This is a genomic window from Novosphingobium sp. AAP83, from assembly GCF_001295795.1.
Lineage (GTDB): Bacteria > Pseudomonadota > Alphaproteobacteria > Sphingomonadales > Sphingomonadaceae > Novosphingobium.
Map to the genome: position 1 here is coordinate 1 of NZ_LJHY01000021.1, position 57,671 is coordinate 57,671.

Annotated in this window: 45 protein-coding genes and 1 tRNA gene (1 of these 46 running past the window's edge); 37 read left to right on the forward strand and 9 right to left on the reverse strand. The window is 59.8% G+C overall.

Annotation, left to right across the window (positions count from 1 at the left end):
- Window positions 1-33: 33 nt before the first annotated feature.
- Both IP81_RS11415 and IP81_RS11420 read left to right on the forward strand, forming a co-directional pair.
- Window positions 34-951 carry a CHC2 zinc finger domain-containing protein gene (locus IP81_RS11415; protein ID WP_054108135.1) on the forward strand — a complete coding sequence of 306 codons (918 nt, stop codon included), beginning with the start codon at window positions 34-36 and terminating at the stop codon, window positions 949-951.
- Window positions 948-1,292: a hypothetical protein gene (locus IP81_RS11420; RefSeq protein ID WP_054108136.1), complete on the forward strand. Its 345-nt coding sequence runs from the start codon at window positions 948-950 to the stop codon at window positions 1,290-1,292. The genes IP81_RS11415 and IP81_RS11420 overlap by 4 nt, the downstream gene beginning before the upstream one ends.
- A 373-nt stretch (window positions 1,293-1,665) precedes the next feature.
- On the opposite strand, the gene IP81_RS11425 is transcribed toward IP81_RS11420, so the two are convergent.
- Window positions 1,666-1,758: transfer RNA gene (locus IP81_RS11425), tRNA-Ser, on the reverse strand.
- Window positions 1,759-1,988: 230 nt separating this feature from the next.
- Between IP81_RS11425 and IP81_RS11430 the strand changes: the two genes are divergently transcribed.
- A complete protein-coding gene (locus tag IP81_RS11430; RefSeq protein WP_054108175.1) occupies window positions 1,989-2,798 on the forward strand; it encodes a DUF1134 domain-containing protein in 810 nt (269 codons plus the stop codon).
- Between the two features lie 113 nt (window positions 2,799-2,911).
- Window positions 2,912-4,084, forward strand: coding sequence for an amino acid aminotransferase (locus IP81_RS11435; protein WP_054108176.1), 1,173 nt, complete (start codon window positions 2,912-2,914; stop codon window positions 4,082-4,084).
- A gap of 54 nt (window positions 4,085-4,138) precedes the next feature.
- On the opposite strand, the gene IP81_RS11440 is transcribed toward IP81_RS11435, so the two are convergent.
- Both IP81_RS11440 and IP81_RS11445 read right to left on the reverse strand, forming a co-directional pair.
- Window positions 4,139-5,059, reverse strand: a complete 921-nt coding sequence (locus tag IP81_RS11440; RefSeq protein WP_054108137.1) for an SDR family NAD(P)-dependent oxidoreductase — start codon at window positions 5,057-5,059, stop codon at window positions 4,139-4,141.
- A complete protein-coding gene (locus IP81_RS11445; RefSeq protein WP_054108138.1) occupies window positions 5,056-5,988 on the reverse strand; it encodes an SDR family NAD(P)-dependent oxidoreductase in 933 nt (310 codons plus the stop codon). The genes IP81_RS11440 and IP81_RS11445 overlap by 4 nt, the downstream gene beginning before the upstream one ends.
- Before the next feature lie 163 nt (window positions 5,989-6,151).
- On the opposite strand from IP81_RS11445, the gene IP81_RS11450 reads away from it, so the two are divergent.
- The 6 genes from IP81_RS11450 to IP81_RS11475 all read left to right on the forward strand — a co-directional run bounded on the left by IP81_RS11450 (window position 6,152) and on the right by IP81_RS11475 (window position 13,429).
- The gene (locus IP81_RS11450; RefSeq protein WP_054108139.1) at window positions 6,152-7,597 is read left to right on the forward strand and encodes an MFS transporter; all 1,446 of its coding nucleotides are present in this window, start codon (window positions 6,152-6,154) and stop codon (window positions 7,595-7,597) included.
- 78 nt (window positions 7,598-7,675) lie between these two features.
- Window positions 7,676-8,416, forward strand: a complete 741-nt coding sequence (locus tag IP81_RS11455; protein ID WP_054108140.1) for a nuclear transport factor 2 family protein — start codon at window positions 7,676-7,678, stop codon at window positions 8,414-8,416.
- A 76-nt stretch (window positions 8,417-8,492) separates the two neighbouring features.
- On the forward strand, window positions 8,493-9,923 hold the full coding sequence (locus IP81_RS11460) for an NAD-dependent succinate-semialdehyde dehydrogenase (protein WP_054108141.1): 1,431 nt from the start codon (window positions 8,493-8,495) through the stop codon (window positions 9,921-9,923).
- Between the two features lie 105 nt (window positions 9,924-10,028).
- On the forward strand, window positions 10,029-10,733 hold the full coding sequence (locus IP81_RS11465; protein ID WP_197274604.1) for a DUF2490 domain-containing protein: 705 nt from the start codon (window positions 10,029-10,031) through the stop codon (window positions 10,731-10,733).
- A gap of 37 nt (window positions 10,734-10,770) precedes the next feature.
- Window positions 10,771-11,826 (forward strand): amidohydrolase family protein, encoded by a 1,056-nt coding sequence (locus tag IP81_RS11470; protein WP_054108143.1) that lies wholly within the window; start codon window positions 10,771-10,773, stop codon window positions 11,824-11,826.
- 22 nt (window positions 11,827-11,848) lie between these two features.
- A complete protein-coding gene (locus IP81_RS11475) occupies window positions 11,849-13,429 on the forward strand; it encodes an MFS transporter (protein ID WP_054108144.1) in 1,581 nt (526 codons plus the stop codon).
- A gap of 4 nt (window positions 13,430-13,433) precedes the next feature.
- Here IP81_RS11475 and IP81_RS11480 read toward each other — a convergent pair whose 3' ends face one another.
- The gene (locus IP81_RS11480) at window positions 13,434-13,895 is read right to left on the reverse strand and encodes a DUF3237 domain-containing protein (protein WP_054108145.1); all 462 of its coding nucleotides are present in this window, start codon (window positions 13,893-13,895) and stop codon (window positions 13,434-13,436) included.
- Window positions 13,892-15,376, reverse strand: coding sequence for a carotenoid oxygenase family protein (locus IP81_RS11485; protein WP_054108146.1), 1,485 nt, complete (start codon window positions 15,374-15,376; stop codon window positions 13,892-13,894). Before IP81_RS11485 ends, IP81_RS11480 begins: the two co-directional genes overlap by 4 nt.
- Before the next feature lie 65 nt (window positions 15,377-15,441).
- On the opposite strand from IP81_RS11485, the gene IP81_RS11490 reads away from it, so the two are divergent.
- The 12 genes from IP81_RS11490 (at window position 15,442) to IP81_RS11545 (ending at window position 34,693) form a co-directional block, all read left to right on the forward strand.
- Entirely contained in the window at window positions 15,442-15,915 is a 474-nt protein-coding gene (locus IP81_RS11490; RefSeq protein WP_054108147.1) for a MarR family winged helix-turn-helix transcriptional regulator, read from the forward strand.
- Between the two features lie 45 nt (window positions 15,916-15,960).
- Window positions 15,961-17,298 carry an MFS transporter gene (locus IP81_RS11495; RefSeq protein ID WP_197274605.1) on the forward strand — a complete coding sequence of 446 codons (1,338 nt, stop codon included), beginning with the start codon at window positions 15,961-15,963 and terminating at the stop codon, window positions 17,296-17,298.
- A 176-nt stretch (window positions 17,299-17,474) separates the two neighbouring features.
- The gene (locus tag IP81_RS11500) at window positions 17,475-18,731 is read left to right on the forward strand and encodes a dipeptidase (protein WP_054108178.1); all 1,257 of its coding nucleotides are present in this window, start codon (window positions 17,475-17,477) and stop codon (window positions 18,729-18,731) included.
- 84 nt (window positions 18,732-18,815) lie between these two features.
- Complete coding sequence (locus IP81_RS11505; protein ID WP_054108148.1) at window positions 18,816-19,196, forward strand: VOC family protein; 381 nt, start codon at window positions 18,816-18,818, stop codon at window positions 19,194-19,196.
- A gap of 70 nt (window positions 19,197-19,266) precedes the next feature.
- A complete protein-coding gene (locus tag IP81_RS11510) occupies window positions 19,267-20,244 on the forward strand; it encodes an RluA family pseudouridine synthase (RefSeq protein ID WP_054108149.1) in 978 nt (325 codons plus the stop codon).
- A 126-nt stretch (window positions 20,245-20,370) separates the two neighbouring features.
- The gene (rpoH, locus tag IP81_RS11515) at window positions 20,371-21,270 is read left to right on the forward strand and encodes an RNA polymerase sigma factor RpoH (RefSeq protein ID WP_054108179.1); all 900 of its coding nucleotides are present in this window, start codon (window positions 20,371-20,373) and stop codon (window positions 21,268-21,270) included.
- Between the two features lie 336 nt (window positions 21,271-21,606).
- A complete protein-coding gene (locus tag IP81_RS11520; protein ID WP_197274606.1) occupies window positions 21,607-23,385 on the forward strand; it encodes a ShlB/FhaC/HecB family hemolysin secretion/activation protein in 1,779 nt (592 codons plus the stop codon).
- 20 nt (window positions 23,386-23,405) lie between these two features.
- Window positions 23,406-29,624, forward strand: coding sequence for a filamentous hemagglutinin N-terminal domain-containing protein (locus IP81_RS11525; RefSeq protein WP_054108151.1), 6,219 nt, complete (start codon window positions 23,406-23,408; stop codon window positions 29,622-29,624).
- Window positions 29,624-32,758: a CHAT domain-containing protein gene (locus IP81_RS20915; protein ID WP_197274607.1), complete on the forward strand. Its 3,135-nt coding sequence runs from the start codon at window positions 29,624-29,626 to the stop codon at window positions 32,756-32,758. Before IP81_RS11525 ends, IP81_RS20915 begins: the two co-directional genes overlap by 1 nt.
- A 150-nt stretch (window positions 32,759-32,908) precedes the next feature.
- The gene (locus tag IP81_RS19690; RefSeq protein ID WP_082356117.1) at window positions 32,909-33,373 is read left to right on the forward strand and encodes a PAAR domain-containing protein; all 465 of its coding nucleotides are present in this window, start codon (window positions 32,909-32,911) and stop codon (window positions 33,371-33,373) included.
- Complete coding sequence (locus IP81_RS11540; protein ID WP_054108153.1) at window positions 33,373-33,855, forward strand: DUF4123 domain-containing protein; 483 nt, start codon at window positions 33,373-33,375, stop codon at window positions 33,853-33,855. The genes IP81_RS19690 and IP81_RS11540 overlap by 1 nt, the downstream gene beginning before the upstream one ends.
- The gene (locus tag IP81_RS11545; RefSeq protein ID WP_054108154.1) at window positions 33,833-34,693 is read left to right on the forward strand and encodes a CPBP family intramembrane glutamic endopeptidase; all 861 of its coding nucleotides are present in this window, start codon (window positions 33,833-33,835) and stop codon (window positions 34,691-34,693) included. Before IP81_RS11540 ends, IP81_RS11545 begins: the two co-directional genes overlap by 23 nt.
- Here IP81_RS11545 and IP81_RS11550 read toward each other — a convergent pair.
- Window positions 34,690-35,901, reverse strand: coding sequence for a M23 family metallopeptidase (locus tag IP81_RS11550; RefSeq protein WP_197274608.1), 1,212 nt, complete (start codon window positions 35,899-35,901; stop codon window positions 34,690-34,692). The genes IP81_RS11545 and IP81_RS11550 overlap by 4 nt on opposite strands.
- On the opposite strand from IP81_RS11550, the gene IP81_RS20920 reads away from it, so the two are divergent.
- The 7 genes from IP81_RS20920 to IP81_RS11580 all read left to right on the forward strand — a co-directional run bounded on the left by IP81_RS20920 (window position 35,882) and on the right by IP81_RS11580 (window position 45,866).
- Window positions 35,882-36,148: a hypothetical protein gene (locus tag IP81_RS20920; RefSeq protein ID WP_197274609.1), complete on the forward strand. Its 267-nt coding sequence runs from the start codon at window positions 35,882-35,884 to the stop codon at window positions 36,146-36,148. The two genes, IP81_RS11550 and IP81_RS20920, sit on opposite strands and share 20 nt — an antisense overlap.
- Before the next feature lie 102 nt (window positions 36,149-36,250).
- Window positions 36,251-37,588, forward strand: coding sequence for a type VI secretion system baseplate subunit TssK (tssK, locus tag IP81_RS11555; RefSeq protein ID WP_054108156.1), 1,338 nt, complete (start codon window positions 36,251-36,253; stop codon window positions 37,586-37,588).
- A gap of 31 nt (window positions 37,589-37,619) precedes the next feature.
- Window positions 37,620-39,125, forward strand: coding sequence for a type IVB secretion system protein IcmH/DotU (gene icmH, locus IP81_RS11560; RefSeq protein ID WP_054108157.1), 1,506 nt, complete (start codon window positions 37,620-37,622; stop codon window positions 39,123-39,125).
- Window positions 39,126-39,143: 18 nt separating this feature from the next.
- Complete coding sequence (gene tssM / locus IP81_RS11565) at window positions 39,144-42,602, forward strand: type VI secretion system membrane subunit TssM (protein ID WP_054108158.1); 3,459 nt, start codon at window positions 39,144-39,146, stop codon at window positions 42,600-42,602.
- Entirely contained in the window at window positions 42,584-43,111 is a 528-nt protein-coding gene (gene tagF / locus IP81_RS11570; protein ID WP_054108159.1) for a type VI secretion system-associated protein TagF, read from the forward strand. The genes tssM and tagF overlap by 19 nt, the downstream gene beginning before the upstream one ends.
- The gene (locus IP81_RS11575) at window positions 43,108-43,860 is read left to right on the forward strand and encodes a PP2C family serine/threonine-protein phosphatase (protein WP_054108160.1); all 753 of its coding nucleotides are present in this window, start codon (window positions 43,108-43,110) and stop codon (window positions 43,858-43,860) included. The genes tagF and IP81_RS11575 overlap by 4 nt, the downstream gene beginning before the upstream one ends.
- Complete coding sequence (locus IP81_RS11580; protein WP_054108161.1) at window positions 43,857-45,866, forward strand: serine/threonine-protein kinase; 2,010 nt, start codon at window positions 43,857-43,859, stop codon at window positions 45,864-45,866. Before IP81_RS11575 ends, IP81_RS11580 begins: the two co-directional genes overlap by 4 nt.
- Here the strand turns inward: IP81_RS11580 and tagH are convergent, their stop codons facing one another.
- The 3 genes from tagH to IP81_RS11595 all read right to left on the reverse strand — a co-directional run bounded on the left by tagH (window position 45,867) and on the right by IP81_RS11595 (window position 50,086).
- Entirely contained in the window at window positions 45,867-47,411 is a 1,545-nt protein-coding gene (gene tagH, locus IP81_RS11585; RefSeq protein WP_054108162.1) for a type VI secretion system-associated FHA domain protein TagH, read from the reverse strand. It abuts the gene before it with no gap.
- A gap of 78 nt (window positions 47,412-47,489) precedes the next feature.
- A complete protein-coding gene (locus IP81_RS11590) occupies window positions 47,490-48,026 on the reverse strand; it encodes a hypothetical protein (protein ID WP_054108163.1) in 537 nt (178 codons plus the stop codon).
- Between the two features lie 8 nt (window positions 48,027-48,034).
- Window positions 48,035-50,086, reverse strand: a complete 2,052-nt coding sequence (locus IP81_RS11595) for a type VI secretion system Vgr family protein (RefSeq protein ID WP_082356120.1) — start codon at window positions 50,084-50,086, stop codon at window positions 48,035-48,037.
- A 330-nt stretch (window positions 50,087-50,416) separates the two neighbouring features.
- Here IP81_RS11595 and IP81_RS11600 point away from each other — a divergent pair, with 330 nt between their 5' ends.
- The 8 genes from IP81_RS11600 to tssF all read left to right on the forward strand — a co-directional run.
- Window positions 50,417-51,073, forward strand: coding sequence for an OmpA family protein (locus tag IP81_RS11600; RefSeq protein ID WP_197274611.1), 657 nt, complete (start codon window positions 50,417-50,419; stop codon window positions 51,071-51,073).
- Window positions 51,074-51,107: 34 nt separating this feature from the next.
- Window positions 51,108-52,184, forward strand: coding sequence for an ImpA family type VI secretion system protein (locus tag IP81_RS11605; protein WP_054108166.1), 1,077 nt, complete (start codon window positions 51,108-51,110; stop codon window positions 52,182-52,184).
- A gap of 105 nt (window positions 52,185-52,289) precedes the next feature.
- Entirely contained in the window at window positions 52,290-52,802 is a 513-nt protein-coding gene (gene tssB, locus IP81_RS11610; RefSeq protein WP_054108167.1) for a type VI secretion system contractile sheath small subunit, read from the forward strand.
- 86 nt (window positions 52,803-52,888) lie between these two features.
- On the forward strand, window positions 52,889-54,379 hold the full coding sequence (tssC, locus tag IP81_RS11615; RefSeq protein ID WP_054108168.1) for a type VI secretion system contractile sheath large subunit: 1,491 nt from the start codon (window positions 52,889-52,891) through the stop codon (window positions 54,377-54,379).
- 123 nt (window positions 54,380-54,502) lie between these two features.
- Window positions 54,503-54,982, forward strand: a complete 480-nt coding sequence (locus IP81_RS11620) for a type VI secretion system tube protein Hcp (protein ID WP_054108169.1) — start codon at window positions 54,503-54,505, stop codon at window positions 54,980-54,982.
- A gap of 24 nt (window positions 54,983-55,006) precedes the next feature.
- A complete protein-coding gene (locus IP81_RS11625) occupies window positions 55,007-55,795 on the forward strand; it encodes a type VI secretion system accessory protein TagJ (RefSeq protein ID WP_054108170.1) in 789 nt (262 codons plus the stop codon).
- The gene (gene tssE, locus IP81_RS11630) at window positions 55,795-56,337 is read left to right on the forward strand and encodes a type VI secretion system baseplate subunit TssE (protein ID WP_054108171.1); all 543 of its coding nucleotides are present in this window, start codon (window positions 55,795-55,797) and stop codon (window positions 56,335-56,337) included. The genes IP81_RS11625 and tssE overlap by 1 nt, the downstream gene beginning before the upstream one ends.
- 4 nt (window positions 56,338-56,341) lie before the next feature.
- Window positions 56,342-57,671, forward strand: partial view of a type VI secretion system baseplate subunit TssF gene (gene tssF / locus IP81_RS11635; RefSeq protein ID WP_054108172.1) — the 5' portion only. 533 nt of this gene lie beyond the right edge of the window; only the first 1,330 of its 1,863 coding nucleotides appear in the window; it begins with the start codon at window positions 56,342-56,344; its stop codon lies off the right edge, out of view.

Sequence of the window (57,671 nt, forward strand, 5' to 3'; positions counted from 1 at the left end):
GGGGGGGGGGGGGGGGGGGGGGGGGGGGCTCGCATGGCTGATCTGGACGCAATCCGCCGGGATAACCCACTGCCCGAAGTGGCGGGCAACATCATCGCGCTTAAACCAGCCGGACCGGAATGGATGGCGTGCTGCCCGTTCCATGCCGACCGGTCGCCAAGCTTCACCATCTTGGACAGTGGACACAGGTTCCATTGTTTCGGGTGCGGGGCATCGGGTGACGCGCTGGACTTTGTGCAGCGCGCCTATGGTGTGACGTTGCCCGAGGCGGCGCGAATGCTTGGCGCAGGTGACGTGCCCAAGCTGGAAATTTCAAGACACTGGCAAATTCCCGACACGTCAAAACGGCAAGATTACGGCAAGGCGGCGCTTGCGATCTGGCAACGTGCGCAACCGGCGGTTGGGACGCTTGCAGAGGCTTATCTGCGCTTTAGGGGCATCCTTCCCACCTATCCGCCCGATGTGCGATTCCTGGCCCTTCCCTGCGACGATTTCGGACCAATGCCCTGCCTTGTGCTGGCAGTGCGCAATGTGGGCGCGGAGGTTACGGGTATTCAGCGCATTTGGCTGGCCAGCGATGGCATGGGCAAGGCCGATGTGCCCAAACCCAAACGCTCGCTTGGCCATGTGAAGGGCGGGGCAATCCGTCTTGGCGATCTGGGCACGTCTAAAACGTTAACGGTGTGCGAAGGCCCCGAGGACGGGCTTTCGCTTATGGCGCTATTTGGCAGACCGGTTTGGGCATCGGGCGGCACGTCGTTTCTGCCCGCAATGCAGTTCCCGCCGAACGTGCAAAGCGTGGTTATTGGCGCAGATAATGACCCCGCAGGACGTGATGCGGCGCAACGTGCGGCGCATGCCTTTGCACAACGCGGGCTTACCGTTCGCATCATCCGGCCAATTGAACCGTTCAAAGACTTCAATGACGAATTGCGGGGGGGGCAGCCATGAACGCGCCTGCGAATATCAAAGACCGGCTGGAACAGGCCGAAACGATAACACCGGACCAGCCGCAACCGCTGTTGCGGGAATTGCCGGACGGGCTGCCCTACCCTGTGGACGCGCTCGGGCCGCTGCAAGGCGCGGTGGAAGCGGTGCAGCACATGACCCAAGCCCCGGTTGCGATACCTGCGCAATCGGCGCTGTCTATCGCTGCTCTGGCAGTTCAGGGCTTTGCCAACGTGGAAAACCGGTTCCGATCTGCCAAACAAACGCTAACACCGATTTTTTGCGCATTACGCGTGCGCGCGCGATGCTACGGGAATGGAACCTGTGGAGCGCACCGGCCTTAGCCTTTCCGAATCGTTCCCTTTCCGTTCACAAGGGCAGCATGGGAAGCAAACGGCTAGACGACATTGCAGCTTACCGGCGGCACGGTTACCGCTTGCAGGTTCAATGTGCAAATTGCGGGCATTCTACCATCCATGATCCTGAGACGCTGATAACACTCTGCCATCGGCGCGGCTGGTCGCGTTCAATACCGCAAATCGAACAACGCTTTCGCTGCAAGGAATGTGGAAACCGGAATGTGCGATGTGGCCCGGTTTCGGGATTAGGTGACCGCTAGCGTTCAGGGCCAGCCGCCCTAAGCCGCGACCTCTTTAAGGGTATTTTTAGGGGTATTTCCCAAACCCCTTAAATTTTCCAATGAAATCAAGGGGAACATGGCGGAGACGGAGGGATTCGAACCCTCGGTACCGGATTTACCAGTACGACGGTTTAGCAAACCGTTGGTTTCAGCCACTCACCCACGTCTCCGGATTGCAGTAGCGAGCGCGGCCTATAGCGGGGGTTGTGGGGGGCGGCAAGGGGGTCTTGGGGAATTTTGCGTGTAGGCCGTTTATCTTTTCAGAAGTAGCCTGTTCGTACCGTTTGACCGTGTTTTTGATTCGGCTCATCGCCGGTTCATTGTACAGACAGCACCCTTCGATTCAGGTGGGATCGGCGGCTCTGCGCCTTTGCCGCCGATCGGGACGGGGTTGATGGAAATGAGCACGATTCGAAACGGGATCAAGGTAATGGCCGCAGCAATGGCCTGCGCTTTAGCGTTGAGTGCGGTACCTGCATCTTCGCAAGTGCAGTCCATCGACCCTGATACGGCCATCGACAGTGATCTGGTGCCTTTGGCCAAGCCATCGTTCAGCGAAGTGGGGACGACCCCCGCCCTTCCGGCCGAGCCTCTGCCAACAACGCTCGAATCCGCACCAACCTCGCCAGCGGGCGAACTCCCGGCGGCTTCCGCGCCGACGCCAGTTACTCCGGCGGCGCCTTCTTCTGCGGCAGCAGGGCCAGCGGGCTCTGCCCAGCCCGCTACCGCCAGCTACCGCGAGGATGATCTGATCGGCGCTGCCGAGGGTGTTTTCGGCAAAGGTGCGTCGGGCCTCGCCGATCTGATCAAGGATTTGCTGAAGAAGCAGGGTGAGCCCAATGCCTACATTGTCGGACGCGAGGTGAGCGCCGCGCTTGTGGTGGGCTTGCGCTATGGATCGGGCACGTTGCGCCACAAGATCGAAGGTGACCGCCCCGTTTACTGGACCGGGCCATCGATCGGCTTCGATGCCGGTGCCAATGCGGCCAGCACGTTCGTGCTCGTCTATAATCTTTATGACAGCGAAGAACTTTACGCGCGTTTCCCGGCGGGGGAAGGGCAGGCTTATCTGGTCGGCGGTTTCCACGTCAGCTATTTGCGCAAGGGCGATAAGGTGCTGATTCCGGTGCGTTCGGGTGCGGGCCTGCGGCTTGGCATCAACGGCGGTTACATGAAGTTCTCGCGCAAGCAGCGCTGGCTGCCGTTCTGAAAAAAAGCACGGATAGACTCACCTTTAATTGCATTGCAGGGGTTGCCCATCGGGCGTTCCGGTTGCATGGAGCCGCCGCGTTTGAAGCCTCTTCCGCAAAGGATAGCCGGACCATGCTCGAAAACCTTGCCCCTCAGCCCGCCGATGCGCTGTTGGCGCTGATCAAGCTCCACAACGCCGATCCGCGTGAGACCAAGATTGACCTCGGCGTGGGCGTCTATCGCACGTCCGATGGTGCAACACCGGTGTTCAAGGCGATCAAGGCCGCAGAAGCCCGCCTCCTCGAAACGCAAAGCTCGAAGGCCTATCTCGGTCCTGAAGGCGATATGGGCTTTGTCCACGCGCTGATCCCTTATGTGTTCGGCAAGGACTTTGACCGGTCGAAGGTGGAAGGCATGCAGGCCCCCGGCGGCACCGGCGCGGTGCGGCTGGCGGTTGAAGTGGCCAAGCGTTCGGGTGTGAAGCGCGTGTGGATGGGCACGCCTTCGTGGCCCAACCATGCGCAGATCATCGCCGCTGTAGGGGTTGAGCTAAAGACCTTTGGCCACATGACCGCCGATGGCTTTGCCGATCTTGATGCGCTCAAGGCCGCGCTGGCCAGTGCAGAGCCGGGCGATGCGGTGCTGCTGCACGGCTGCTGCCATAACCCGACCGGCGTTGATTATACCGAAGCGCAGTGGGACGAGATCGCCGCGCTGGTGGTGGAACGCAATGTCCTGCCGATCCTCGACCTTGCCTATCAAGGCCTTGGCGCTGGCATGGAAGACGATGCCTATGGCTTGCGCAAAGTGCTGTCGGTCGTGCCCGAAGCGCTGGTGGCCTATTCGTGCGACAAGAACTTCGGCCTCTATCGTGACCGTGTTGGCGCGTTCTATGCCGTCACCGCTGATGCTACCGCGCTTGCCAATGCAATGGCCAATGGCGCCACGATTGCGCGCGCTTCGTGGTCGATGCCGCCAGATCATGGCGCGGCCGCGGTGCGTCTGATCCTTGAGGATGCAGAGCTGACCGCGATGTGGCTGGCCGAGCTTGACGATATGCGTGATCGCATGCGCTGGGTGCGTGATCGTCTGGCTGCGGCGCAACAGGTCGGCGCGGTTAACATGGCTCCGCTGGGCATTCAGAACGGCCTGTTCTCGATGCTGCCGCTAAACGGCGAACAGATCCTCGCGATTCGTGAAAAGCACGGCGTTTACATGGCCGGATCGGGCCGCATCAACATCGCCGGCCTGACCGATGGCAACATCGACCAGTTCATCGCCGCGCTGGGCGATGTGGCTGGCTAAGTAAAAGCGCTTCCCCCCTCCCGCGTGCGGGAGGGGGCGGGTTTTCCGTAAACCTCAAAAATCCGCAGCGCGTGATTTTGCACGGGCTCCGGCAAAGGCATCGTAGCGGAATTTCTCGAACGCCACACGCTGATCAAAGCCGGGGTCTTTGGGGTAGTCCTGATATTCGGCGATAATCTCGTCAAAGATCTCGCGCATTTCCTGCTTATGGTCGGGGTGCGAGAAGATGTGCAGGCGGTTCGCCCTCATCGCTTCGATCACCCGCGCGCCGATAACGTCAGGCTCCATGCCGAATTCGTGCACGCCCGCCAGCCGCTCGACAGCAGCGCTATCTACCGGCTTCATCGCGCCTTTCAGGGCATCGGGACGGATATCGTCGCTGGCATAGATATAGCTTTTGACAAGGCCGGGGCAGAGCACCGAAACGCCGATCTCGTATTGCAGCAGCGAGTAGTGCAGCGATTCCGAAAGGCCTCGGACGGCAAACTTGGTGGTGTTGTAAATTCCCGGCGTACCTGCGGCGAGGAATGCGGCCATTGAGGCGGTGTTGACGACGTGTCCGCCTTTTTGTTCACCGGCCTTCACGCGAGCGACCATACGCGGCACGAACGTCATCACGCCGTTGATTACGCCGTGCAGGTTTACGCCCATCAGCCAGTCCCAATCGTCGAACGAGCTTTCCTCGATCGGCTGGAACAAGTTGACCCCAGCATTGTTGCACAGGATCGAAACCGGGCCGAGTTTGGCCTCGACCTCGTCCGCCGCAGCCTTGAAACCGTCGCGGCTGGCGACGTCAAGCTGCACGCCCATCACTTCGCGATTGTCCAATGCGGCCAATGCCTTGTCGATGGAATCCTGCCGGATATCGGCAATGGCAACCTTGCACCCTTCGTTGAGCAACTGGCGGACAAGACCTATGCCGACGCCATTGGCTCCGCCGGTTACAAATGCGGTGCGTCCTGCAAAATCCTTCATGCGGCGTCTCCTGCGGTGCGGGCGGCTTGCAGTTTTTCCTGCCGCGCAATTTCCTGCGTGATGGCAGGGTTGCGGAACAGCATCGCGAAAGTTTCCTTGTATTCAGGGTTTTCGGGCAGATGCGTTTGCACCGCTGCGGTGGTGGCCTCGCCGCGTTCCTTCACCCCGGTCAGAAATTCCGAATGGGTCAGGATATAGAGTTCGTCGTTGAGGATACCTTCCAGCACGCGCTCCCCGACTTGTTCCTTGGTCTGGTACAAGTGCATGAAGTTGCCGCCTGCGGCGCGGCGCTTGTCAGCCTCTGCATATCCGGTCTCGGCCAGATCGGCGGGGCGCGTCTGGGCGGCATCGGCGATATTAGATTGCACCGCGCCGGGGCAGAACGCGGAACAAATCACGCCGCGCGCTTCGAATTCTGGGCGCATGCATTCCATCATCGATGTGACGGCGGCCTTGCCTGATGAATAGATCGTTGTTCCGCCCACCGGCACCAATGCCGACATCGATGCAGTACACACGATATGCCCGCCTTCGCCATGGGCGAGGATGCGTGGTAACATGGTGACGATGCCATTGATCGAGCCACCCAGATTGACGCCCATCACCCAGTCCCAATCCGCGAAAGTCGCCAGCTCGGTTGGGCCGACAACCGCGACGCCTGCGTTGTTCACAAGGATATGGATCTTGCCGAACTTGGCCTCTGTGGCATCGGCAGCTTCTGCAAATTGGGCGCGGTTCGTAACGTCAAGCTGCACCGCCAGCACGCGGTCACCGCCGTCCAGTTCGGCCACAGCGGAATCGAGGTGATCCTGCCGGATGTCGGCGATGGTCACGTTCATGCCCGCGCCCAGCAAGGCCTTGGCAATGCCAAGGCCGATGCCGCTGGCACCGCCGGTCACGAACGCCGTCTTTTCGGCCAAGTTCTGCATCAATCCTCTCCTCTGTCGGGTGCCCGTCAGCCACTTTTGCGGCTTCGAGAATCATTTTTCGCCTTTTCTATTCACCAGTCGGGAATTGTATGCAAGACTAACAATATCAGCACTGCAACAAGGCCACCTAAAAAGGGGCCGGAGCGGGACAAGAGGAGAGGGTATGGCAGGTGTCGTCATTGCGCCAGAGGTTCAGGCTGCGGCGAAAGCTGGGGCTGAGGCTGAGGCTGATGGACCCGGACAAGCAAATACCACAGCTGCCGAGCGGCAATGGCCGTCCACCGGCGCTGCTTATTGGGCGCTGTTCGTCATTATTCTGGCAACGTTCCTCAACTTCTTCGATGCCACAGTGTTCGGCATGTTGGCCCAGCGCATCAAGGTTGATTTCGGACTGTCCGATGAGCAACTCGGCTTTCTGGGCGGTCCGGCCACGGTCATCTTCTTCGTGTTCGCGGGTATCCCATTGGCACGATTGGCCGATATCTATCCGCGCAAGTTCGTGCTGTCGGGTGGCATGGCGGCTACCGGGCTGGTCATGGCTTTTGGCGGCATGGCGCAAGGCTTTGCCCAATTCGTCGGCAGCCGGATGTTTCTGGGCGCAGGCGGTTCTGCCCATGCGCCTGCGGCCTATTCGATGATCGCCGATTACTTTCCGCCCAAGAAGATCACGCGCGCATTTTCGCTGTTGCAACTGGGATTTATCGGCGGGACAACCGTTGGCGTTCTGGCGGGCGGTAAGCTGATCGTCGCGCTGGCTGGCTGGCCTGATCAGACGGTATTGGGATTTCGCCTGTTCAACTGGCAATTGATCCTGTTGGGGCAGGCGGCGCTCGGCCTGATGGCAGCGGCGCTCTTGCTGACAGTGAAAGAGCCGCCGCGCCTGCTTCCCCCGGCCCAAACGGTGGCTGCAAATCCTGTGCGCTTAAGCCTTGCTCAGCGCATTCTGGCCTTCACCGGTCTTAACGCGGCAAAGGCGATCCACGCGCGCGGGCGGGTCTACTATCCGCTGTTCATCGGCCTTGCCTTGTCCGCGATTGAGACGTTCGGCCTCGCCTTCTGGCGGGTGCCGTTCATGATCCGCACTTATGGCTGGGACGAGGCGCAGATCGGCATGGTCATGGCGCCGATGCTGCTGGTCTCGCAATTGGCAGGCGTGTTTTTCGGCGGGTTCTTCGTGGAATGGCTGGCCAAGCGCTATGCCGATGCGAACGTGCGCGCCGCCACGATCCTGTTCGCGCTGGTCACCGTATGCGCCATCACCGCACCGATGATGCCAACCGGAGAAGCCAGCCTTGCAGTGATGGCGCTTGGCGGGATGTTCGGGCTTGCCGGAGCCGTGCCGCAGAACGCCGCCGTGCAGCGCATCGCACCCAATGAAATGCGCGGGCAGGTGACGGCGATCTACTTGTTCATGTTCACCTTCTTTGGCGCGATGGGAAGCTTTGTCGTCGGCTCGGTGGCCCAGCGCGTAGTCGGGGTGGAGGCGGACTTGTGGAAAGCGCTCGTCATCACTGCCAGCGTGCTTTTGCCGATTGCCACTTTGGCGATGTTCCTCGGCATGCGCCCCTATCGCGAAGAAGTGGCGCGGCTTGAGGCTGAGGGGCGGTAATTTTCAAAGCCCGTTGACAGGCACGCCGCTGTCGCGCAATTTGTTAGTAAGACAAACTAAAATGAATGGGAGCAGGACATGTCCGATACCAACCAGATTGTCGCGCTGGAAAGCCGCCTTGCCGATCTCGAAAAGCGCCTGACCGTACGCGAGGATGAACTCGACATCCGCAAGTTGCAGCACCTCTACGGCTACCTTATCGACAAGTGCATGTATAACGAGACGGTCGATCTATGGACCGATGATGGCGAAGTGCGGTTCTTTGGTGGCGTCTGGAAGGGTAAAGAGGGCGTGCGCCGCCTCTATGTCGAACGCTTCCAGTCACGCTTCACGTATGGCAACAATGGCCCGATCGATGGCTTCCTGCTCGATCATCCGCAGATGCAGGATATCATCAATATCCAGCCTGATGGCGTCACCGCCTTTGGTCGTGCGCGCTCTATGATGCAGGCGGGGCGGCACAAGGATTACGAAGGCGATGCACCGCACCTGAAAGCCCGCCAGTGGTGGGAAGGCGGCATTTACGAAAACACCTACAAGAAGGTGAACGGCGTCTGGCGCATGCACATCCTCAACTATATGCCCATCTGGCACGCCGACTTTGAGGGCGGTTGGGCCAATACGCCGCAGGAATATGTGCCATTCCCCAAGGTAACGTACCCCACCGATCCCACCGGCCCTGACGAACTGCTCGAAGGTCACTGGCTGTGGCCGATGCACAAGGTCAACGCATTCCACATGAAGCATCCTGTTACGGGTGAAGAAATGATTCCACAGCGCTGGCAGGGCGATATCGACCGCGAGAACGCTCGACGCTAAACAGGCACGCGCTAAACAGTTGCGAGCGGGGGCGTGTTTTCTCCCCGCTCCCGCTCGCAAACCTGATGGGAAAACGATGACTGCTTATCCTTCGCTGCACATGATTATCGATGGCCAACCTGTCGCAGGCGGCGGTCGTCGCACGCACGCGGTGGTAAACCCCGCAACGGGCGAGACGATTGGCGAATTGCCGCTGGCCGATGCCGCCGATCTGGAGCGTGCGCTGGAAGTGGCTGCGCAGGGCTTTCGCATCTGGCGCGATTCCACGCCGCAGCAACGCGCCGCCGTGCTGCAAGGTGCGGCGCGTCTGATGCTGGAACGTCAGGAAGACCTTGCCCGTATCGCCACGATGGAGGAGGGCAAGACGCTTCCTGAAGCGCGCATTGAAGTGCTGATGAATGTTGGCCTGTTCAATTTCTATGCCGGCGAAGTGTTCCGCAATTATGGCCGCACGCTGGTACGTCCGGCAGGGCAGCGCAGTACCGTGACACATGAGCCGGTCGGCCCGGTAGCGGCCTTCGCACCTTGGAATTTCCCGCTCGGCAATCCCGGGCGCAAGCTGGGTGCGCCGATTGCGGCGGGGTGTTCGGTCATCCTGAAGGCGGCTGAGGAAACGCCTGCATCGGCCTTGGGCGTGTTGCAGTGTCTGCTCGATGCTGGCCTGCCCAAACAAGTGGCGCAGGCGGTGTTTGGCGTGCCCGATGAAGTCAGCCGCCACCTGCTCGGCTCGCCTATAATCCGCAAGTTGTCGTTCACAGGTTCAACCGTGGTGGGCAAGCATCTGGTGAAGCTGGCGGCCGACAATATGCTGCGCACCACGATGGAATTGGGCGGACACGGTCCGGTACTGGTGTTCGCCGATGCCGATGTGGATGCCGCGCTCGATATGATGGCGGCGTCCAAGTATCGCAATGCAGGCCAGGTTTGCGTCAGCCCTACGCGCTTCATCGTTGAAGAAAGCGTATTTGACCGCTTCCGCGATGGCTTTGTGGAACGCGTGGGCCGGATCAAGGTGGGCAATGGCCTTGAAGATGGCGTGGTGATGGGGCCAATGGCCAATCCCCGCCGCCCCGAAGCGATGGACCGTCTGATTGGCGAGGCCAAGGCGCGTGGAGCAAAGCTGCACACCGGCGGACAGCGCATCGGCAATGCCGGGTATTTCTATGCGCCCACGGTGCTGTCTGAAATTCCGCTCGACGCTGCGATCATGAACGAAGAACCGTTCGGCCCGGTTGCGCTGATCAATCCGTTCAGCGGCGAAGAGGCGATGATCGCCGAGGCCAATCGCCTGCCCTATGGCCTTGCCGCTTATGCCTGGACGCAAGACGCCAAGCGCCAGAAGCGCCTCTCGCGCGAGATCGAGACGGGGATGATGGGTATGAACACCACCATGATCGGCGGCGCGGACTCGCCGTTTGGCGGGGTCAAATGGTCGGGGCATGGGGCAGAGGACGGGCCGGAAGGGATTATGGCCTGCATGGTCACCAAAGCCGTGCACGAAGGATAGTGCTTTTGTTGCAAGGGCGCATGGTGAAAGGCGAAGGCAATAGCTATGGCGCATGCGGCTTTCAGGCCAATTGCGCCAACCGATTCGGCGCGATCGGAGTTTTGCATGTTCCTATCGTCGTCTGTTTCGCGCACGCTGGCCAAAGGCCTTGGCACGGCTGCGCTGCTGGTTCTGGTATCGCAGACCCCTGCACAGGCAACCGAAACGGACGAGCAGATCTGGCTTGCGCAGTTCTCCACCTTCGCGGTCGGCAACAACTGGCTGGTTTTCACCGAAGCGCAAGCCCGCCAAACCGATGGGGTGAAACGGTTGAGCCAGATCATTTTGCGTCCGGCGGTAGGCTATCAGGTGAACGACACGGTGAGCGTTTACGCAGGCTATGCTTGGGTGCGCACAGAACCCAAAGGCCGCGCAGCCAATACCGAACACCGTGCTTATCAGCAACTCTCGTTGCGGTTGACCGGCAGCCCCGGCAAGGTGACAGTCGCCAGCCGCACGCGGCTGGAGCAGCGCTTTATCGTGGGCCGGTCCGATATGGGCTGGCGCATGCGCAATCTGGTGCGGCTCGATGTGCCGCTGGGCAAGGGCTACAGCGCGATTGTATCGGGCGAGCCCTTCGTCAATCTCGATACGACAACGTGGGGCCAGCGCGCCGGTTTCGACCAGATGCGCGGCTTTGCGGGCGTCGGCATTCCGGTGGCGCGCGGGGTTGCGTTGGAGGTTGGCTATGCCGGCCAATACGTCAACCGCTTTGGCGTGCCCGATCGCATGAATCACATTGGCAGCCTGTCGTTCAACATCCGGCGATAGTCCGGGGCAGGCTGCTCTTCCCGGGAAGGAAGCCTGCATGAACCAAGACCTCAAGACCGGTGGCGCGCACGGATACTTGCGCATCGCAACCGAAGAAGCTTTTGCCACGCGTGAATTGATCGACGCTTATCTGCGCATGATCCGCGATGGATCGGCAGACAAGGGCATGGTCTCGCTGTGGGGCTTCTATGCGCAATCGCCGTCCGAACGCGCGACGCTGATCATGGATCGTCTGCTCGATCTTGGTGATCGCCGCATTGCCGATATGGACGCCACCGGCATCGACAAGGCGATCCTTGCGCTCACATCCCCGGGCGTGCAGCCGCTGCTCGATACCGAGGAAGCCAAAGGCATCGCCACCCGCGCCAACGATTATCTCGCGCAGGCCTGCGAAAAGCATCCTGACCGCTTCATCGGCATGGGCGCGGTCGCGCCGCAAGATCCGGAATGGTCGGCACGCGAAATCCATCGCGGGGCCAAGGAACTGGGCTTCAAAGGCATCCAGATCAACAGCCATACGCAGGGCCGCTATCTCGATGAAGAGTTCTTTGATCCGATCTTTCGCGCCTTGGTTGAGGTCGATCAGCCGCTCTACATCCATCCCGCCACATCGCCGGATTCGATGATCGGGCCGATGCTCGATTCAGGGCTGGACGGCGCGATCTTCGGCTTTGGTGTGGAAACTGGCATGCATTTGCTGCGCCTGATCACCATCGGCATCTTCGATAAATATCCCACCCTGCAAATCATGGTCGGCCACATGGGCGAGGCTTTGCCATACTGGCTCTACCGGCTTGATTACATGCACCAGGCCGGCGTCCGCTCGCAGCGCTATGAACGGATGAAACCACTGAAAAAGACGATTGCGCAATATCTTAAGTCAAACGTGCTGGTCACCAATTCGGGTGTGGCGTGGGAGCCTGCGATCAAGTTCTGCCAGCAGGTCATGGGCGAAGACCGCGTGATGTACGCGATGGATTACCCCTATCAATATGTGCCGCAAGAGGTGCATGATATGGATGCGATGGACATGAGCGCGGAAACAAAGAAGAAGTTCTTCCAGACAAATGCCGAGCGCTGGTTCAAGCTTTGATCCGCGCCCGGAGGGAGAGCCAATGACCACCGAACCGCGCCGTAGTCTCGCCCCCGGAGCATGGTACGCGCTTGTTCTCGTGGCGCTGACCAATGCGATGAGCCTGCTCGACCGGCAGATTCTCGCCATTCTTGCGCCAGCGATCAAGGCGGACCTCAAGATTGGCGATGCCGAGATGGGGCTGCTCTATGGCACGGTGTTCGCGCTGTTCTATGCGCTGTTCTCGCTGCCGGTGGGGCGTTTGGCCGATGGCTGGGTGCGCACGCGACTGCTGGCGATCAGCCTGCTGTTCTGGTCTGCTGCCACGGGCCTTGCCGGACTTGCCAGCAGCTTTTCGATGCTGGCCCTCTCGCGCCTTGGCGTTGGTATTGGCGAGGCGGCGACGCAGCCTGCGGGCACATCGCTGATTTTCGATTTTTGGCCAAAGCACCGGCGCGGCTTTGTCATGTCGGTCACGGCATCTGCCATCGCGGTGGGGCTTGGCGGTTCGTTGGTTCTGGGCGGGGTCGCGGCGCATTGGTGGGATGCACACCACGCGGCAGGCGGTCTCAAAGGCTGGCAGTTCGCGTTTCTCGTTGCAGCGGCCCCCGGCTTCATTCTCGCCGCATTTCTGTGGAATCTGGCCGAACCTGAACGCGGGCAGATGGATGGCATCGCCACCGCGCCCGATCTGCATCCCTTCCGTGCGGCTTTCGCCTTGCTCGGCTCGGTCACCCCCGGCTTCCACTGGCTGGGCATGAAGGCCAGGGGCGCGAGTGCTGCGATGGTGCGTGGCAATCTGGCGGCGCTGGCCTTGATCACTGGCGCGGCGGCCTTCCTCACGGTCATCAGCAGCGTGATCAGCCCCAAGCCGGAGATGATGCTGGGCGGCGTTTCGCTCAATCCCCACGCGCTTCAATGGACCGTGATCGGCTTTGGTGCGTTCGTGATCATCAACCTGATGCAGGGGATGAAGCTGGGCGATGCGCAGGCGTTCCGTGTGATTACGCGCTCCCCCACACTGATGATGTGCATCGCGGTGGGCACGCTGCAATCGACGCTCAACTACGGGATGATGGCGTTCAACCCCAGCTTTCTGATCCGTACCTATGGCCTGAGCATGCAGGAAACCGCGCTGCAATTCGGGCTGCTCTCTGCCGCGATGGGCATAATCGGCCCGCTGGTGTGGGGGCCATTGTCCGACTGGCTGAACCAGCGCTTTCCCGGCGGTGGCCGCGCATGGGTGGCACTGTTTGCGATGGGCCTATCCCCCATCCTGTCGTTCTGGGTTTACTATGCGGGCGATCCGGGCAGCTTTTACACCCGCTTCCTGCTCTACAGCTTCATCCTGACCGGCTGGCTGCCGCCACTCTACGCGATCTTGTATGATCAAGTCTTGCCCCGGATGCGGGGGCTAACCGCCAGCCTCTACCTGCTGGTGATGACCATCCTCGGAATGGGCATCGGCCCTTATGTGGTAGGCCTGTTATCCGATGCAACAGGCAGTCTGCGCACCGCCATGCTCTCGATCAATGCCGTGGCGATCCCGATTGTTGTGCTGATGGTGCTGATCGCAAGGCGGGCAGAGCGCGATGAGGCGGCCCTGCTGGAGCGGGCGGGTTAGGCCCCTAAGTCACCCGCCAAACCCACAGTTTGATCCCCAGCGGATAGCGCGCGCCCGAACACACGAAGATTGACCGGTTCATCCAGTCATACTTGCCGACAGGCGCAATAAACTCTGGCACGGTCCGGAAGTAATACTCCGCCGGATCAACCTCCTGCCCCTTCGCAAGCCGCTGCATCACCTCGGGCGGGCCGTGGCGCAGCCCGCGATTGCGGATCTGGATCACCACACCATCATCGGTTTCCAGCGCATAGATTGCATCGGCCACCGTTACCCCATCGGGCCGCGTCAATTGCCAGTCCGCAGCGTTGCCGATCAGCTTGCCCTTGATCAGGGGCCCTTCCACGCGCCCGCCGCCGACGATCGGGATGATACGCCGTGTGCCATCGTATGTCTCGCCAATCGGCATCGGCGGCTCAAGCTCGCCAAGGGCTTCGTAAACGAATTCGAGGCCGGGTTGGATCATGCGGCAAGGTCCGCTTGGGCCAACCCGATCTGATCAGCATTCGCCCAATTGCCGTGCAGGCCAAAGCGCAGGCGGATCGGGATGTTCACCGTCGCCACCGGTCCCTTTTCGATATCCAGCGCATCGAAGATCAACAGATCGCTGCGCTGCTCTTCCAGCCGGTTGCACACTTGCACGATCCAACCATCTCCCTCGGGGGCATCGGCCGAGCGCGGCACAAAGCATGGCTCTTGCAGCGAAGACACCGGCCCGCACCACCAGTGCTGTTCGCGGCCGCTCTCGAAGTCTTTGAGGAAGAGGCAGTTCATCAACAACCCGCCCGCACTGCCGCCGCGCAATTCCACGGGGCGCTTCATGTCCATTTCAAGGAACCAGCCATAGCGGTTCTTCTGTCCGGCAAAGCGGTCATCGATGCGCGGGAATTCCGCTGCCGTGTCCGATAGCTTGACGATCTCGGCAAAGTCATCGCCATTGCTGGCCATGTCCACCACCCAATCGGTGGGATAGCTCATCGCCTCGCGCCCGTTGAACGGTGCGCCATGCACGTCTGGGAAGAACGGGAACATGTTGTTCTTGGCCTCGCAGGTCACGAAATGGACTTTTGTGCCTTCCTGCCATGCGTTGAGAACATGGGAGGCGAAGCAATTGTCCCGCGTGAACCAGCGGATATCGGCATCAGTAACGCCGTCGCGGCGCGGAATAATGCCCAGATGCACCGGCATCGTCGTATCAAAGCCGAAGTGGGGCATGCCCTTTTCCAGCCGTTCCCAACTGCCGATCGAAGGCACAATGTGGAGCACGAGGTAATCCTCGGTCATGCCGAAATCGTGCATCATGCAATAGTAGGGTGCCTTGAACCACACTTCGCGGATCAGCTCGCCGTCGGGGCCGATTTCCATATAGGTCACATCATCAGTGCACAGCCCGCTGGCGGCATAACCGATGGCGACCATGTTGCCGGTCCTGGGATCGATCTTGGGGTGCGCGGTAAAGGTCTGGCCGGTCATCTTGCCGCCGAACTTTTCAAAGCCGAACGTCTCCATCGTCGCCGGGTCCATGGTCAGTGCGGGGCCGTCTTCCTTCATCGCCCATAGCTTGCCGGCAAAGATGAAAGCGTTGGTATTGGCGGTTGATCGTACCTCGCCCTTCACGCTGTCATCGTCGGTCAAGGGGTTGCGATAATTGCCGAACAGGGCCTTTCCGGCCTCGTTTTCCAGCTTCCATTTGTCGGTCTTGGCCCAGCGCTGGCGGAAATCCACCTGGCCATCGTGGATGTGAAAACGGGTGATCATGCCATCGCCGTTGAAGGCGATATCGTCACCCATTCGGGGAGGAAACTGCGGGTCGGGCTGGACGCGATAGAAAGCGCCGTTTAACCCTTGGGGAATCGTGCCTTCGTGGGCCAGATCGGCGATGTCCGCCTCGATCCGCGAGGGCGTGTTGAAACCCGTGAAGCTTGGGGTGTCTGGAAATTGGGCCATGTCATCCTCCTTGCGATATTGTATGTATTGCTAACAATTACACAAGCCTATTCAGGGACAGGTCATTGATCAGAGACAAATTCACCGACGCGATCGCGCCGCTCGGTCATACTGATGTAGAGGCCATCGGTGCGATCAACGAGATTCTGGGCTTCCACATCCGTCTGGCGCACGGCGCATGCTTGCGTCATTTCACCGAAACCTTCACCGATCTTGATCTGACGCAGAAGCAGGTATCGGTATTGTGGCTGGTCGATGATCATCCTGGCATCGCGCAAACCGATCTGGCGCAGCGCCTGCGGATGGACCGTGCCACCACGATGGCGATCATTAATCGCTTGCAAGCCAAAGACTTCTTGCGGCGGGATCGTTCGGATAAGGACGGGCGCAAACAAGCGTTGCACCTCCAGCCAGAAGGCATCGAAATGCTCGCCAAAGCCAAACGCGCGATTGGCGAGCATGAGGCATGGGTCAAAAGCCGCTTCTCGGATAAGGAAGTGCGGCAATTGATCGAACTGCTTTCCAGAATCCATGAATAAGTTATAAGTCATAGCAATAAGCTTTCGGATGAGGATAAAGATCGCATGTCACAAACCCCGCGCGAGGTGATCGAGCAGACGCCGATGGGTGCTCACCAATGGATCGTGGTGGTCCTGATGGTGCTGTTGAACGCGCTTGATGGGTTTGACGTGCTGTCGAGCGCCTTTGCCGCGCCGGGGATCACCGCCGATTGGGGCATTGCCCGCCCGGCGCTGGGCGTGGTGCTTTCGGCCGAACTGCTCGGCATGGGCTTCGGTTCCGTGCTGCTGGGCGGGGCGGCAGACCGCTATGGCCGCAAATTCACGATGATTGCCTGCCTCGTCCTGATGGCGATTGGCATGTATCTGGCAAGCATTGCGGCGTCGGTTCAGCCGATGGTTGCCTACCGGTTCCTCACCGGCATCGGCATCGGCGGGATGCTCACTACGACGAACGCGGTGGTCGCCGAAAGCACCAACAGCCGTTGGCGCTCTGTCGCCATCGCTGTTTATGTGGCGGGCTATCCGCTGGGCGCGATTGTCGGCGGAATTGCGGCATCGGAATGGCTGCTACCTACCTATAGCTGGCACGCGGTGTTTCTGTTCGGCGCGGTGGTGACCGCAGTGTTGGTCCCGGTCATTCTGGTGCTGGTGCCCGAAACAGCGGCCTATCTGGCGACGAAGCGCGATCTGGCGGGCGTGAACCGCACGCTCGCCGCTTTCGGCAAGCCTGCCATCAGCGATCTGCCGGTGATCGTGGCGGGCACCGCCAAGCCGCGCGTGACCGATATCCTGTCCAACCCCAAACTGCGCCCGGTCACCCTGTTGTTATCGTTCGGCTACACATTCCACTGCATCACTTTCTATTATATCCTGAAGTTCGGTGTGCAGATCGTGTCCGATTATCCGCCGGGCTATCCTCCATCGCAGGCGGCCACGGTGCTGACCTATGCCAACGTCGGCGGGTTCATGGGCAGCGCGCTTTTCGGCTTTGTGATGGCGCGGCTGGGGGTCAGGTGGCCGACCGCGCTGATGTTGCTGATCGGCGCAATGATGGTGGCCTATTTCGGCACCGGGCGTGATACGCTGAAGGCGTGGCAAATGGCGACGATGATCGCCGGTTTCTTCACCAATGCGGCGATCAGCGGCTATTATGCGGCCTTTGCGCGTGGCTTCCCGGCTTATGCGCGGGCCACCGGCACAGGTTTCGCGCTGGGCGTTGGGCGGCTGGGCGCTGCGGGCAGTCCGTTGCTGGCGGGCACCCTGTTTGGCTGGTTGGGAGACGACCAACTGTTGACGGTGTCCATCATCATGGCGATGGGCTCGGTTGTCAGCCTCGCGCTGTTTCTGATGCTGCCCGAGCGCGATGGCGACGACGTGATGTCGGAAAAGCTTGCCGAGTAAGATCACTTCATCAACTAGCCGTTGCACCATTCGAAATCATGGCATGGGCTCGCTCGTCGCGGCGCTCTTGCTGCTGATGCTGCGCAAGGAACTCTAACGACACCTTTGTTGGTTCAGCAGTTGAGTGCAGAGCAATTTCATCCGAAGGTATCCCGGACATGATCCGGGGACCTTCGATGACCAAGCCGTTCGCTCTTCTCGCTTGTGCTGCTTTGCTTGTGGCTGCCGCGCCGCCCCGCAGTCCCGAGGCCATTGCTGATGCTGCATTGAAAGCCGCGCCGGTGTTCGATGGGCACAACGATGTGCCCGAACAATTGCGCGAACGCCGCAAGAACATCCTCGAAGGTTTCGACTTTCGCGACACGCGCAATACCGCCGATGCCAAAACCGGCCAAGCGGCGATGATGACAGACCTTTCCCGCATGAAAACGGGCAAAGTCGGTGCGCAATTCTGGTCGGTCTATGTCTCGGCGAACCTGCCCGAACCGCAGGCGGTGCAGGCCACGCTTGAGCAGATCGACGTCACGCGCCGCCTGATCGCGGCCTATCCCCAAGACCTGCAACTTTGCGTTGACAGTGCCTGCGTGATCGCCGCGCAAAAGGCGGGGCGTGTTGCATCACTGATCGGGATGGAAGGCGGGCACTCGATCGGCGGTTCGCTCGCCGTGCTGCGCCAGATGCATGCGCTGGGCGCTCGCTACATGACGCTCACCCACTTCAAGAACACAGCTTGGGCCGATAGCGGCACCGATGCGCCTGTCCATGACGGCCTGACCCCGTTCGGCGTCAAAGTGGTGCGCGAAATGCAGCGGCTGGGCGTGCTGGTTGATCTTGCGCACGTGAGCGAGGCGACAATGGCCGATGCTCTGGCGACCAACGGCCCGCCAGTGATCGTCAGCCATTCCAACGCCCGCGCGATCAATGGCCACGCGCGCAACATCTCCGATGCCACGCTCAGGCTGATCGGCGCGAACGGCGGGGTCGTGATGGTCAACTTCTATCCGGTCTATGTGGTGGAAGCAGCACGTGTCTGGGCGGCATCGCGCGATGCGGAACAGGCGCGGTTCAAGGCGCTCCATCGCGGTGATCCTGCCACAACCGATGCCGCGCTGGCCGCATGGGACAAGGCCAATCCGATGCCGCGCGGCAGTGTCAAGGACGTGGCCGATCATCTCGATCACATCGCAAAGCTGATCGGCGTAGATCACGTGGGCCTTGGCGGTGATCTCGACGGGGTTGAGGCAACGGTCGTCGGGCTGGAAGATGTATCGACATACCCCGCCCTGTTCGTCGAACTGGCGCGGCGCGGGTGGCCCCAAGCCGATCTGGAAAAGCTTTCCAGCCGCAACATCCTGCGCGTGATGAAGGCCGCCGAGGCTTATGCTACGGCGCACAAGGATGATCCGGCGCTCGAAAATGAAACATCGTTTTGACAAGTCAGGACAGGACTTGAGCGCGTCGCAATGCTGGGGCATCAGGTGGCAGTTGGCCGAAACCGGCCCGGACGGAGAGTATAGATGTTCACCCACACATTTCTTGGCACCAATAACGTCGATCAATCGCGCAGCTTCTATACCGCCGTGATGGCAGCACTTGGCCATACCACTGCAATTCCCTTGCCCAACGGCACCGCTTTTCCTTCGGCAGCCGGAACGCTGATTGTCGGCATCCCTGCCAACGGTGAACCGCACACGGTTTCCAACGGTTACACGCTGGGCTTCAAGTCAGACGATTCGTCGGTTGTTGATGCCTGGCACGCGGCTGGCGTGGCCAATGGCGGCACATGCGAAGGCGCACCGGGCGTCCGTTTGAATTCTCCCGGTCATCAATACGGGGCCTATCTGCGCGATCCCGATGGCAACAAGATCTGCGCTTTCGCCCCTAACCCCGGCGCCTGATTCCTGGCTTGTACGGCAATGGCGGGGGCATGACTTGCGCCCCGCCTGCGTCCTCCCCATATCCTAACCGATGGGGGCATCTGACAGCATCATATCGGGCACGATACCGCCGGGCGGTTTGCGGCTGGACAAGGCGCTTGCCGAAGCCAGCGGCCTTTCGCGCGAACGGGTGAAGGCGCTGCTGGGCGAAGGGCGCATTGCCATTGGCGGCGTGCGCGCGGCCAATGCCTCGGCCAAACCGCCCGAAGGCGTGGCCTTTACGATCACCATTCCCGAAGCAACGCCTGCCCATGCCGTGGCGCAGGACATCCCGCTGTCGGTGATTTACGAAGACGATGCGCTGATCGTGATCGATAAACCTGCTGGGCTGGTGGTCCATCCGGCGGCGGGCAATCTTGATGGCACGCTGGTCAACGCGCTGCTGCATCACTGCCGGGGCCAGCTTTCGGGCATTGGCGGGGTTGCCCGTCCCGGCATCGTCCACCGGATCGACAAGGACACCTCGGGCTTGCTCGTCGTCGCCAAAACCGACGTGGCGCATGAAGGGCTCGCCAAACAGTTTGCGGATCACTCCATCCTGCGCGCCTACAAGTGCCTCACCGCCGGTGCGCCGATGCCGCCTGCGGGCACGGTGCGCGGCGCGATTGGGCGTTCAACCCATGATCGCAAGAAAATGGCGCTGGTCGAGGAAGGACGGGGCAAGCACGCCGTCACACATTACAAGACGCTCGCGGCGCTGGATCATGCCGCGCTGGTCGAATGCCGGCTCGAAACCGGTAGGACGCATCAGGTCCGCGTTCATCTTGCGTCAATAGGTCATTCCTTATTGGGCGATCCTGTCTATGGACGCGCACCACCACGGCTTAGGCCGATCCTTTCGAGGCTCAACTTTCACCGCCAGGCGCTTCACGCCGCGGAATTGGGCTTCGTGCACCCTGTCAGTGGCGAAAACTTGCACTTCACCAGCACGACGCCCGTCGATATACGGGAACTTATCGTCGAACTCTGCGCTGAAGGGCAGGATACAAGAGTACTGGCGATGGTGTAAGAGCAATAGAGTGAACATCTGTTTTGGAGTCGTTTTCAAGAACACTCCACAATGTGTGGTCCCGCCGCCGGTCGCCCATCAGGGGGCCAGCTTTTGGGAACCGACGCGAAGAAAGGAAACGATCACGTGAGCAAGGAAAGAAACGCGCTGACCGTCCCTTCATTGGGCGGCGAAGCCAGCCTCAACCGCTACCTTTCGGAAATCCGGAAGTTCCCCGTGTTGAAGCCCGAGCAGGAATACATGCTCGCCAAGCGCTTTCAGGAACATGGCGATTCCGAAGCCGCAGCCCAATTGGTCACCAGCCATCTGCGGCTCGTGGCGAAAATCGCGATGGGCTATCGCGGCTATGGCTTGCCGGTCAGCGAACTGATTTCGGAAGGCAACATCGGCCTGATGCAGGGCGTCAAGAAGTTTGAGCCCGATCGCGGGTTCCGCTTGGCGACATATGCGATGTGGTGGATCAAGGCCTCGATGCAGGAGTTTATCCTGCGCAGTTGGAGCCTTGTGAAAATGGGCACCACGGCGGCCCAGAAAAAGCTGTTCTTCAACTTGCGCCGCATGAAGAAAAATCTTGAGGCTTTTGAAGACACCGATCTTCATCCTGACGATGTTCGCAAGATCGCAACCGATTTGGGCGTGCCCGAACAGGAAGTGATCAACATGAACCGCCGGATGATGATGGGCGGCGATGCCTCGCTCAATGTCTCGATGCGCGAAGATGGCGAAGGTAGCTGGCAGGACTGGCTGACCGATGACCGTCCGCTTCAGGACGAGACGGTCGCCGAAGCCGAAGAGGCCCATTACCGGCACGAAATGCTGGTCGAGGCGATGGACAGCCTTAACGAGCGCGAACGTCATATCCTGACTGACCGCCGTCTGGTGGACGAGCCCAAGACGCTGGAAGAGCTTTCACAGGTCTATAACGTCAGCCGCGAACGTGTCCGCCAGATCGAAGTACGCGCGTTTGAAAAATTACAAAAAGCGATCCAACGGATTGCCACGGAAAAGCATCTTCTTCCGGCGTGACTATCGGTACTTAAGTATCCGAATTGGATCAAAATAAACGGCCCGGCGCAAGTCGGGCCGTTTTGCGTTAACCACCCTTTGCTAACGAAGTGTTGCCGCATCTTGGTGTTTTGCATCACATTCTTCAGTAATTCCGGATGTTAAGGGGCGTGCCTAAGAGCGTTGGCTTGGCCAAACTCTTGCTGCCTTGTCTGAAATAGTTAACGGATGTTGACTCCGTTTCGGATGTAAGTCAGATTTCGAGCTGAAGACGAAATTGAATCCCGTTGCATCGGCGGGTTTCAAGGGGAAGGCGGTTGTCTGCTTTCCCGGGGATGTATTCCAGGGGGCACGGAATTGAAAAAGCCATTTTTTGCGACTCTTGTCGGCGTCGCCGCAATGGGTGTCTCTACTGCGTCAGCACAGGATGTTGGGGCACCTCTTTCTGCCTCTGTGCAGACCAGAGGCCAGTTGGAAACGCCTGTTGCCAGCCCGAAAGCGGCTGAAGCCACGGCGCGTGTCAGCTCCAGCGGTGTCGAGGCCGGTCCTTGCCCACTGGCCTCCAGCGATATCAGTGTCGCGATCACATCGGTTGAAATCACCGCGCCGGGCGGCGTGGCATTGCCCGGTGAAATTCTGCAATTGCTGGGCGGGATCACGCCTGCTGCGGGCAGCCAGCCGATTCGCCAAGTCTGCGGTATCCGTGACGAAGTTCAGTCCCGTTTGCGCATGTCGCGCTATGTCGCCAGCGTCCAGGTGCCTCAGCAACGAATCGATTCGGGCGTGCTGAAGCTCGAAGTGGTTTCCGGGCGAATTGTCGAAATGCGCGTGCGCGGCGATGTCGGCCCTTACGAAGAATTGCTGCAAAGCCGCATCGAAAAGCTTAAAGCGCTCGATCCCCTGAACGAGGCCGAGGCTGAGCGGATCTTGCTGCTCGCCAACGATATTCCCGGCCTCTCGGTCGAACTGGCGCTCAGCCCAGCCAGTGGCCGCCCCGGCGATCTGATCGGTGAACTTTCGGTCTCGGCCCGCCGGTTCTCGCTGCTGGCAAACGTCCAGAATTACAACGCGACATTTCTTGGCCGCGAAACCGGCCTGCTTCATGCCGAATTCTATGGCTTGCTGGGCGCAGGCGATGTCACCAGCCTGACCGGGCAAAGCACGTTTGATTTCAAGGAACAGCGCATCGCATCGCTGCGCCACGCGATGACGCTGAACAGCCAGGGTACCACCGTTGAACTGCGCGGCACATGGGCCGAAGCTCGTCCGGATATTCTGCGGCTCGATCAGCGGACTGTCTCGATTGTCGCAGGCCTTGGCATCTCGCATCCGCTGGTCCGCACGGTGACTGACCGTTTGAAGATCAGCGGCGGGTTTGAATATTCGCAGCAAACCGCAAGGGTCTTCCAGGTTTCGGGTGAATCCAGGCCGCTTTCGCGTGACCGTATCTCCACATTGTACATGCGCCTTGATGGTTCAACGGCCATGCTTGATGCCGCAGGCGAGCAAATTGCCGGTCTTACCGGCTCTTTGGAAGTGCGTCGCGGGATAGATGTTTTCAATGCCTCAAGGGCGAACGATATTGTGCCGGTGCGCGTGGGCGTTCCGCGCCTTGGTTCATTTTCCACATCGCGTTCGGATGGCACCTCGCTGGCCACGGTCGTGCGCGGTTCGGTCGAAGGTTTTACCAAGATCGGCCCTGTTTTCGAACTTTCGGGCAAGTTGAATGCGCAATGGGCCAATACTGCCCTGCTCAATTTCGATACTTATGCAATTGGTAACTTTACCATTGGCAGAGGGTATGATCCGGGCGCGAATACAGGCGACCGGGCAATCGGCTTCGTGTTCGAGCCACGCGCCAATTTCAAGATTGATGAAAAATTCAAAGGTCAGCTCTTTGCTTTCTACGAAGGCGTGAATCTCATGAACATCGGTCCGAACGCGGCCGAGCGTAACCGCTACATCGCTTCGCTGGGTGGTGGAACACGGCTGACCCTGTCGCAGGCCGTTCGACTCGACCTGACATATACCCACGCGCTTGACCGTCCCCTGCTTTCAGGCGGCGCGCTCTCAAGGCGGCCCAAAGACCGTTTGCTTGCGTCGTTGACCATCCAGTTTGTGCCGTTCGGCCTTTGAAATTAGCGGGAGACACTCCGATGAATGCAGCTCTAAACGGCACGCGTCGCGCTCTTCGCCTTGGCACCGGCCTTGCGACATGCGTTTCTTGCATTGTCTTTGCACAACAGGCCTTCGGGCAGGTGGTTTTGCCCAACGTCGCAGACGCGAGGGGCGCCACCGTGTCCCCCATCACGACCTCACCGGTCATGACGGTCAATGTGAACGGTGAATCCCGCGTTATTGATTGGCACTCGTTCAACGTAGGCACAGCCGGTGTCCCGAACTCGGGTACCGTGGACTTTGTTTCCCCGGGAACGACCACAAACCTGACCGTGGTCAATCGTGTCATTGGTACAACCAGCGGTGGGGTGACAACATTCACACCCTCGGCGATTCATGGCAAGATTACCTCGGCAGCCAACCTTGCGGTCTGGTTGATCAACCCGTCGGGCATCACCTTCGGGGCGGGCGGAACCTTCAATGGCGGCAGCCTTGTGCTGTCGACGCTGGACAGCCCGAGCATTGACCCCACTGGCGATTGGGGCGCAAGGTTCACCAACCGCGATGTCGTTCCAAATCCCCGAACTGTTAAGATCGATTTGCAGCCAGGCGCGGGCTCGTTGGTATCAAGCGGTTCGGTGTTGCTGCTGGGGGAAAACATCACGGTCGACAAAACGATCCGTGCCACCGGTGCCACTAGCAATGTGTTTATCGTTGCAGCAAGTGATGCCCGGATCAGGACAAATGCCGGAAGCCCTGTCTCATACCAGTTCTTGAAGGGCACACGTTTTGAAGGCGTAGAGGTTGTCGGCACAGCTTCGGTCGAGGGGCGTGGCATTGTTGTTGCTGCCTCGAATGGTTCTTCGCAGTTGAAAACACTGCTTAAAGTGGATTCCGGTGCGCAATTGTTGGCAACCGTAACCGGTGATGGCATTCAATTGCTCACGGCATCGCATCCGGTGACGGCGGGGGCCTCAGCCAACGCAAACATTGTCAGCGAAGGTCGGCTGCGCACAACCGGAACCGATGCCGACATCACTGTCACCTCAAATGCCAGCGCCACGGTTGATCGCATTGGTTCCAGCGGCGACGTTACAGTTCGCACTGGCAATGCTGCTAATCACACATTGACGGTTGGCGCGGTGCAGGCGGCAGGTAACATCAGTCTGCGTTCGACCGGGAACATGCGGCTTGGCACCGGTGGTAACCAGAATATCTTTGCCGGCGGATCTATTGCCATCAGTTCGGGTGCTGCGATCAATCGCGGTGGCGCAGATGGCGATAGGCTTGCCATCGGCTCTTTCCGTAATGCCACTGCGCCCGATGGCGCGCTGACGATCCGGTCCGTCGGCAACTTGAATCTGGGCGATGCCAGCCTTGCCGCAGGGTCGCGTGGCACCGCTGCCCTCTCGCTCGCCTCAACAGCCGGCAGCATCACGATCGGTTCTGCCTTGGCCAACCGGTTTACGGCTTCGGCGTTCAACAACTTTATCGCCAGCGGCGCCATCACGGTCAATGCGCAGACGCCGGCTACGGCGGGCGTTGCGCTGTCGATCTCGGCTGGTAACAGCACCGCGCCCAATGCAACGGCGGGTAACATCTCGCTGGCTACTGTCAGAACAACCGGTGCAGATCAGGATATCTCGATCCGGTCGAACGGCATAAGCGGTAATATCGCGGCAACGTCGATTACGGCCAACCGCAACCTGACCATCACCAGCGTAACAGGCCCTGGCTCCGGTTTGTCGGCAACAACACTGAAGGCACAGAACGGCTCGATCGCGGCCTCTGCGGCTGCGATCAGCCTTGCCAATGCGACGGCGGGACAATCGATCAGTTTGCGCTCTTCAGGTGCAATTGCGGTAACCGACGCACTGACGGCAGGCAACAACACGCTGCCGCTTGGCAACATCAGCGTTTCGGGTCTGCCCAGCGGGGCGGCCGCGTCGTTCAGCGCTGAAACCGTCAACGCCAAAACCGGCCTCGTTAATATCCAGGCGACGAGACAGACCATCGGCCAGTTGCTCTCGGGTCAGGGCGCAACGCTAACAAGCGTGAGCACTACCTCGGGCAGCATCACAAACCCCGGTGCCATTACGCTTGGCGCGGCCAACGTGGGCACAAACCTCACCGTTACCGCCGATGGCACGATTGCCCTGGGTACGGCAGCGGCGCAAACCATTCGTGCCAAAGACCGGGTCACCATTACGTCCAAGCTTGGCACAATCCGTCGCGGAGCCGGATCGGGTACACTCACCGTGGTGTCCGGCAGCGATGATCCAAGCGGGACGGATCCCTTGACGATCAAGGCGAATGGCGCAGTCAATCTCGGCAACGCAGCCTTGCTGGGGGGCCGCGCGATGACCGCACCTGTCTCGGTCCAATCGGAAACGGCCAGCATTGTTCTGGGCAGCGTACGCGCCAGCCGCTTTACAGGTCTGGCTGGGACAACGTTTGCGGCTACCGGGGCGATCTCGGCCACCAGCATGTCTGCTGCCACCGGCAATACCATCGCGATCACCGGTCCTAACGGCATTTCGCTAACGTCTGCCACTACGGGCGGAAACGGTGAGAACATCGTGTTGAACGCGGTAGCCGGCGCGGTCACCGCCGATTCCATCATCGCGCGCAACAACCTTACGATTGGCAGCGGCGCTGCGCCTGCAGAACGGATCACCGCCAATACACTGCGCGCCATAAACGGTTCGTTGAACGCCTTTGCCCGTTCGATGAGCCTTGGCACGGCGCGCGCTGGTACGTCGCTCGGCCTGCGGGCGGAAGGCCGCATCGTGATCACCGGTCTGGTCCGTGCCGAAACGAACCTTACCGTAGCCGGGCTCATGTCGCCCGATGCGCCGGATCTGTTCGATGCGCCCTCGGTCACCGCAGCCACCGGCTCGGTTGACATCAAGGCTGACCGTACTGACATCGACACCCTCGTCTCCGGCACCAATGCCAGCATCACCGGCGTCACCGCGCAACTCGGTTCGGTCAACGCTGGCACAGCCGCCCCGGCGGGTGGGACGCTCGGTAATCTGTTTGTCAAGACCAGCGGAACAACCACGCTTGGCAAACTGGCCAATCAGTCGATTACGGCGAAGGGCACGATCACGATCGATAGCGGTGGCAACATCGGCCAAGGCGCTGCCGCCACCGGCCTGACCATCACCGCCAACAACAATGGCGGGCGCGCCACCGCGCTGACGCTTCAAGCCGCAAATGCCATTTCGCTGGGTGATGCCACGCTGAACGGCGGCACCGCAGCGCTAAGGTCAGCCGTCACGCTGAGGTCGGGCACGGGGACGGCGATTGAAAAGGCCAATGCTGCGGCATTTACCGCCAATGCAGGCACAACCTTCCGGGCAGACGGTGCCATCGTCACAACCGAAAATGCCGCGATCACCGCTGGCGGTACCGTCACCTTGAACAATGTGACGGCCGGCGGCACGGGCCGTGACATCACGATCACCACACCGGGTGCGATTACCGCAGCCGCGCTCAAAGCATCGGGCGATGTAACCGTTGGCGGCGTGGTTCCAACATCGCCTCCTGCATCGTTCCGCGCCACTTCGGTTGAAGCAACCACCGGTGCCATCGACATCAAGGCGCGCGCAACCACCATCGAAACAGCCAAAGCCGCGACCAATTTCAGCGTCACCGGCACGACGGCGACGCTGGGAACTGTTACAGCGGGCAATGATGTTGCGATCACCGCGCCGGGCGTCATCAACGCAGGCACGCTGAAGGCGACGCGCAATGTTACGATTGCCGGCGGCACAACCGCCTCCTTCAATGCAGCAAACGTCCAAGCCACCACGGGCTCGATTGCTGTCACAGCCCGCGCAACCGACATCGCTGCGGTAGCATCCGGCCTCAACACCCGCGTCACCGGCACCACTGCCGATCTCGGCACGGTTACGGCGGGCACGGCCACCACGGTCGGCAACCTGACAGTCACAACCACAGACGACATCACGCTGGGCAAACTGGCCAACCAGCGCCAATCTGCCACTGGCGCGATCACGATTGAAAGCACCACCGGATCGATCCGTCAGGGCCAAACCGCCACAGGGTTGATTTTGACCGCAAACAGCAATGGGGCAGGTGCGGAAGCTTTGACCCTCAAAGCCGGTTCGGCCATTGCGCTTGGCGATGCCACGCTGAATGGCGGTCTGGCTAACGGCACACCAGCGCAAAAATCGACCGTCAGCCTGACGTCAGGCGGTGCGACGACAATCGGCAAGGCCAACGCTGGTGCATTCGCGGCCAATTCGCGCGGTATCTTCACCGCGAAAGGCGCCGTCACTGCTGCTGAGAATGCCACGATCGTCGGTGGCCGTTCTGTCAACGTGAACACTGTGACCGTCACCGGTGCAAATCGTGACATCACGATCACCACACCGGGCGCGATCACCGCCGGCACGCTCAAGGCCGCGCGCAATGTCACCATTGCAGGCGGTGCAACGGCTTTCAACGCAGCAAGCGTCGAGGCCACCACAGGTTCGATCAATGTCGAATCCCGCGCAACCGACATCGATGCGGCAGTGTCGGGCATCAATACGCGGATCACCGGTGCCACAGCAAAGCTCGGGTCGGTCACCGCTGGCAAGAGCTCGCCGGCAGGCGGCCTTAATGTTGAGACCACCGGCGATATCACGCTGGGTAAGCTCGCCAATCAAATCCAGACCGCCGCTGGCGCAGTGCTGATCGAAAGCACGGGAGGTTCCATCCGCCAAGGCGCGACCGGGCTGCGTCTGATCTCGAACAACAATGGCCGTGGGACCGAAGCGCTTACGCTGAAGGCGAAAGGCGCGATCGCTCTGGACAACGCCACTTTGCGCGGTGGTCGTTCGCAGCAATCCAATGTTACGCTGACTTCGGGCGGCAATATAGCTTTTGCCAACGCCTCGGGCGAGCGCGTTACGGCAACATCCACCAGAGGCAGCATCAACGCCTCGGGCGCAATCGCGGCGGACACGCTCGTTTCGCTCACCAGCAAAACCAGCACCACCATCGGTAGCGCCACGGGAAGCACCGTTACTGCCATCGCAGGCGAAGATTTCACCGCAAACAGTGCGATCAACGCCACCAACAATGTCAACCTTACCGCCAAGGGCAAAATCACCACGGTAGGCTTGGTCACGGCCGGAAATGCGGTCAGGCTCTCTTCGTCTGACGCAACAATCGGGGCTACCGTTTCGGCAAAGACCATTGACGTGACCAATACGGGCAGCACAGCACTGGTAATTGGTGGCAACGCTGAATCCGCAGCCAACAAGTTCACACTCAGCAGCCTTGAAACCGCTCGCTTGCGCGCGACCGAAACCCTGACGCTGGGTGCCGACGGATCAGACGACGTTGAACTGAAGCAAGTGGACCTCAGCACGCCGAAGACCGTGCGGGTTCTCGCCAATGGCAAGCGCATTGATGTCACCGGGCGCGTGTCCTTCGATAGCAACACCACGCTAAAGCTGGGCGGCGATGTCGCAACCGGAACCGGCAATGCCTCGATCATCCAGATTGCTTCGGAAAGCGGCGGGCAGATTGCCGGTGCTGACGGTCGGCTTGAACTGGGTGCAGGCAACATCCTGGTTGGTAACAAGACACTGATCGACCGGGTTACGTTGAAGGATCCTACAAGAGCAACTCCAAGATCCCAGAGTGAACAACTGGCCGAAGCCACACGAATGAACCGGCAAGCTAGCAGCCCGCTTTACGTGGGTGATGGAAACTTTGCGGTACTGGTTCGGGCTGGCACTATGAAAGTGAACTTCACTGGCTATGCCCTGTTCCAGAACACTGGGTCGGGCGAACTAGGCCAGGGCGTAAGCCTTGGCTCATCAGGCGGACGTGCTGTCGCGCTCGAATTGGTCAGCAAAAATCCTACGCCAGTGTTTGCACTGTTCGGTTCGATCAACGATGTGGTGTCCAATGCCACTGCGCTGCTCGGCAACCCGCCGCTGTCGCGCTATGACCAAGTTGCCCAGTCGCGCTTGAACGGTTGCGTCATCGGTGGTGGCAATTGCCTCTCGGTCCAGAACCTCACGCCATCGTTGACGGCAGTCGATAACATCCGGAACTCGATCTTCACGGTCAAGCCAGACTTCCAGGTGCCGTTCGATCCGCTGGTTGGTACCAACAACGACGCGCTGTTTGATGATGTCGGCTCAACCGGCCTTGGCGCATTACCGATGACCCCGATTGAATGCAGTGACCCAAGCGGCACGTGCTCTACGCAAAAGAAGGATGGCAAGTGATGAAGCGCGCGTTTCTGGCTTCGCTTTCTGTGATGGCGCTTGCGATGGGTGCCACACCGGTGGCTGCCAAATCGGGCGAATTGCCCGATCAGCTCGAACTGGGCCGCAACGGCGCAGGCAATCCTTGTGTGGCAACTCCGTTCTGGAAGGGTGATGCGTTCAAGGGCAGCTATACCTTCACGTGTCGCGGGGCCAGCGCCAACCGCTATCTGGGCGTCGTCCGCTCGGTGCGCACCGCCGATATCGCTGCGGTGAACAGCCTGCTCGATTGCGGGCCTGGCATGGCTGTCACGCTGCCATCGATTGGCGCGGCCACTGCGCGCCGATGCTTTGACAAGCTGCTCGGACAGGAAACCATCGAAACGCGCTTTTCGCGCAGTGGCCGGATCTATTCGTCCAGCGCGCTGCCTTCGGCCCAAGGCCCTGCCGAAGAGGCGCTACGGTTCCTTTCCGGCGTATCAGCGCCCAATCAGGACCGCACCCGTAATACCGTCGCTGTGGTAGAACCGGGCGTGCTGGCCCCATCTCCTGCTGTGGCAACCTCCACCGCAGGCGCAGTGGCAAATGCCGAGGACGCATTGCAACAAGGCTTGCGCCTGGTTCGCCAGGGGCTTCACCTTGATGCTGCCCGCATCGTCAGCGATGCTCTGGCACGTCTGCCCGCAGATGCTGCGCCGGCCACCAAAATCGATTTGCTGCTTTTGGCCGGGCTTGCCGATTCCAACTTGCGGTTCTTTGATTCGGCCGAAGATTACTTTGCCCGCGCCAACATGATGCTGGCCGAGGCTGCCAGCATTCCGGGCGCTGATGTGCTGCAATTGAAGAGCCGCAATTACGGCGCCATGCACCTGATCAACAAGCGTGAATTCGGCGTCGCAATCACGGCACTCGACGCTGGCAGCACGGTTGCGGGCGCAGCCGATCAGCCATTGCTGGATGCCGCCAATGTTCGCGCTCTTAATGAAGCAGGCAAGGGGGCAGAGGCAGGATCGGCGCTCTCATCGGCATGGGATAACCGTGCCCGCACCCAGTTGGTGATCGATGCGCAGGCCGGTTGGGCGCGCAGTGTCGCCTTGCTGGCGCAAAGTCGACGTGATGATGCAAAGTCGGCGCTCGATTTTGCCGACCGCAGCCTTCTGGCCTTGCGGGCAGAGCCGATCCCGCAGCAGCAGTTGCTGTGGCTTGCCGCGCGGATAGAACGCCAGCGCGCGCGCCTACAATTGGGCGCAGATGATCGCACCGGTGCACTTGCATCGCTCGATAAGGCCATCGAATTCTTGCGCCTTGCCGAAGATGCAGGTGATAACGGCCCGGCATTGGCGCAAGTCCAACTTGAGCGCGCAGCCGTGCTTTCGCGCGGCGGTGGCTCGACCGAAGAAGTGCTCGCCCAGTTCGATGATGCGGTGTCCAGCCTGATTTCGGCAGGAGCCGATGTTGGCGGCTTGCCAGCGCAAACACGCAGCTACCTTGATGAACTGGTCAATGATGCGGCGCGGCGGCCGGAAGGCACTTCGGCAGAGCGTTTCTTCAGGGCTTTGCAAGCCGCTTCAACCCCGGCCATTGCCCGCCAGTTTGTGGAATTGCAGTCGTTAATCGCGGCCGACCCTGCGCTTGCGGCGAAAGTCCAGGACCGACAAGAAGTCGAGCGCGAAATCAACAAGCTGCGGTTTGAAATCGCCTCGGGCGTCGATGCCGCAAAGCGGACCGAACTTGAAGCACGCCGCACCGAACTCGAAAACCGGTCGCTTGCGTTGCAGAACGAATTGGCCGCCAACGACTCCTTCCGCCAGGTCATCGATACACCTGCTTCGGTTGGCGATGTTCGCACCGTTCTCAAGCCCGGCGAAGGTTACCTGAAGCTCAGCACCGTGGGGGGGTACATCTTCGGCGCGCTGATCGATGCATCGGGCACAAAGATCTACCGCGTTGCGCAGCCAGCAGTTGCCGTAGAAAAAGTGGTCAAAGCGGTGCGCGATACGGTGACCGGCGGGGGCGATAATGTACCGGTGTTTTCGGTGTCCGGTGCCAATTTGCTCTATAAATTGCTGATCGGTCCGGCATCCGACCGCGTTAACGGCTATTCGTCGCTGGTTATCGATGGTTCGGGCGTGCTCGATACCCTGCCTGCGGGTATTCTGGTAACCGACGATGCGTCCACGGCGGCCTTCGTGAAAACACGTCGCAACGATCAGTACAACTATAGCCAAGTCGGCTTTCTGGCACGCAAATTGTCACTTTCAACGGCGCTGTCTCCGCGTTCGCTGATTGTATCGCGCAATCTGGCTGCGTCCAAGGCGCCGCAACCCTTTATCGGGTTTGCGCAGCATCAACCGGTTGCGCTTGAAGCCAACTTCGGCGGCATGAAGGTCAGCATCGGCACCAACTGCGAAGTCGAACTTTCGCGCGTTGCCGAGATGAGCCGCATGATCACGCCGATTGATGCCTCCGAACTCAAGGAAGCCAGCGCAGCGCTCGGCGTACCCGGTGCACCAGCAGTTACCGGGGCGGCCTTTACCGATACAGCGGTGCGCAGCCGTGTCGATCTCGACCAGTTCCAAGTTCTGCACTTTGCAACGCACGGTCTGACCGAAGGTCAATGGGGTTGCGCCAAGGCTCCGCCTGCACTGGTGACCAGCGTGGGTGAGGCCAATTCCGATGGCATCCTGTCCTTGGATGAAGTGGCCATGCTGCGGCTTGATGCAAACCTTGTCGTGCTGACGGCGTGCAACACGTCTGCCGGTGTCAGCGGTCGCGGGCGTCAGGCTTCCGGGCAAGAGCAAGTGGGCGGATCGCTCGATGGTCTTGTGCGCGCATTCCTTGCTGCGCGCGCGCAGGCCGTGCTTTCCACTTATTGGCCCATCTCCGATGCCGGGGAAAGCGTCGAGCTGATCACCCGTTTCTATGGCAACGCGCGGACAGGCACGATTGGTGAGGCGCTGCAAAAGGCGCAAGTCTCGCTGATCACGAACCGCGCGACCTCGCACCCGTTCTATTGGGGGGCATTCGTGCTGATCGGCGATTCGCAAAAGCCCTTGCTGAACGGCGCGGCCAAGGTTGCAGCCGCACAGGGCGGGGCAAACGCACTGGCTGTCGCCGCACCATCGGGTCAGGCTACTTCGGCCGGCTCGCGCTGATAAACCGGTTTTGGCCCGGCCGTTGCGCCGGGCCAATCGTCGCGCGCTTGCTGTTTCGCGTGAATGTCCGCGCGATAGTTTTGTCTGGACAGGCGGTGTGATTGTGATTTTGCGCACGGCAATTGTGCCGCGCAGGAGCGACAAGGCACTATGAGCAGACCGGCTGCGCGCATCACTGATCCTCATGTCTGTCCGATGGTGACGGGGACAGTCCCCCACGTGGGCGGGCCGATCATGCCTCCTGCGGCGATCAATGTGCTGACGGGTAGCCTCCCGCAGGCGCGGATCGGCGACAAGGCTGTCTGTAATGGCCCGCTTGATGTCATCGCCTTGGGCTCCTTCACTGTCCTTGTCAGAGGCAATCCCGCCGCGCGGATGGGCGATATCACTGCCCATGGCGGAGTCATCGTCATGGGCATGCCAAACGTGCTGATCGGCGATGCAGGCAGCGCCGATCCTATGAGCGTGGCCAGTGCCCTGCTCAATTTGCCGCTCGGCTTTGAAGGCGATGGCACCGCCCAAACCGCGATGAAAAATGCGATGATCGCCGCCGCCAAAGACGCGATGCCGTTCTGCGAACAATGCGCCAAAGCGCTCGAGAAGATGGCCAATTGATGGGCGCGGCGTGGTATGCCGTGATCGATTGCGCGCATGACCCGCGCCTGATCGGTCTGGTGCAATCGTGCCGCGAGCATCTCTGCCTGTTCAAGGGTCGCAACCTCGATCCCGATATGCTGACCGCCGCCCCGTGGCTGGTCAAGATCGATCCGAGCGAGCCTTTGTTGGGCGTGTGGCAGCAGCATGGCCACGGAGCCAGTTGGGGCCTGATGGTGCTGTCAGACCTTCCGATTGAGCGGTTGCAGCGCCATTTCCGCCGGTTTCTTCAGGCCAAATTGCCCGATGGCATGATCGTGCTGTTCCGCTTTTATGACCCGCGCGTGTTCAACACTTATATCCGCGCCGCCACACGTGAAGAACGCGCACCGTGGTTTGATGGCATCGAGCAGTTTTCGGTCGAGGGTGCAGGCGGCACGGCCACACATCATTACCGGCTGCTGGACGGAGGGCTGTTTGATGGCGCAAACCGGATCGGCTGACCCTGTCGCTTCGGCGTTGTGGCAATGGGGTGTGATCGGCGCAAGCCTGTTGGCGGCATGGTCGTGGGTCTTGCTGATGGTCTATTTCGCGCCTGATCTGATCGGTGACGAACCGGGCAGCACGATCACAATCGGCTTTACGCTTCTGGTTTATGTGCCATTGCTGCCCATCGCTGTGATTGCCGGAATGCTGGCGCGGCACAAAGTGCTGCGCGGCGGACAAGCGCGCCCGAGCTGGACCGCCATCGGCATCGCCATTGGGGCAGGCGGGTTGACCGCAACTTTGGCGCTCAGTTGGCTCAACGGCGGACTCGTAGCAGGCGCAGGCATCACCGGCTTCACCGTGCTGGTGCTCGTCGCTATCGCGGTCACCATCGTGCAATCGGCGATGGAAGAGGTGCTGTTTCGCGGATGGTTGCAGCCCGCACTATCGGCGCAAACCGGCCCGGTGGCAGGCGTCGCCGTGGCCACGGTGCTGTTCACGGCCTTCCACCTCATTGGCGGTCCGCGCCAGCTTTTGTCGTTACTGGTCATCGCGCTGGCGGGGCTGTTGTTCGGCCTGCTGGCGCTACGCAGTGGCGGACTATGGGCACCGGTTGCCGCCCATGCAGCATGGAACGGCACGGAGAATTCGGTGTTCGGGCTTCTGCCCAATCCCGGAAACCCCAGCCTTGGTTCGCTCGTCGATTTTGACATGATCGGCAGCCCGCTGTGGGGCGGCAGCGAAGAAGGCCTTAATGCCAGTGTGGGCACCGCGATGGTGCTCTTGGCGCTGATCGTCCCCCTGCTGGTGCCACGTGCAACGCTGCGCGCCGCCGCACCGGCCCCTGGGGCTTAATTCGTGCCTTGCGCCCGCGCCGTATCGATCCGGTCGCGTTCCTTCATGAACGCCTGCAATGCCGCACCGTCAAGCCGTTTGCGGCTTGCCTCGTCGGTCGGAATGCTCAGCGGATCGATCCGCTCGCCATCGATGTGGACTTCGTAATGCAGATGCGGCCCCGTGGATCGGCCGGTGGTGCCCACATCGCCAATACGCTGCCCTTGCGTCACGCGGGTGCCCGCCGCGATGCCGGGCGCAAACACGTTCTGGTGCAAATAGTACGTCGCCCAACCGTTATCGTGGCGCAGGATCGTCAGGTTGCCGTTCGCGCCCTTCATCGCAGCAAATTCGATCGCACCATCCGCCGCTGCAAAGATCGGCGTGCCGATCGGGGCCGCAAAATCGGTGCCGCCATGCAGCTTGTTGTAATGCAACACCGGATGAAACCGCATCCCGAATTTCGATGTGATGCGCGCGCCGTCTACCGGGGTGCGCATCAGCCCGCGCTTGGTCGTCGCACCATTGCCATCGAACCAGCCGCTACCATCGTCTGCCGTCTGGAAACGGTACAAGGCAAGGCTTTTCTGCGCCGTCGTCAATTGCGCATAAAGCAGCTTGGGCTGGCCAATCGCCTCGCCCGCACCGTTGACTTCCTGATCATAAGCCACTTCGAACACGTCGCCGGGGCTCACTTCGGAAGCAAGGTTGAAGTCATAAGAAAAGGCGTTGATGAATTCAGGAATCAACGTGTCGATCAGTCCGGCAGAGACGGCGGAGGTGTAAAAGCTCTCGCTGTCAATCTCGCCGCGCAGCACTTCGATCTTGCGGGTAACGTCGGCGACCAGCGGGGTCACCGCATAAGTCCCGTCTTCGCCACGCGCCAGAATAACGCCAGACCCGTCAATCCGTGTGGCGCGCAATTGCTGCAACAAACCGCCGCCCGCCCCGCCGGGAATGATCACCAAAATCGCACGAATCTCGCTGCCGCTGGCCAGATGCGGTGCCGCCGCCGCAGCCGCAGCATTGGCATCAGCCGCGCTGACCCCCGCTTCGATCAGCGCGCCGACAAGTTGGCCCGGCCCTGCCAGATTAACCGCGCGCTCTTGCACATTGCTGCCCGTATCGCCTGCAACACCCGCGCTGGCCTGCGGAGCGCTGACAGGCCCGGTGCGGGTGAGCCACGCCGCCAATGCGGAACCTGCCAGAATGGCAGCAGACGCAGTCAAAGCCAGTGCGAAACGCCGGTCAAAGGCGGTGCGGCTGCGCCCTGTCGCTGGCTTGGCGGTATTTGGTATAGCACTGGCCGTCGCGGAGATAGGCGTACTGGCCTGGGCGTTATCGGGCGCACTAACGCTTTTCCAGAACGCACCGAAACTTTCGCTGCCCGAATCCGCTACATTGGCTGCGGATTTATTTTCAGACAGCCAAAGTTTTGGATTAAAAGAATTATTGTCCATTCGAATCAACCTTTAAGCCGGACAAGTTGCAGTGAAATAATCAAACGAAGCAATAACCAAGCTTTTGCTTAGCATGAAGCTGTGCTTTAAAGTAATATGCTGATTAGCGGGGGATCGAATGTCGTTCGGAAGTCGTGTCGCTTGGCGTGAAGGGCAGTTTCTTCGGCCACAACACTTCCAGCAAGCAGATCGTGCACTGCTGTGGCAGTTGCGGGTGCGGGCGGATTCGTTGCAGCCCTATGCCTGGGGGTTAACCGAGGTCGAGATAGACGAAGACCTTGCCGCGCTTGGCAAATTTGCACTGGTCCGCGCCAAAGGGGTGATGCCCGATGGCACACCATTTTCCATTCCCGATGATATGGCGCTGCCCGCGCTGGATATCCCTGGCGATACCCGCGATGCCGTGGTCTATCTCACGCTGCCCGCCGCACAGTCTGGCGCGCAGGAATTTGAAGAGGCCGATAGCGCAGGGCCGGATATCCGTTTTCTGGTGCAGGAAAGCGATATCGCCGATTGCTTTTCGAAAGACCGATCGCAAGAACCGATTGAGGTTGCGCAGCCCAATCTCCGGATGGGCGTCACCCGTGACCAGACCTATGGGCGCATCTTGTGCGGCCTTGGCCAAGTACGTGAAATGCAGGGCAAAAAGGTCATGTTTGATGACCGGTATATCCCGCCCATGCTCGATATCCGCGCCTCGCGCCCGTTGCGCAACGGCTTGATCGATATTCTGGGCCGGTGCGAACAGCGCGCCGATGAACTGGCCCTGCGCGCGGTTGAGGCGACCGACGGGGGGGCGGAAACTTTCGCCAGCTTCCTGTTGTTGCAAGCGCTGAATCGTTCGATCCCGGTGCTGCGTCATCTGGAATCGCTTCCTGTCGTCCACCCTGAGCGGATGTATCAGGAACTGGCCAGCATTGCCGGAGAAATCGCCACTTTGGTTAAGCCTGAGCGCAAGGCTCCGCCATTGCCGCCTTACGATCACGAAAACCTGCGCGCCACGTTCGAACCGTTGTTTGATCTGCTGCAATCGATGTTGTCGGCGGTGTTTGATCGTTCGGCCATCCAGTTGCCGCTCGAACCGATGGGACCGGGCGCGTGGACATCGACGATTACCGACCGCAATCTTTATCAGCACGGCTACTTCTATCTGGCGGTGCGCGCGGCGGCTTCAGTCGATGAAGTGCGCCAGATGTTCCCGGCGGTGGCCAAAATCGGCGCGGTTGAAAAGATGCGTCAGATCGTCGATTCTGCGCTTCCTGGCGTGCCGTTGCGACACACGCCAACTCCGCCTTCGCAATTACGCGTGCTGCCGGGCTTTGTCTATTTCGAACTCGATCGCGGCGTCGCCGATTGGCGCGATTTCGCCACGGCGACGGCGGTGGGGCTGCACGTTGCGGGTGATTGGCCGCAATTGCGGATGGAATTGTGGTGCGTGAAAAGGGCCGCACGATGAGCGCGTTGATCACAAATAGGGAGTGCGCGGTATGAGCGGGGACGGCTCCTCCGATAACGGCAATCGCACGGTTTTCCGGCCATCTCCGCTTTCCGGCATGCGCGGGGGCGGGGGTGTGCAACCGCAACCTTCACCGCTCACTCCGCCGCCACCTCCTGCGGGGGCAGGCGGGTGGGGCACGCCGCCTCCCATGGCGCAGCCTGCCCAGCCACCCGCTGCCGCGCCGGTCCAGCCCTCGCATGGCTTCGGTGCGCCGCCAGCCGGCTTTGGTGAACCGCCGCCATCTTTTGCTGCGCCCATGCAGCCCACATCGGGCGGGCGTCGGTTGAACGATGATGATGTGCCGGTTCCATCGCGCCCGCGTGAGACGCGCAGTCCGCTGGTGATTGAAGCCGGGCCGGTGCTGGCACTGGCGGCATCGGTGCGTTCAGGCCGCGCGCGGATTTCCCTGCCCGATTTCCACCGCGAAGCCACCGAAGCCGTCGCCGCTTATGACCGCGCGATTGGCGCAACCTATCCGCAGGAAACGCGGATGCGCGCGCGCTATGCCATTTGCGCCACGATTGATGATATCGCGCAGAACCTGCCGGGTGCAGGCAATGATGGTGCAGAATGGGCGCGACGCAGCCTTGTCGTCAGCTTTTTCCGGGAAAACATCGGCGGAGACAGGTTTTGGCAACTGGTCGATGATCTGCTTGCCCGCCCCGGCGAAAATGCCGAGATGATCGAACTTTACGCCGATTGCTTGGCCGCCGGATTTGAAGGGCGCTTCCGCGTGATGCCCGATGGCCGCACGCGGTTGCAGCAGATCCTCACCAACCTTTACGGCGCGCTCGAACATCCGCGCGCGCTGTCGCCAACCGAACTGGCACCGATGTGGCAAGGTGCCGCCGCGCCGCTGCGCAAGATCAGCCCGTGGAGCAAGATTTCGCTGGCTGCTGCCGTGGCGCTCGCAGTCTTGATCGGCCTCTATATCGTCATGCGGCTGTTGCTGATGACGGCGGGCTCTGATTCGTTGAAGGGTGCTCAAGCCCTTATGCCGAAAGAGAATTTGCGCCTGTCTCGCGTCGGTACCGCACCACCGCCGCCGGTGGAATCGGGCCAACTCGTGCGGTTGCGCCAGTTTCTTGAACCCGAAATCCGCCAAAATCTGGTGGTTGTTGAAGAAGATGGCAGCACTGTACGCGTGCGCACAACCGTCGGCCAATTGTTCCAATCGGGGTCCGATCAGCTTGAACCTTCGCGAGCCGAATTGTTCGAACGGATTGGCCGCGCGGTGGAAACCGAGCCCGGACAAGTCACGGTTGAGGGCCATTCGGACAGCGACCAGATCAGCGGCTTGGCCTTCCCCGATAACACCGCGCTTTCCCAAGCGCGCGCGCAAACCGTGGCGGGCATCCTCGGGTCGGCCCTGTCCAATCCGGGGCGCATTTCGGTTGAGGGTTATGGCGACAGCCGTTCCATTGCCGACAATGCCACACCCGAAGGCAAGGCGCTCAACCGCCGTGTCGAAATCGTCATTCCGCGTCAACGCTAGTCAGTCGGGGCTATCCTGGTGAAGAAGTTTCTCGGTAACTGGTGGGTCCTCAGTGGACTGATCGTGCTGTTGCTCGTGCTGGTGCTCTGCATCGGCCTTCCGATTTTTGTGCGGATGCTTTCGCCATGGTGGGTGCGGCTGCTCGTGCTGTCGGTGATCGTGGTGCCTTGGGGGCTGTTCGGCTGGTGGCGCACGCACAAAATGCGCAATGCCGCTGCCGCGATCGCGGCAGAGCTTTCTGCGCCCGCGCCCGGCGATGCTGAAGGCCAAGCAGTATCGGCCCGCATGGCTGAGGCGCTGGCATCGCTGCGCACCGGTGCGGGCAAGCGCCGCGATTATCTCTATAACCGCCCGTGGTATGTCATCATCGGTCCTCCCGGCGCTGGCAAAACCACCGCACTGCTCAATTCAGGCCTACGTTTTCCGCTGTCGGATCAATCGTTCAAGGGCGTTGGCGGCACGCGCAATCTGGATTTCTGGTTCGCTGATGAAGCGATCATGGTTGATACGGCGGGCCGCTATACCACGCAGGATTCCGATTCTGCCGCCGATGCCAAAGGCTGGACTAGCTTCCTCTCGCTGATGCGAAAGCACCGCCCGTTATCGCCGATCAACGGCGTAATCGTGGCAATTGGCGTCGATGAACTGTTGCAAGCAGACCGGGCAGGCCTCGATCGCCATGCCTCGCTGGTGCGCCGCCGCTTGACCGAAGTGCGCGCCTCGCTTGAGGTCTCGGTGCCGGTTTATCTGCTCTTGACCAAGGCCGATCTGATCGCGGGCTTCAGCGAGTTTTACGACGATCTCGATGTCGAAGGCCGCCGCGCGGTGCTCGGCGCAACTTTCCCGGTCGAGGTCAAACGCCCGTCCAGCGATGATCTTGTCGGCGCGTTCGATGCGGTGGTTTCGGCGCAGCAGGCGCGGCAGGCCAAGCGCCTGTTCGAAGAGGTTGACCAGACACGGCGCAGCCTGATCCTTGGCTTTCCGGCGCAATTGGGCGCGCTACGCACGCGGCTGGCGCGCTTTGTCGATGGTGCGTTTTTGTCGGGCGATCAGCCCGCCGGAACCCTGCGCGGCTTCTACTTGACCAGCGGTGTCCAACAAGGTGCCCCACTAGATCGCATTTTGTCTGGAATTGCAGAGAGTTATCAAAGTACAGTCCGTGCCACAGGTGGCTCTGCGCGCACGTACTTCATCAACAAACTCCTCACCGAAGTCGTCTTCGGCGAAGCCGGCCTGGTCGAAGCAGACCCTGCCGCCCGCCGCCGCCAGCAAGCCCGCACCACCGCCGGCATCATCGGCGTCGCCGCCGCCGCCGCTGTCGTCGTCGCGCTCTGGGGCGTCAGCTTCTGGCAGAACCGGTCGTTCCAATCCGCGCTCGGCCAATCCTCGGCCCAAGCCGCCACGCTATTGCAGCAAACCGGCGTCGATCTGGTCGAAGTGCGCGATACCGATCCTGATCTCGAACAAGCGCTGGCATCACTGCGCGCGCTGCGCAACCTGCCTCAAGGCTATGCCGAACAAGCTGCCGGAGAACCCGGCCTGTTCAAGCGCTTCGGCCTTTATCAAACCAGCCATTCCGATGCCGCTGTCGAAGCCTATCGCGCAGGCCTGCGCCGCATCCTCCTGCCGCGCCTGTTGCTGCGGCTGGAACAATATATCGGCACCAACGGCGCTGATCCGGTGGTGATCTACCAGCCGCTCAAGGTCTATCTGATGCTGGGCGGGCAGGGGCCATTGGATGTAGGCACCGTCAAATCGTGGATCGAGGGCGATTGGGCGAACGAGCAGTTCCCCGGCGCTGACCGTGCGCCGGTGCGCAAGGAAATGGGCGAACACCTCGCTGCGCTCCTGGAAGATCAAGGGCTGTCATCGGAATGGGCCGGCCGTAAAGCGCCACTCGACGGCACGACCATCGCCTCGGCCCGCGCGGCATTGCAAACGCTCAGCCTTGCTGACCGCGCCTATGCAGTGCTGCGCCAGAATGCGCTGGCGGGCACCGAACAGCCATGGCGGGCAAGCGCTGCGATATCATCAGGCGATGCGCAGGCTTTTGCCAATGGCGCAGATGTGATGCTGCTCGAAGTGCCCTATTTCTATACGCGAGAAGGCTATGAAAAAGCCTATCTGCCGGGGCTGATTACTGTGGCCAGTGATCTGCAAAAAGACTTGTGGGTACTGGGCGATGGCGCAGAAACCGCGGGCGTCCAAGCACAAGTTGAACAGATACGGCCCGGCGTCGCAGCGCTCTATGCCCGCGATTACGTTTCGGTATGGGAACGCGTGGCCACCCTGCCAACGCCCGGAAACCTGTTTGGCGATGCGGCGGTGCTGGGGGCGTTCGGCAAATCGCCATCGCCGCTCAAAGTGCTGCTGCTTGAACTGCGCAAGAACACCACCTTCGCAGGCGGTGCCAAGGCACTTGGCGATGCAGCGCAGGCCAAAGTGGATTCCTCGCGTTTTGGCAAACTGGCGCAAGCCGCTACGGCGACTGGTCCGCAAGTGGACGCCGCTACGACGATCACATCGCACTTCAAGCCGGTGCATGATTACGTCGGCGATGGCAAAGCACCCGCGCCGATTGATGATTTCGTTGCGGCCATCATAAAGGCGGGTGAGGCGATTACCTCGTCGCGGCTGGCAGGCGGCGGGATGGGCGCTGATGCGGTGCAGACGCAGATGGCAATGGCCTTGGGCGCGGTGGCAACCAACGCCGGAGCAGCTCCAGCGCAGTTGCAGAACTTCGTCGCCGCTGCCACCAGCGGTGGGTCTTCAGCCACGACAGCTGCGGCTCAGGGGGCGCTAAGCGATGCCTACGGGCAGTCCGTCTTTCCCGATTGCCAATTGACTACGCAAGACCGCTACCCTTTTGTTGGCACAGCCGTCGCGGATGCATCGCTGGCCGATGTCCAGCGCGTGTTCGGCCTGGGTGGCACGATGGACAGCTTTATTCAAAGCCGGATTATCCCGTTGCTGGATATGACCGGGCCGGTTTGGCGCTGGAATGCGCAGAACCCGCAAGCGGCCACGCTGAACCCGTCAACGCCTGAAGAGTTCGTAAAAGCGCGGCAATTGCGCGATGTTTTGGCAGGCGGGCTGAACGTCAAGATCGAGGCCAAGTCATTCGGCGCAGGCATTGATACCGTGGATATGGTGGTCGGCAACACGCGCTATACCTTTGAACGCGGATCGCTGGGCGCGCAAAAGCCGTTGGTATGGTCGGCGCAGGGCAACCTGCCGGTGGCATCGGTGGCACTGATGGCAGGCGGCCAGAAGGTTGGCGGTATTGAAACAGAAGGCCCTTGGGCACTGTTCCGCCTGCTCGATGCCGCGCGCAAGGAAAACGCGGGGCCATTGGCGGTGCTGGCGACATTCGGATCGGGTGCGCAGACCGCCGTGTTCAAGATCAGCCTGCCCAATGATCGCAACCCGTTCGGGCGGGGTGGGCTGTGGAGCTTCCGATGCCCGACCGCGCTTTGAGCAACTGGCTTTTCGGCAAGCTGCCCGCGCACGGCGATTTCGTTGCGCGCGGGATTGATGCGCCCACGCGTGACGCGCTCGATCTGTGGCTGACGGCAGAGATGGAGCGCGGACAGGCGGTGTGGGGTGACAGTTTTGCTGAGCGTTATGAGGCCGCACCGGTCTGGCACTTTGTTGATATGGATGCGGCGGGCTGCTGGACTGGCGGTATCTTGTGCGCCTCGACAGACCGGGTCGGGCGGCGGTTTCCGCTCATGTTTGCAGCGCCAGCAGTGGATTGTGAAAACGCGGCGGCGTTGTCAGCTGGATGCTTGACGTTTTTGGGCCAAGCCTTTGCGCAAGGGTGGGACGCAGATCAATTAGCCAACGCGCAAGTTGCCGCTGAGGCGCTGCCATGGAGCCCGACAGGTGCCACTTGGGCGCTGGTAGGTGAAGATGGGCCGTTGGTTGAGCTTATGGAAAATCGGCCGGTCGGGGTGATTGAGCGAATGCTGGAGATGGCTGCATGATCGTTGCGTTCCGCATCGAAGACAGGGCGCTAAGCCACGTAGGTAACGTGCGCAGCGAAAACGAAGACAGCCATTTTGCCGATGCAGGCGTGGGTGTGTGGCTGGTGACCGACGGAATGGGCGGGCATGCCAATGGCAAGCTGGCATCCGAAGCACTGGTGGCCGCCGTCGGCGCCGTGCGCGTGCCCGATGCGATGGACAGCGCGTGTGATGTGGTGGCCAACGCAATCCATTCGGCCAATACCGCGATCTTTGGCCATGCCACAGACCTTGGCGTGCGCATGGGTGCAACCGTGGTGGCGTTGGTGGTGCGCGGCGATGAATTTGCGGTACTATGGGCAGGCGATAGCCGCGCATATCTGTACCGCGATGGCCAATTAATCCAACTCACGCGTGATCACACGCAAGTTCAGGAAATGGTGGATCGCGGACTGCTCGATCCCGCCGATGCCGAAGATCATCCGATGAAGCACGTGCTATCACGCGCCGTGGGCGTGCAGGATACGTTGGAGATTGATGCGGTGCGCGACGTCGCGCAGACGCAAGACTTGTTCCTGCTGTGCAGCGATGGGCTTTACGGCGTGGTGGGCGAGGTGGAAATCGCGCGGATTTTGAGCGAGCGCGGCATTGGTGCAGCCGATGCTTTGGTTGAGGCCAGCCTTGCGGGGGGCGCACCGGATAACGTCACCGTTTCACTGGTAGGTTTGAGCGAGCCGACGCTCCTGATCCTGAACGGAGTGCCAGCGTGAGCAACAATAACGGATCGAATGGTGATGATGAACCGCGCACCATCTTCAATCCTGTGCCCCTGCCGGGACAGGCCCCTTCCTTCAGTGCGGTAGAGAATAGCGGCGATGGCCCCCCTACAGCTATGCCGACAAGCCCGGCGCCTTTCGCCGCGCCTCCCGCATTTGCCGACACAGCCTTTCCAAACACCACGTCATTCTCTGCTATTGCGGGGGAACCGCGCGAGGTGCGCGAAGGCGATGTGCTCAATCACTTGTACGAGGTGCGCCGCTTTATCGCGCGGGGCGGCATGGGCCAGGTGTTCGAAGGTGTGAACATCAACAATGATGAAGAGCGCGTTGCGATCAAAGTGATCCTGCCGCATCTGGCGCGTGATCCCAATGTGCTGGCGATGTTCCGAAAGGAGGCCCGCACGCTGACGCGGCTCAGCCATGCCGCGCTGGTGCAATACCGCACGCTGGCGATGGAACCGCAATTGGGCGTGTTCTATATCGTGACAGAGTATATCGACGGGCAGAATTTGTCCGATGTGCTCTCGACGATTGAGGCCACTCCGGCGCAGCTTTTGCAATTGATCCGCACACTGGCCGAGGGGCTTGCCGTGGCACACGCTCTGGGTGCCATCCACCGCGATATCTCGCCTGATAACATCATGCTCGAAGGCGGGCGGTTGGACCGCGCCAAAGTGATCGACTTTGGTATCGCCAAGGATCTCGATCCCGGCAGCCAGACGATTGTGGGCGATGGTTTTGCGGGCAAGCTCAATTATGTGGCGCCCGAGCAGCTTGGCGATTTTGGGCGCGAAGTGGGGCCGTGGAGCGATGTTTACAGCCTTGGCCTGACGATCCTTGCGATCATCAGCAAGCGCGATGTGAATATGGGCGGATCACCGGTCGATGCGGTGGATAAACGCCGCGCAGGGCCGGATTTATCGCAAGTGCCGCACGAACTGCGTCCCGTCATGGAAGGCATGCTGCGCGCCAATCCGGCTGACCGGCTGCGCACGATGGAAGATGTGTTGGCGGCGCTGGGCGATCGCGTTGGGAGCGCTACAGCGTTTCTGACTCCGCAACCGCAGCCGGTAGTACCGCCACCGCCTGTCGCTACGGCCAAACCTGTTCTCAAAACGAAGCCTGTGAAGGCTGCCGGTGAAGGCGGTGACAATCAGCGCAAGATGCTGATCGGTGCCGGGATTGCGGCCGCAGTCTTGCTGGTTGGCGGCATCGGCGTGATGATGTCATCGCAAGATGATCCTGCGCCCGAGGCGAGTGTTGCGGCGGTTGCCGCGCCTGCTGGTAATCCGTTGAAAGTGGCGCAGGCCGCGCTGGATGGCGGTCTGGCTAACGTCGGATGCTCTTGGCTCGATGTGAGCGACTTGCAAGTGCAGGGTAACGATGTGGCGCTGTCGGTGAAAGGCGTGGCAGGTCAGCCAGTTGAGGCGCAGAACGAGATCAGCAAACTGCTATCGGCCAAAGGCTTGCGCGCGGCATCGATTGATTTCAGCGATGTTGCACAAGTAAACGCCAATGTTTGCGGCCCGGTCGCTGCTTTTCGGCAAGTGCGCAGCAAAGGGCGCGCGCACCTTGCTACACCGCAAGCCAAGTGGGAACTGGCGAAGTATCCGGACGGCGATGAGAACGCAGGAAAAGTTGGAGCGCCTGTAATCATCGAGTTTGATTTCAACGGCGTTGACGGTGATATTGCAGTTGTGGGTGTTGACGAGAACGGAAAGCTGACTTTCGAACCTTTGTTCGACCGCAGCTATTTGGCAGAAAATGCCGTCCCGGCTGCTCCCGGGCAATATCGCTATCAAATCGATACATGGCACGCCGGGTGGAGCGGTATCTTCTTGCTTTGGGGCAAAGGGCCGTTCGATCAGCAATTGTTAAATGGCACTGCGGCTTCCCGCGGTAGCGATTGGCCTGCGCGGTTTATGGCTGAAGCGCGTGCGAAGGGATGGCAGGCCGATATGGTTTCGTACAAAACCGTGAACGAGCAGCCGGATTGATCACCGCCTACGCGAAATGTCTTCATAAGCGCGGCGGAATTCTTTGGAGAAGATCTCCATGAACGCCTCGTCCGAACCTTGGGCGACGCCGCTGAATTCGCGTTCATAGGCGTTCCACAGTGCGGCATCGCGCGCGCCGGGCAAGATGCGGGAGAGAATACCGCCTTGTTCGGCGCGGGACCGGATGGAACGCGGGCTGAACCGGTCGAGCGTGTGGCGGAGCGCGCCTTGCATAGCGCTGAGTGTGGCCATCTGGTGCGCTTGCAAATCTTTGAAGGCATCTTCGATTGCGCGTTCGCCATCCATGAACCCGCGTTGCGGATCGTTCAGAAGCTGTTCGAGCGCCTGTTCGGGCGTGCGCGCAAACTTCAGCGGATTGTTGCCATCGAATTCCAGGCTGGTTCCTTGTGCGCCAAGCTGGCTCTTGGCGCGCGCGCGCGCCTCAAGCATTACGACCATACCTGCGACAAGCCGGAGCAAAAGGCTTCCGGCTTTGCCCAGCGTTTGCGCCTCACCCGATTGCAGTTTTGCCAAGCTGAGGCCAGCGGATTGGGCCAGTGCGGCAAGCCCCGGACCATTCGCTGCTGGTTGTGCTGGCACGGGGGGCGGGCTTGGTATGTGTGCAACCGGTTGCGGTGCGGGTACGTGGGCAACAGGCACCGGCGCAGGTGGTGGCGCAGGTGGTGGCGCAGGGGTGAACGCAGGTGGCGGCGATGCAGCGGGGCCGCCAAAGCCGCCACGCGCCCAATCAACCACGTTCGATTCAGAAAACTTGCCCCAGATGTCATCTGCGGCAGGCGGCGGGGGTGGGGCTGCCGGGCTTGACCAATCGGATGCCGGCTTCAATGGGGTCGGAACAGGAACACCCCATCCTGCAGATTGAGCGGGATCAGCCACTGGCGGTGGAGCCGGTGGCGCGGATGCACCCCAGCCACTTGAAGATGCTGCCGGCGCGGGGGCAGATGGTGCGCCCCAAGCTGATACTGAAGGCGTTGCTGGCGGCCCCCATCCTCCTGATGCGCCTGACGTTGCGGCAGGTGCGGGCGCGGTTGGCGGCGCTGCCCAGTTTTGCGACATCGGGCCAGTGCCGGAAATGGCTGAACCTGTCGGGCGGGCATCCCAGCTTGAAGAAGAAGCAGGCGGGGCCGCATCATCATTGCCGCCTGTCCACCCTCGCCAATCGGCAGGAGCAGGGCTGGCATTTCGTTCTGCCGCCTGTGCCGCAGCCGCATCATCAAGCGATGCTACGATTTCGTACTGACCAACCCGGAAGACGTCGCCGGGTGAAATCAGGTGCGGACCGGCAAGCCGTGCAGGCTGGCCATCCAGAAAAGTGCCGTTGGTGCTGTGATCTATCAACTCGTAATTGCCGCCGGAAAAGCGGACTTCGCAATGGCGTGAAGAAACATGCAATGATGGATCGGGCAAACACCAATCCGTTGTTGCAGCACGACCAATTAATGCCCCGCGCTTGTCAATAACAAGCGACAGCGGCGATCCATTGTCGAGCCTATCGGCATTGCGGATGAATAAAGTTAACGGCACAAACGTGGATTATCGTCTTGGCATTGAAATGTCACCACATACCATCAACCCGGCATCAACATTTGACAGGTTCCAGATTTAAGCACCAGCAAGGACCGTTTCACCCAAGGCAAGTCCTGTGATGATAGCATTGTCAGGCTCTTCCAGTGCAAACGCAGCGGTTAGTACGGCGGCGGCCGCCAATTTGGCGCAAGTATCTGGCGGGGGCTGGATGGGCGGCAAATCTTCTTCGGAGATAGAACCACCAGACAGAAAAATGGTCTGGCAAATCAGCGACTGCGCGGATTCATCGTCAAGGCTGTCACCCAGTTCGGCGGCTGCGCGGCGCAATCCGTCTGAGGGGTTATCAATCCAGCGCAGCGCGGCAACCATGGCGGGGTCGGTGCGTGCGATCCCCATTTCAATCAGTGCGCGCACGGCCCACACCACACATTCATAACGTGGCATGGCATGGGCAATGAAGTTTACAGCATCGACCATTTCGCCCTCTTGGCGCAACTGCGCAAACCATGCTTCTGGCGAAACGCCCCGCGCTGCCTCGGGTACATTGCGCGGATTGACGTAGGCCGCGAGTTGGGCGGCGTCGGTCCATGTGGAGAGCTTCCAGTTGTCCATCGTCCGCCTCAATTGATTTTGACAAGGCTGCCCTTGGCAACAAGAATTCCCGATGCCTCAACATTCGTCATGGCCGCTTTCAGCTGTGCTTTGGCCGAAGCTTCCATTTTAAGCTGGGTCGTGGCGATTTTGATCGATGTGGGATCAATCGTAATTGTACTTCCGCCGCATTTCAGCGTGATCTTTTTTGCAGCAGTGATTTCGATCGTATCGCCCGAGGTGACCTTAATATTTTTGGTCACGTTCAGCGTATCGTTGGATTTGATATCAACCTTGCGGTCTTTGTTCACCGTGATTGTTTCGGTGCCCTTCACGTCTTCCTTGCGATTGGCCTCGATTAGGATTTCCTCGTTTTTGCCAACGCGTTCCTTGCGGTTTTTGCCCACGCTGATTTCCACATCGCGGCCCACTTTATGCGTTTCATTGTGCCGAACGCGCGTGTTCATATCGCGTTCGGCATGCATGAAGAATTCTTCTTTGCCGGTTGCGTCGTCAAAGCGCAGCTCGTTGGCTCCGGGTGCTTTGGTATCAAGCGCTTCTGTTTCGGGCAGTGAATCGCCGGTGGTCCGCTTATAGGTTTTGGTGCGCCAAAGCGCCTTTGTTTTGTGTTCCGGCAGCTTGTAAACCGGCATGTGGCTTGCGTTGAATACGCGGCCAACGATGATTGGCCGGTCCGGGTTGCCGTTGATGAAATCAACCAGGACCTCGTGTCCGATCCGGGGGATGACGATATTGCCAAGGCCCCCGGTTTGCGAAACACGGATCCAGCAGCTGGATTTATCATCCAGCTTGCCTTCGCGGTCCCAATGGAACTGCACCTTGATCCGGCCAAATTCATCGACATGGATTTCTTCGCCCGCCGGCCCTGTCACCACCGCCGTTTCGGGGCCACGTGCTGAAGGGCGCGGGGTGACGATGGGCGCGCGGAATGCCACATCGTGGGGTACCGTTGTGATCTCGACGAAAGTTTGCCCGCCGCCGCCGCCCGACCGGTGCTGCTCGGTGGCCAATGTCGTCCGGCACCGGATGATCAGGTAGCTCCGGTTGAAGCGATCAATCGGATGGCTTTTTACCTGCATCTGATATCCGGTTTCTATCCCGGCATATGTGGTGGTGCCATCATAGCGCAAACGCTGCGCACGGCGGCTTTCCAGCACGACGGTGCTCAGCGTTTGTCCGGCAGGTTCCTGATAATAACGGCCCGGCCAGTTATAAACCTCGATCTCGTCGAGCGGATGCGCGCTGCGCTCGGTCGCTTCGGCTTGGCGAGGGCGGGTAGGTTGCTTGAAATCATAATCGCGCATCGTAACGCGCGCTTCGCCGCCAGTCGTGGCACGCTCATGCCATGATTGGATGAAAATGCCGCTGCTTGCGCCGCGAACCGTCGAATCGACCAGCGCCGTAGAATCAGACAAGGGGTTGTAGGTAATCGGTCCAGCAGGCAGAGGCGCATGGCAGCCCGGCCTGTCGCAAATCACCATCGTATGGGCCGAAGATGTGTGGCTGTAATGGTAGTACAGCCCCTCTTCTTCCATGAGCCGCGAAACGAAATCAAAATCGCTCTCGCCATACTGCACGCAATAGGCCAGTTGCCGCGTCCCGCTGGACGCCTTCACCTCAAAAGCGATGCTGCATTCCGACAGAACCGACTTGATGATATCAATGACAGATTTGTTCTGGAATATCCGGTAATTGCAACCCTGATCGTGCAATTGTGCTGCTGGAGCCAATACGAGGCGATACACAAAACCTGCCCCGTTAATTTCTTCAACATATTCAGCATCGACGACAATGCCGTGGAAATGGCGAAGTACTTTTCCATCAAGCTTGCTTTCGATGGCTGCTGTCTTTCCCAAGTTGGGCAAAAGTTCTATTTCATCGAGAGATAGAACCTCAAGCGTAATTGCAAAGTGCTGGCTCAGCGCCTCAAAGGCGTCGAGTCGCACAAGCTTAAGTTGTTCGGTGCCGCTCCCTAGCCTAAGGGCAAGGGCGGTTTGCCGCGTTAGGCTATCGGCCAAATCAGTTCCCCTACTTGGCGGTCCCGGCAAAAAGCGCCGCACCTGCGCGAACTATTTGCTTTTTGTTGGTGATCATGTCTGTGACAGATATCACCGCACTCAAAGCATCAGATTGTTATGAAGACTCTATGAAGCCGATCAAGATGTTTCCGTAGTTTTTTTGAGGGGTTTTCGGGTTATATCTATAGATTGTGCCAAAGCGGCACTGATTCTTGACATATTGTCGGTCAATTGAATGACTTAAAGAAAATGTTTGCGGTAAAAAGCGATCACTTGTAAGTAAACGATCAGTTTATAATCTGAAGAAATTGGAAGTGCAGTCCCGGAAGATTCCGGTTTGGGCATTAACCTGCTAACTAAAGGTATAATATGATGTTCAAGTTGATCCTTTCGGGCGCTCTGTTCGCAGCCCCGGTAGTGGCATTCGCTCAAGCTGGGCCTGTTTCTGAAAAGTCGGCGAGCCAAATCGTTTGCGAGTTGATGAACGACTGTGAAGCCTTCAATCAGGAGCTTGCGACTGCCGAAAAGGGGGCGACGCGCGAGTTCGGTTTTATTCGCGCCAAAAAGGCCGCGAAACCTGCAGCAGGGGTGGCTGTTGAATATGCTGCGCCGAAAAAGCGTGCACCGGTGGCTGCCGGTAAGCGTCCCTCCTATGTCCCCGTGTCTTCGACAGTCGCTTCGTCCGCACGGCCAGGCCAGACAACGCTGCCGATCAACTTTGCGTCAGGCTCTGCCTCGATTTTGCCAAGCAGTCGCGCCCAGGCGCAACGCTTGGCTAGTGCTATCAAGCAAGTAGCTGCTGCGGGCACGCGCTTTGTTGTTGGCGGGCACACCGACGCGGTTGGCGGACGTGAGTACAACCTTGAATTGTCCAAGCGCCGTGCCGATGCTTTGGTCGATTTTCTCGTCAGCTCCGGAGTTGACCGTTCGCGCCTTCAGCCCGAGGGCTATGGTTTTGATAAGCCCCTGCCGGGCCTTGGCGCCAAAGCTGCGGCAAACCGCCGTGTCGAGATCGTGAAGGTCGACTAAGCATAAGATTGGGTGAAGATCAGGGCCAAATGGCATGACGCTTGATATCACTGCGCTGGTTGCGCCTCTTTCGGAAGAGGCGCCATCTGGCCCAGATCTTTCCTACGATAATCTGCGCGTCGATATTGACGGAAAGTTTGAACGCCCGATCAGCGATGATGGTGGTGAGTCGGATATCGATTGGGGTAAGGTAAATACCCAAATTCTGGAGCTAGCTGCCAAAACCCGCGATATCGGGCTGCCAGTCTATTTGATCAGATCGGCCGCGCTTTCGCGGCGGTTTGATTTGTTGGTGGATGCTGCGCAATGGCTGGCCCAATTGTTGGAAGAACGTTGGGCCGATGTTCATCCGCAACTTGATGAATATGGCTTCATTGGCCGCAAGGCACCGTGTGAATCTCTCACCCGCATTGGCGATTTTCTGGGACCGCTGGGCAAAGTTCCACTGATCGAACACGCTCGTTTCGGGCGTTTTACATTCAGCGATATAGAGCGTTTTGCCGAAAAGGGGGCTTCGGCTGAGGGCTATGGGGCATTTCGTGCCGCCATCGGTGTTTTGGACGCCGAACAGATTACCGCAATTGTTGAGCGTTTTGACGCTCTGCGTCAATCGTTCCGCCGTGTTGATGCCGTGCTTACTGCCAACGCAGAGGGTGACACGGCAACCAACTTCAAATCGACGCACGAAAAACTTGATGGTTATCGCAAGGCTTTATCGGCCGTTTTCCCAAGTGATGCGGATGCCGAAAATCCGGACGCTGCCGTCCCTGATAACGCTGACGAGGCTGCTTCAGGCGATGTTTCGCAGTTCGCAGTTGCGTCAGCAGCGGCGGCCTTCTCGGGTGCCATTCGCAATCGCGAGGATGTGGTGCGCGCGATTGATGCGATTTGCACATATTATAGGGCGATAGAGCCGGGTAGCCCAGTGCCGTTCCTGCTTCAGCGGGCGCGCGAATGGATCGGGCTCGATTTCATGACTGTGCTGGAAGATCTGGTCCCCGGCGGGGTCGAGGAGGCAACGCGGGTGCTGCGATCAAGGCGCGCGTCGGTTGCTGAAGAAGATTCCGGACCTGCGCCATGGAGTGGCCCATCGTCGCAAGCGGAATGGTAGCGGAAATAGTGATTTTGGGCACCGACGGCGTGGCCGGATAGGGTGCAGAAAAGCCGCAGAAGACTCAGGCCTCAAGGGGCGAATTTACCGGTGATGGAGGCGTAAATGGCAAAAAGTGGTCAGCGGTTTATCAAGGAAAACAGGGCGCCTCGTGTTCATATCGAATATGAGGTCGAAACTTTCGGTTCAAAACAGAAAGTTGAACTGCCATTCGTCATGGGCGTAATGTCTGATCTTTCCGGCAAAAGTCTGGTCGAAAAGAAAGAACTGAAAGACCGCGATTTTCTTGAGTTCGACATGGACAATTTTGAACAGCGCATGGCCGCTATTGCGCCACGTGCTGCGTTCAATGTCGACAATACCCTGACCGGTGAAGGCAAGCTTGCGGTAGACCTCACCTTCAAATCGATGGACGACTTTTCTCCTGGAGCCATTGCAAAGGCGGTCCCTGCGCTTGCGCAATTGCTTGAGGCGCGTGAGCAATTGAACGACCTGATGCTTTATATGGACGGCAAAGATGGCGCGCAGGACTTGCTCGACCAATTGCTCAAGGACCCCGCACTGATGAAGGCCATGTCCGCAGCGGGCAAGCCTCCGGCGAACGAGGGTGAAGCCTGACCGCTCCGCCGGTTGAGGCAGCGATTGGCTTAGTTGAATTTCCGACCACGACCTCTGGCCGTGGCAGGCACACAGGATGGCTTGAAATGGCGACGGAACAAGTACAAGGCGCAGGCGCAGCTACAGAAACGGAATTTGCGCCAAGCGATTTTGCAGCGCTTTTGCGCAAAGAGTTTAAGCCAAGCGACGATTCGCGCGCGAACCGGATTGAGCAGGCGGTTTCCACTTTGGCGCAGCAGGCATTGGCTGATGCGGGCGTTATTGGCGATGACGTGTTCAGCACGATGGATGCGTTGCGCGCGGCCCTTGATCGGAAGCTGACCGAACAAGTTAACCAGATCATCCACCATGCCGACTTTCAGGGCCTCGAAAGCGCGTGGCGCGGCCTGAATTATATGGTCATGAACACATCGACGAGCAGTAGCCTCAAGATCCGTGTGCTGAACGTAGGCAAGGATGAATGCCGCAAGATGTTCCGGCAGTATCGCGATGCTGCTTGGGACCAAAGCCCGCTGTTCAAGAAAGTCTACGAATCAGAATTTGGCCAGCTTGGTGGCCAGCCTTATGGGGCCTTTGTCTGCGATTATGCTTTTGATCATTCAGGTCCTGATCTGGATGTGATGAAGGGGCTTGCCAAGATTGGCGCCGCTGCTCATGCGCCTTTCATTACTGGCGCTGCGCCAGGCCTTATGGGCATGCAAAGCTGGACTGAACTTTCCAATCCGCGCGATCTCTCAAAGCTATTTGATGCCACCGATTACGCAGCTTGGCGATCGTTCCGCGATAGCCCTGACAGCCGCTATCTCGCGCTGGCAATGCCTCGCTTCCTGGGGCGTCCGGTCTATGGTGCAAAATCCGATCCGGTCGAGGAGTTCGCTTTCGAAGAGGACACCGGCGGTGACCATGACAAGCATCTTTGGGTCAATGCAGCCTATGCTATGGGCGTTCGCGTGACCGAAGCTTTCAGTACGTGGGGTTGGTGTAGCCGCATTCGTGGCGTTGAAAGCGGCGGAACGGTCGAAGGCCTGCCGATGGCAACTTTCCCGACCGACGATGGCGGTGTCGACATGAAGTGCCCCACCGAAATCGCCATTTCCGATCGCCGTGAAGCTGAGCTTTCAAAGGCTGGTCTGATGGCCATGATCCACCGCAAGGGCACGGATCAAGCCACCTTCATCGGTGCGCAGACAGTCAATAATCCAGCGACTTACGAAGATCCTGCGGCAACTGCCTCGGCCAATCTTTCAGCGCGTTTGCCATACATTTTCTCCAGTTGTCGCTTTGCCCATTACCTGAAGTGCATGGTGCGCGACTGGATTGGCGGGACTCGCACTGAACGGCAGATCCAGGAAGATTTGCAGCGTTGGATTGCCAACTATATCGACGGCCAACCCGATAGCTCTACCGAGGAAACCAAAGCACGTCTGCCGCTTAAAGATGCTCGCATCGAAGTTGTTCCAGACGAAGAAAATCCCGGTTACTACAAGGGTAAGTTCTTGTTTATTCCGCACTATCAGCTTGAAGGAATGGATGTTTCTTTAAGTATGGTTTCTAAATTGCCGAATTCAAACGGTTAGTGCGATTTGTCACAGAACGACTACACTTCTGGGCTTATGTTTTGATCGAATAGATAGTCAGGCCCAGCGTTTTCGAGCAATTCGGGATCGCACCCAGTACAGGCACTCATTAGGAGACGGATTGTGACTCCAGATATTTTTCTTAAGCTTGAAACCATCAAGGGTGAATCCAAAGACGACGCCCACAAGGGTGAAATTGACGTCGAAAGCTTCACTTTCGGTCTTCAAAATGGCGGTGCTTGGTCTGCAGGCGGCGGTGGCGGGGCCGGCAAGGTTGCGTTCCAAGACATCACCGTACACAAATTCGCCGATTCCTCCACGCCCGCTCTGATGCAGGCTTGCGCAAGCGGCCAGCATATCAAGAGCGGCGTGCTGACGGTCCGCAAAGCAGGCGGCAAGCAGGAAGAGTTCTACAAGATCTCGCTCACCAACATTCTGGTTTCGAGCGTGGTCAACACGGGTGCCAACGGTGGCAACCCCACTGAAGTGCTCAGCTTGAACTTCGAAGAAATCAAGTTTGATTACAAAGAGCAGGGTGAGGGCGGAACGCTTGGTGGAGTCGTCAAGTTCGGCTGGAATATCAAGCGTAACGTCAAAGTCTGATCGGGCTGGCGGGGGGGCGTCAAGATGGCTGATCCAGACGCCCTGCTGCGCAGTGGCGATGTCGATGCAGCGCGCTCAGCGCTTGTCGACATCGTCCGCGCGCGTCCGGCCGACGACAAGGCTCGAATGTTTCTTTTCCAATTGTTTTGCGTGCTCGGTGAATGGTCAAAGGCGCGCAAGCAACTCGAAATTTTGGCACAAGTTGCCGAAAATGCGCAGATGCTTCTGGTAACCTACAATCAGACTATCGACGCGGAACATATCCGCGCCGATGTCTTTGATGGCAAGGCGGCGATGCCCGTTTTGGTTGGCATGGGCGGCTGGGTTGATGGCGTTGCCCACGCCGTCACTTTGCAAATGCAAGGCAAGACTGAAGAGGCTGACGCTTTACGGGACGAGGCTTTCTCGCAGGCACCGGACACGCCGGGTGCTGTTGCCGGTCACCGTTTCGAATTCATCGCCGATGCAGATATGCAATTTGGCCCTACGTTTGAGGCGATCGTTGCGGGCCGCTACGGGCTCATTCCGTTCGAAGCGGTGCAGTCGATAACGTCGGACGGACCGCAAGACTTGCGCGATACTGTGTGGTTTCCGGTGCAGATCGCCTTGCGCTCGGGTCAGTCGATCGCCGCATTTCTGCCGGCACGCTATCCAGGATCACACGCATCTTCGTCCAATTCCATTCGCCTGGGGCGCGAAACGGATTGGATCGATCAGCCTTGGGGTCAGGCAGGTTTGGGGCAGCGGGTTTGGTCCCTTTCTGATGGAACCGATATCGGGCTGCTTGACCTGCGCAGCATCAGCTTCGATTAATGGCGCGCCCGCCCCGTCAGGCTGTATTGAATCCCACGCTGTTCGACAAGCTTGTGGCTGGTAACGAAATCGGCGGGATGCGCGGCAGCGAGATCGAAGCGGTTGAGGATAAGCGCGAAACGCTACGCTTCCTCACCGTACCCTCCCTCGAGCGCTTTAATGAAGCAGCGCTTTGCGCCACGGTGCGACGTGAACTGGGTTGGTTGTTTAACACCACCAACCTTGAAGCCAGCATCGATCTTGACCCGTTTCCGCAAGTCAAGACCAGTGTTTTGAATTACGGCGTGCCCGATCTGGCAGGCAAATCGCTGTCCAGCCGTGCTGTGTTGCGCCGCGCGCGCGAAATCCGCGACTCGATTCAGGCGTTTGAGCCGCGCATTGAACCATCCTCCCTCACCGTCGAGATTTCCGACGTCGTTGAGCGCGAGAATTCGCTGACCTTTGTGATCGAAGCGGATGTGCGTTCTGCTGTGCGTGCAGTGCCGATCAAGCTGCGTACCGATGTTGAGGCGGATTCATCTGCGGTAACGGTGCGGCAATAGCGCGATGGACCCGCGCCTTCTCCGCTTCTACAACGATGAATTGACGTATTTGCGGCAATCCGCGCGTGAATTCGGTGAGGAACATGAGACTGTCGCATCGCGGCTTGGCCTTAAAACGCCCAACGATCCCGACCCTTATGTTGAGCGTTTGCTTGAAGGCGTGGCCTATTTATCGGCCCGCGTTCAACTCAAACTGTCAGACCAGTACCCCGAATTCACGCAGCATTTGCTGGCGGCGGTGCAGCCGCACTATCTCGCGCCAGTGCCATCGATCTGCATTGCCGGGTTCGAGCCAAAGGAAGGTGACCCACTGCTCGCCGAAGGCTATGACGTGGCGCGCAAATCCGAGTTGGTGGCCATCTCTAGCGAACAAGGTGGTAGCCCTGTCACCTTCCGGACTGGCCACGCGGTTAAGCTCTATCCGCTGCGAATAACCGAAACAGAATATCTCAGTTCGCGCACGGCAGTGGCCAGTTTCGCTGCAAACACTGGCGTTCGGGCCGAAGCCGGTTTGCGGCTGCGCTTTGAAGGGGTGGGCAGCATCCCGCTGGAAAAGCTGGCGATTGAGGACCTGCCCATTTATCTGGATGGTTCCGGCACAATTCCCGGCGAACTATACCGGCAGATGATTGGCGATACTGTCGCCGTTCTGGCAAAATCGGCCGCATCGGCCTCGGCAGTTCCAGCCCAGCTTCCTTTGCCCGCGCAATTGGGTTTCGATAATGAAGACGCGCTACTTCCAGCAGAGGAGCGGTCTTTCCGTGGTTATCGGTTGCTGACCGAATACTTTGCCTGTCCAGAGCGCTTCCTTTTTACCGTGCTGAAGGGTTTGAAGCAGGCGTTTGCCCATGCGGATGGCCAAGCTGTTGACGTGGTGCTTTTGTTTAATCGCGCGGCACCATCGCTCGCAGGCGCACTGTCGCCCGCAAACTTCAGGCTGTTTGCCACGCCTGCAATCAACCTGTTCGAAAAGCAGCTCGGCCGCGTGCAAATGAACCCGGCCGATCACGAATTCCTTTTGATGCCAGACCGGACGCGCCCGCTCGATTTCGAGGTATGGCGCATCCTTGATATCGCAGCGCATATGCGCGATTCTACCGAGCCGCGCGCGGTGGCACCGCTCTATGCACTGGGTGCATTGCTCTATGATTGGCGCGACGCCCTGTTCTTCGTGCCACGGCTGAAGCTGCGCCGCCTATCAACGCGCGAACAGCGCCGGTTGCGGCGGGATGATTACACCGGCACCGAAACGTGGCTGTCATTGACTGCGGCAGGCAATCCTGAACGCATCGCCGATATCAAGGAACTGGCGGTTCGCGCGCTGGTGACCAACC

Bases quoted from the DNA above. Each gene is read 5' to 3' on its own strand.
- IP81_RS11415 (WP_054108135.1), top strand. From the start codon at position 34: ATGGCTGATCTGGACGCAATCCGCCGGGATAACCCACTGCCCGAAGTG.
- IP81_RS11420 (WP_054108136.1), top strand. From the start codon at position 948: ATGAACGCGCCTGCGAATATCAAAGACCGGCTGGAACAGGCCGAAACG.
- IP81_RS11430 (WP_054108175.1), top strand. From the start codon at position 1,989: ATGAGCACGATTCGAAACGGGATCAAGGTAATGGCCGCAGCAATGGCC.
- IP81_RS11435 (WP_054108176.1), top strand. From the start codon at position 2,912: ATGCTCGAAAACCTTGCCCCTCAGCCCGCCGATGCGCTGTTGGCGCTG.
- IP81_RS11440 (WP_054108137.1), bottom strand. From the start codon at position 5,059: ATGAAGGATTTTGCAGGACGCACCGCATTTGTAACCGGCGGAGCCAAT.
- IP81_RS11445 (WP_054108138.1), bottom strand. From the start codon at position 5,988: ATGCAGAACTTGGCCGAAAAGACGGCGTTCGTGACCGGCGGTGCCAGC.
- IP81_RS11450 (WP_054108139.1), top strand. From the start codon at position 6,152: ATGGCAGGTGTCGTCATTGCGCCAGAGGTTCAGGCTGCGGCGAAAGCT.
- IP81_RS11455 (WP_054108140.1), top strand. From the start codon at position 7,676: ATGTCCGATACCAACCAGATTGTCGCGCTGGAAAGCCGCCTTGCCGAT.
- IP81_RS11460 (WP_054108141.1), top strand. From the start codon at position 8,493: ATGACTGCTTATCCTTCGCTGCACATGATTATCGATGGCCAACCTGTC.
- IP81_RS11465 (WP_197274604.1), top strand. From the start codon at position 10,029: ATGTTCCTATCGTCGTCTGTTTCGCGCACGCTGGCCAAAGGCCTTGGC.
- IP81_RS11470 (WP_054108143.1), top strand. From the start codon at position 10,771: ATGAACCAAGACCTCAAGACCGGTGGCGCGCACGGATACTTGCGCATC.
- IP81_RS11475 (WP_054108144.1), top strand. From the start codon at position 11,849: ATGACCACCGAACCGCGCCGTAGTCTCGCCCCCGGAGCATGGTACGCG.
- IP81_RS11480 (WP_054108145.1), bottom strand. From the start codon at position 13,895: ATGATCCAACCCGGCCTCGAATTCGTTTACGAAGCCCTTGGCGAGCTT.
- IP81_RS11485 (WP_054108146.1), bottom strand. From the start codon at position 15,376: ATGGCCCAATTTCCAGACACCCCAAGCTTCACGGGTTTCAACACGCCC.
- IP81_RS11495 (WP_197274605.1), top strand. From the start codon at position 15,961: ATGTCACAAACCCCGCGCGAGGTGATCGAGCAGACGCCGATGGGTGCT.
- IP81_RS11500 (WP_054108178.1), top strand. From the start codon at position 17,475: ATGACCAAGCCGTTCGCTCTTCTCGCTTGTGCTGCTTTGCTTGTGGCT.
- IP81_RS11505 (WP_054108148.1), top strand. From the start codon at position 18,816: ATGTTCACCCACACATTTCTTGGCACCAATAACGTCGATCAATCGCGC.
- IP81_RS11510 (WP_054108149.1), top strand. From the start codon at position 19,267: ATGGGGGCATCTGACAGCATCATATCGGGCACGATACCGCCGGGCGGT.
- IP81_RS11525 (WP_054108151.1), top strand. From the start codon at position 23,406: ATGAATGCAGCTCTAAACGGCACGCGTCGCGCTCTTCGCCTTGGCACC.
- IP81_RS20915 (WP_197274607.1), top strand. From the start codon at position 29,624: ATGAAGCGCGCGTTTCTGGCTTCGCTTTCTGTGATGGCGCTTGCGATG.
- IP81_RS19690 (WP_082356117.1), top strand. From the start codon at position 32,909: ATGAGCAGACCGGCTGCGCGCATCACTGATCCTCATGTCTGTCCGATG.
- IP81_RS11540 (WP_054108153.1), top strand. From the start codon at position 33,373: ATGGGCGCGGCGTGGTATGCCGTGATCGATTGCGCGCATGACCCGCGC.
- IP81_RS11545 (WP_054108154.1), top strand. From the start codon at position 33,833: ATGGCGCAAACCGGATCGGCTGACCCTGTCGCTTCGGCGTTGTGGCAA.
- IP81_RS20920 (WP_197274609.1), top strand. From the start codon at position 35,882: ATGGCAGCAGACGCAGTCAAAGCCAGTGCGAAACGCCGGTCAAAGGCG.
- tssK (WP_054108156.1), top strand. From the start codon at position 36,251: ATGTCGTTCGGAAGTCGTGTCGCTTGGCGTGAAGGGCAGTTTCTTCGG.
- icmH (WP_054108157.1), top strand. From the start codon at position 37,620: ATGAGCGGGGACGGCTCCTCCGATAACGGCAATCGCACGGTTTTCCGG.
- tagF (WP_054108159.1), top strand. From the start codon at position 42,584: ATGCCCGACCGCGCTTTGAGCAACTGGCTTTTCGGCAAGCTGCCCGCG.
- IP81_RS11575 (WP_054108160.1), top strand. From the start codon at position 43,108: ATGATCGTTGCGTTCCGCATCGAAGACAGGGCGCTAAGCCACGTAGGT.
- IP81_RS11590 (WP_054108163.1), bottom strand. From the start codon at position 48,026: ATGGACAACTGGAAGCTCTCCACATGGACCGACGCCGCCCAACTCGCG.
- IP81_RS11600 (WP_197274611.1), top strand. From the start codon at position 50,417: ATGTTCAAGTTGATCCTTTCGGGCGCTCTGTTCGCAGCCCCGGTAGTG.
- IP81_RS11605 (WP_054108166.1), top strand. From the start codon at position 51,108: ATGACGCTTGATATCACTGCGCTGGTTGCGCCTCTTTCGGAAGAGGCG.
- tssB (WP_054108167.1), top strand. From the start codon at position 52,290: ATGGCAAAAAGTGGTCAGCGGTTTATCAAGGAAAACAGGGCGCCTCGT.
- tssC (WP_054108168.1), top strand. From the start codon at position 52,889: ATGGCGACGGAACAAGTACAAGGCGCAGGCGCAGCTACAGAAACGGAA.
- IP81_RS11625 (WP_054108170.1), top strand. From the start codon at position 55,007: ATGGCTGATCCAGACGCCCTGCTGCGCAGTGGCGATGTCGATGCAGCG.
- tssE (WP_054108171.1), top strand. From the start codon at position 55,795: ATGGCGCGCCCGCCCCGTCAGGCTGTATTGAATCCCACGCTGTTCGAC.